This is a genomic window from Vibrio hyugaensis (assembly GCF_002906655.1).
Taxonomy (GTDB): Bacteria; Pseudomonadota; Gammaproteobacteria; order Enterobacterales; family Vibrionaceae; genus Vibrio; species Vibrio hyugaensis.
Map to the genome: position 1 here is coordinate 804218 of NZ_CP025794.1, position 57671 is coordinate 861888.

Here is a 57671-nt window from a genome sequence, read left to right on the forward strand (position 1 = left end):
TCAATTTAAAATTGGAACCCCGATCAGCACATTTATCGCACAAATGTATTATTGTTCACGCTAAATGCTGATTTTTTGCGCAAAGGTTAAGATTTCCTCCAACTTTTAACGCCTCAGTAACAGAACGTCTCGTTATAAAATTCATTTCACGATACAAAATCATCCCCCTCTAGTGGTATGAAAATAGTTTCCCGTTACCCGATTTACGCTTAATATCCATATTGGGTTTATTACTATTGGCGACTATGGACAAGTTCTATCATTTTCTCACCCTGACCGGCATCGGCCTTTATTGGTTTTTGGTTGCTGGTGTTACGATCCGTGTCGTATTAAAACGTCGCGCTGTTAGTGTTTCTCTTGCATGGCTGATGATCATTTATATTCTGCCGGTGCTTGGCGTTGCTTGTTATTTTCTATTCGGTGAGCTCAACCTCGGCCGCAAACGTGCAGAACGTGCAAAAGAGATGTTTTCACCATTCCAACGATGGTTTACTCAGTTAAATGACTGTAATGCGCATGTCCCTGAAGCAATGGGACGCCATATCTATCGCATCGATGAGCTGTGTAACAACCGTCTTGGTTTACCTGCATTAAGTGGGAACACCCTTTCTCTACAACAATCACCTAACGAAATTCTGCACTCGATTATCGAAGACATCGAGAATGCAGAGCACAGTATTCGTATGGTTTTCTACATTTGGCATCCTGGTGGATTGGCAGATGCGGTTGCTTCGGCTTTGATTCGCGCTTCCAAGCGTGGTGTTGATGTAAAACTGCTGCTGGATTCAGCAGGCAGTCCACGCTTCTTCCGCAGTCATTGGTACAAGATGATGAAAGACGCAGGCATTGATGTTGTGCAAGCGTTAGAAGTAAAAATGTGGCGTATCTTCCTTCGTCGTTTGGATTTGCGCCAACATCGTAAAATCATTGTGATTGATGATGAGATCGCTTACACCGGTTCGATGAACCTGGTTGATCCTGCCTTCTTCAAACAGAACAGTGGTGTCGGTCAGTGGATCGATATCATGGTGCGTGTAACCGGGCCGACAGTAAACGTCTTGAGTGCTATTCATTGTTGGGATTGGGAAGTAGAAACTGGCGAGCGTCAGTTCCCTAAACATCCAGAATGCAGAATCGATAATAAAGAAGATGAGTTTCAGCATCCAATCCAAGTGGTGCCGTCTGGCCCTGGTATGCCAGAGTATTTGATCTACCAAGTTCTCACATTAGCCATCAATCAAGCGAATCGTTCCGTCAGAATCACCACGCCTTACTTCGTGCCAAGTGCCGATCTATTGGAGACTCTGAAAATGACCGCGCAGCGCGGCATCGAAGTGGAACTTATCATTCCGCACAAGAATGATTCAATGATGGTTCAATGGGCTTCGCGTGCATTCTATGACGAGTTGCTTGTCGCTGGGGTGAAGATCTATGAATTCTATGGCGGGTTACTGCATACAAAATCAGTCGTGATTGACGAGCAATTCTGTTTGGTGGGTACCGTAAACATGGACATGCGCAGTTTGTGGCTTAACTTCGAAGTAACACTGGCTGTCGATGATGAAGAGTTCACAAAACAGATGTCGTGGCTGCAAGACAGCTATATCAAACAGTCCCATACCGTTAACCGAGATAAGTGGGAAAAACGCAGTATTTTCTCTCGCTTCTTAGAGCGTGTTTTCTACCTGTTTAATCCATTGCTGTAACAAATACCCAAAATAACAAAACTTCCTCGAAAACCGACAGCCATAAACTGTCGGTTTTCTTTTTCTTATTCAATCAATGCTTCTGTTTTTCGACCTATCCTCGGAGGAGTCGTTTGAAGTTAAGTTTTCCCTTGCAAACCACCCATCGTCCATGTTTTAAATATTGAAAATCGTAAATTAGACAGGGAAATTTTATGTCAGAGGGCAAAAAGACCAAATTCGTTACCGCAGGCCGTGATAAGAAGTGGACGAATGGCGTGGTCAACCCACCAGTACAACGAGCTTCAACTATCGTGTTTGATACCGTTGCTGAAAAGAACCAAGCAATGATTAACCGAACCAACAAAACATTGTTTTACGGACGTCGTGGTACGAATACTCACTTTGCTTTCCAAGATGCTATGGTGGAAATCGAAGGTGGTGCTGGCTGTGCACTTTACCCTTGTGGCACGGCCGCAATCTCGAATGCGATTCTGTCTTTTATCGAAACCGGCGACCACATTTTGATGGTGGATACTTGTTACGAACCAACCCGCGATTTCTGCGATACCATTATGAAAAAAATGGGCGTCGAAACGACTTATTTTGATCCTATGATAGGCGAAGGTATCCGCGACCTAATTCAGCCAAACACCAAGGTACTTTTCCTTGAGTCTCCGGGTTCTATCACTATGGAAGTCATGGACGTTCCGACTCTAGCAAGCATTGCACACGAAAAAGACATCATCGTAATGCTTGATAACACGTGGGGCGCGGGGGTGAACTTCTCACCCTTTGAACATGGCGTGGATATTTCGATCCAAGCAGCAACTAAATACATTGTCGGTCACTCAGACGTGATGCTTGGCACTGCAGTTGCTTCCGAGAAATACTGGGATCAGCTACGTGAACAAAGTTACTTAATGGGACAGTGTGTATCACCCGATGATGCATATCTTGGCCTGCGCGGTATTCGTACTTTGGATGTTCGCTTACGCCAGCATGCAGAAAACAGCCTGAAAGTCGCACAGTGGTTGGCAAACCGCCCTGAAGTCGATCACGTTCGCCACCCTGCCCTAGAAAGCTGCCCCGGTCATGAGTTCTTTAAACGCGACTTTACCGGTGGTAATGGCTTGTTCTCATTCGTATTGAAAAGCTCGTACCCGAAAGCAACCACAGCGCTGTTAGATGGCATGAAGCACTTCAGCATGGGTTATTCATGGGGTGGTTACGAGAGTTTGATTTTAGCTAACGAGCCAAAGAGCTTTAACAGTTTGCGCACAGTGGCGAATCCAAACTTCGAAGGCACACTTGTCCGCCTGCACATCGGTCTTGAAGATGTCGAAGATCTCATTTCCGATCTTGAAGCTGGCTTCGAGCGATACAACGCGCTCGTGCTCGAAAAAGAAGCCTCTTTATAAGTATTCAGAACAATTATTAAATAGCCTCGTACTGCGAGGCTATTTTTTGTCTTTCATTACAGAGTTACTAACTCATTGTCTTAATTAGCATTAACTAACTTTCTAATATTCATAAATCCAATGTTAATCATATCTGTTGATTTTCTTTTGAGTAATCACAGATTAAAACAATGTGCCACAAACGAACTTCTCAACCGCAAAACTTATCTCCTATTTTATAAAACTCATAAGAGGTCATACCACAAGGAGATAGTTTTGAAACTCAGATTCATAACAACAATGCTTTTCGTTTTAAGCACCCTACCCTTTGCATCTGCCAACGCCAGTGGTTACACGGAGACTAAATATCCCATCGTTCTTGTTCATGGGTTGTTTGGCTTTGATACCTTAGCCGGTGTCGATTACTTCTATGGCATCCCACACTCTCTGACCAAAGATGGCGCAACGGTTTATGTTGCCCAAGTGTCTGCGACCAACAGCAGTGAAGCTCGCGGTGAGCAGCTATTAGCACAGATTGAAACGCTGCTTGCTGCAACAGGCGCACAGAAGGTCAACTTGATTGGACACAGTCACGGTGGCCCAACAACACGCTATGTCGCCTCCATACGCCCTGACTTAATAGCATCCGTTACCAGTATCGGAGGGGTAAATAAGGGCTCTAAAGTTGCAGATATTGTGCGCGGTACGGTGCCTGAAGGCTCTATCAGTGAAGGCGTGGCCGTGAAGTTGGCAGAAGGACTCGTGACACTGATTAACCTACTTTCCGGTGGCACAGACCTTGACCAAGACCCATTAGCCTCTTTAGAAGCTCTGACCATCGAAGGATCTTTGGCGTTCAACCAACATTATCCAGAAGGCATCCCAACCAGTGAATGCGGAGATGGTGATTTATTGGCATCGAATGGCGTGTATTACTACTCCTGGACGGGCTCTTCAAACTTTACCAATCTGTTTGACCCTACTGACGGCGCAATGGTCGTATTAGGCTTGGCATTTGATGGCCCCAACGATGGCCTTGTCGGGGCATGCAGTACTCACCTAGGTAAGGTGATTCGAGACAACTACAAGATGAATCATCTGGATGAAATCAACGGATTACTTGGCATTCATCACTTGTTCGAAACTGACCCCGTCACACTGTATCGCCAGCATGCAAATCGCTTAAAACTGCAAGGTCTATAAAAAGGAACTTATCATGAAGAAAGCCGCTCTTGTCATTGTGTCCGTTGTATCACTGATTAGTGTAGGAGCGGTTTATTTGTATCAACCTCAGTCAGCGCAGCCAATAAAGGCGCATTCACAACAAGACACTACAGTTGATCTTTCCTCCCAGAAAGACTTCTTTGAGTACTCATTGAGCAGTCTTGGGGAGCAAAGCCTTGAAGAAATCAAAACCAACGTAAAAGCTGGCGAATCACAACCAAATTCACTGGGTATCAGCGCAGAACTGTTCGAAACTTACCTCGCCTACAAAGAAGCGTTATCCAAGCTAGAACCGTTTGAAGGACGTTCTCTGTCATTGATGGAATTGGAACAACTGAACAACGCCATCTTGTCGATACAGAGCGAATTTTTTACTGATGAACAAATTGCTCAACTTTTCGATGAAGAAAATCGCTTACGCCAGTTAGCAATAGATAAACTCGCCATTCGAGAAACCCAATTAGACGCTGAATCTCAACAACAAATGCTCGAAGAAAACCTCGCCTCTCAACCTGAGTACATTCAACAAAGTGAGCGCAATAACGCGCTAGTGATTGAACTAAATCAAACCTCAGAAATGTCTGCACAAGATAAGTATTTGGTTCGTGTTGATTTGGTGGGTGAAGAAGGCGCCGAACGACTACAGACTCTGGATGAACAACGAGCCTCGTTTAATGCATCACTCAGCGATTATTTAGAGAAACGAGCGGAGATCATAAACAATGATTTCCTCGGTGAGGATGAAAAGAAAACAGAAATCGCTGGATTAAGAGAACAAAGCTTCGAGCAAAAACAATGGCGTCGCGTCGAGGCTTTAGAAAGAATTCATGATAGTGAAGCTAACAATTAGCTCCTTGGAAACCGAGGAGCATTAAAGAAAATATCAAAAAAGATAAATCGCACTACAAAACGCCTCGCAATTAAAACCTCACACCTCTGAAATATAACGCAAAGGAAAGTGATTAAAAATCCAAGCATCACTTCTTTACAGTGGATGGAGGTATATGCTCGATTGAACCCACTCAGTTTAAGCGCCTTTCAACACAAATAGTAAAAACAGGAATTATAAAAACTATAAATAGATTTAATGTAATGCGCATTGATAGGATTCGCTCCTACTCAAACATATCAGACAAATAAAAATGAAAAGGTTATTTCTAGCATCTCTTGCGTCAGCAACGTTGATTGGTTGCGGTGGTGCTACAACTCCTGCTGGCAATCCTGACCTAAATATCCCAACTACGCCTTGTGGTGAGAATGGTGAGTGTCTTGAAGATGGTCTCGAAAGCACAGATGATGGTTTTACCAACCCAAACCAACCAATTGGTGAGTTTTTGCCAGACGCACTTAAACAATACACTACGGTCTTCACAGATGAGTTGTTTGAAGTTGCTGCAATCTATGGTCTTGATAAAGAATCTCTAACCTATATCTGTAACAACGAAGCTAACATTGATGAATGGGAAGTATCTCGTTCATTCCTCGTTCATTCCTCGTTCGTTGTGAAGTGACTAACAACGCTAACCCCAATACTGGTGTTAAAGATCTGGTCATCAAGATTCCTTCTGTTATGACTGATAATAAGATGAATGATGATTTCTGGAAATCTTACCAAAGTTACGGCTTCTATTACTGGGATTCAGCTAAACCAGAGACACTAGCTTACCAACATTATTACCAAGCTATTGCCCAAGATGATGTTGAGAAAGTTACTGCTTCGGAAGATAGCTACATTACTCATGTAAACGAAGCAAGTACAGCATACTATGAACAGTGTGATGCAGAAGTTGGTGATACTGCCGGTGTTTGCATGGAATATACTGCTGGCCGTGTATCTGTTGAAGATAACGTTATTACTGGTTTCTTCCAAGCGGAAGTTAAGAACGAAGATCAATCAGCATTCAGCTTGAAGTACCACCTAGAGAATCTATACTGGCTGCGTGGTGACTTGCCTTACATTGAGGCATACAAGCGAGATGTGGCTGATAAACTAATTTACTCGTACGAAGATATCTACACAGATAGTATCGTGGGTTACTATGAAGAAGGTCAACCAACATACTCAACTCGTTGGGATCGCCAAGAACGTCTATTCTTTATGATTGATAAGTTCTGGAAATAACTTTGAGCTGCGCTCTTTCGAGAGTGCAGCTCATCAAAGTTAAAACACTTAGCAGGGCGGAATTTAAATTAGCAATAATAAATTAAACACAATAATCTTAGAGTTGGTGCAACTCCAGATTTAGATGTATTGAGTCATGTACTAGAGCGCCAAATCATTGCCTTATGATAAGGAGAACAACTACTCTTTTAGTTCTCAAATTCGCTCTAGCTCATTAAGTCCACACTCTCAAACATTTGCTCAAGTTTCGTATTTACAAGGTAGTTCCGATATATATGCTACCACTTAACTGCAACATAGACTCCATGACCAACCTAAAAAGCTAAAGTTAAAAACTAATTCAGTTTTTTAGGACAACCAACAATGTGGTCATCGACCATGCCAACAGCTTGCATGAAGGCGTAGCAGATCGTCTCACCAACAAACTTAAAACCTTTCTTTTTGAGGAATTTGCTCATTGCTTTAGACTGCTCCGTTGAGGCTGGCACTTGGCTCATGTTCGTCCAATGATTCACAATAGGCTTGCCATCGACAAACTGCCATAGCGCAGCGGAAAGGCTTCCGTATTCTTCTATCAATTGCTTTGCCGCTTTGGCGTTGCTAAATACCGAATTAATTTTGCCACGATGCTTAACCACATCGAAGTTCTCGACGATGAACTCTGTACGCTCTTCATCGCGTTGGATCAGCGTATCCAAGTCATAGTTTTCAAAAGCTTCGCGATAGCCTTCGCGCTTTTTCAGAATCGTAATCCAACTTAAACCGGCTTGCGCGCCTTCTAACGTGATGAACTCAAACAACACGGTGTCATCGTGGACTGGCACGCCCCATTCTGCATCGTGATATTCACGCTCTAGTGGGTGGTTCATCGCCCATGCACACGTTCTATGTTCCATTTTTTTATCCTTATAAAAACGCCCCTGACGGTCGGTCAGAGGCGCTTTTCAAACTTAACTGATTCTCTAAGCGGTTACTTCGGCAATGCCACTCTGTGGAATAGACGATACAACACTGGCACGACAATTAGTGTCAGTACGGTCGCAAAACCCAAACCAAACATGATGGTTACTGCCATTGGCTTGAAGAAGATATCCGGCAGTAGCGGAATCATACCAAGAATGGTGGTGATTGCCGCCATACATACTGGACGAACACGACTTACTGCTGCATCCACAACCGCGTCGTACGCTTCTTTACCCGACTTCATTTCAATCTCAATCTGGTCAAGTAGTACAATACCGTTCTTCAGAACCATACCAGACAAACTCAAGAAGCCCAGCAGCGCCATAAAACCAAATGGTGTATTCAAGGCCAATAAACCTGTCGTCACACCAATCAATGCCAGAGGTACCGTTAACCAAACAATCAAAGGTTCTTTGATTGAGTTGAACAAGAAAATGGTGATCAAGAACATGAACAAGTAACCCATCGGCATCGTGGTGAACAACGATGCTTTAGCATCACCAGAAGATTCATATTCACCACCCCACTCTAGAGAGTAGCCTGGTGGCATTTCGATCGCTTCAATCTGAGGTTGTAGGCGTTTTTGCAATGTTGCCGCCGTCTCTTCACCCAAGATATCTGGATCTGCCATCACCGTTAGCATACGCTTGCGGTTCTTACGCACGATGATTGGATCTTCCCAACGCATATCGTAACCCATGGTCACTTGTTGCAATGGAATAAACTCACTCTGTGCTGGACTCCAAATCTTCATCCCTTCGATGTTGCGAATATCGATACGCTCATCTTCTGGTAGACGAGCAACAATTGGCATTAGCGTTGTTCCATCTCGGTAAAGACCGATGCTCATGCCCGAAAACGACATTGAAAGGAAATCGTCCACATCTGATTTGGTGATACCGTAACGGCGTGCTTGGCTTTCATTAAACTGAGGCTCAAGTACCTGAGTACGTTCACGCCAATCATGACGAATGTTTGTTGCACCCGGATCGGCGTACATCACATCCATCACTTGCGCAGCGATAGTACGTAGCACTGTTGGATCAGAGCCGATAACACGTGCTTCAATTTTCGCACCGCCACCAGGGCCCAATTCAATTTGTTTCAGCTTGTAGTTGATCTCTGGATAATCAGATTTCAAATGCTCTCTAAAACGTTCCATTAATGGTGCAAGCGCTTCGTAGTTATCAACACGAGTTGTGATTTCACCGTACGCAGCGTAGCTCTTCTCGGGCGAATAGGTCAGCATGAAACGTTGCAAACCTTTACCTGCCGTTGTGGTAATGTGGTCTACGTGATCTTGCTCTGTCAACCAGCCTTCTAACTCTTGCAACGTATCGTTGGTCGCTCGAATATCTGTGCCTTCTGGCAGCCAAACATCCAATTGGAAGATAGGCGTTGTAGAAGACGGGAAGAACGCTTGTTTCACGTGCGTAAAGCCGTACACACTCGCCGCTAAACCGGCAACCAAAACCATCACGGTGAACCAAGCTCGGCGCATACAGAAGCTTAGAAACTTCTTGTACATAACAAAAACAATGCCGTTGTATGGGTCGTTGTCTTCGCCTTCACCACTTTTGATTTTCTGCCCTTTAAAGAAGATGTCTGCAAAGAATGGCGTTAAAGAAATCGCCGTAAACCAACTTAACATCAATGAGATAAGCAGCACGGTAAACAGGGTGCCACAGTATTCGCCTGTCGAGTCTTCTGACAAACCGATTGGCGCAAACGCCGTTACCGCAATTACCGTAGCACCCAACAATGGCCATTTGGTTTGAGTAACAATGTCCGTCGCTGCTTGCAGTCTCGTTCGCCCTTTCTGGGTACCTATCAGTATCCCTTCTACAACCACGATGGCGTTATCCACCAGCATACCCAAGGCGATAACCAAGGCACCTAATGAAATACGCTGTAAATCAATAGCCAGATACTTCATAAAGATAAAGGTACCAAGCACGGTCAGTAAAAGGATTAAACCAATCAAGAGACCAGAACGAAGCCCCATGAAGAACAACAGCACGATAATGACGATACCAACCGCTTGAGCCAAGCTGACAACGAAACCGCTCACTGACTTATCTACTTCTTTCGGCTGGTTGTAGATTTCTGAAATTTCAACACCAACGGGTTGTTGGTATTTCAGTTCTGCAACACGGCGATCAAATGCTTTGCCCACTTCCACAACGTTCACACCTTGAGCGAATGAGACGCCCAAGTTCAACGCCAGTTCACCGTTGTAGTTGATGATGTTCGTCGGGACTTCCATGTAGCCACGTTTAATCTCAGCAACGTCTTTTAAGAAGATAAGACCTTGAGCACCTGATTCCGTGATCAACAAATCACCTAGCTCATCAACACTTTGGAACTCACCCGTCGGTTGAATACGAATGTACTCATTACCAATTCGAATTGCACCGGCATCGGAAACGACGTTTTGAGTCGAAAGTAAATTGAAAACCGTATTTGGTGATAGGCCAAGACTGCTCAACTTCTTCATCGAGATTTCAATGAAGACTTGCTCTTGTTGCTGGCCAGAAACCGAAACTTTGCTGACGCCGTCAACAAGTTCGAGTTCCCGCCTTAAATAATCAACATAGTCGAGCAACTCTTTGTAACTGTACCCATCACCAGTAACCGCGAGCAAAATACCGTATACGTCGCCAAAGTCATCGATAACCGATGGGTCATTTACACCCGGAGGCAGGGAGCCCTTTAAGTCATTTACTTTTCGACGCAGTTCATCCCATATCTGTGGTAAGTCATCTGGACCATAGTTGTTTTTCATGGTCACGGTGATTTGCGACAAGCCTCGGCTGGAGATGGAATTGACCTCATCAACATAAGTCAGCTGTTGAATCGCTTTTTCTATCGGATACGTTACCTCTTCCTCAACCTGTTGAGGCGTTGCGCCCGGATAAGAAGTAACAACCATTGCATCTTTGATAGTAAACGCAGGATCTTCTAAACGTCCCAAGCCAAAGAATGCTGACACACCGCCGATCAAAAAGATCAGCGACACCATCCAACTGATAACACGGTTGCGAATAAAATAGGCCGCAATGCCAGTTACGTTATCGTCATCTTGAGGCGCAGTATTTTTTTGTTCACTCATTGCGTTGCCTCCTGCTTAACCACTTCCACTTTTATGCCATCTCTTAATCGGGATACACCAGCAACAACGACTTTGTCATCAAGTTCTAGGCCATCAAGAATCTGAACTGAGGTTTGTGACGCTTTACCTGCACGCACTTGTTTGCGGCTCACGGTATTATCATCATTCAAAACCCAAACGAATTTATTTTCACGGCTCAGATCATCTCCATCGGCATTAAAGATCGCTTCAATAGGAACGTTAATGCCGACGTTAAGCTCAAGACCCACCTTTTCATCTTTCGATGTCACGTCTACCGCCATACCATCAAGAATGTATTCGTTTTCCGGCATTGGCAGTGATAGCGTCACCGTAAAGGTGCCTGTATCAGGGTCAGGTTCTGTCGTGAACTCTTTGATTTTCGCCTTGTATTCATTGCCACTTGGCACACGAACGACAGCATTAATTGCCGTCAAACGCTCTTCAGTAGGAGGTTGGTTCACGTAAAGACGATCGGGGAGCTGAATAAGGACTTCGACGCGATCAACACTGTGAATGTTAACGATATATTGACCAACTTGAATATTTTCAAATTGATCGACATTAACACGGGAAATAATGCCGTCGACTGGCGCTTTAAGCTCAGTGAAAGACAAACGCAACTTAGCCAATTCAAGCTCAGCGAGCGCGATTTGGCGTTGTGCCGCAATTTCATCAAATTGGGACTTAGCTAATAAACCTTTTTTAACCAGCGGTGCGGAACGACGATATTGGCTGTCTACCACAGAAAAACGCGCAGATGCGTTATCTACGTCCAATTGATAATCAGTTGGGTCAAGCCTAGCAATGACATCACCTTTAATGACCTTATCGCCTTCTTTGACCAAAACACGACTTACCTCACCTGCCACACGGAAACTCAAATGTGAACGATCGGCAGCGTTGGCTATCGCAGGAAAATATAAGTTGTCATCAACGCGCTGCCCTTCTAAAGAAGCAACACGAACACGAGGGGTCTCCAATTCTCTTTCTGGGCCTTTTTCACCACAGCCTGCAAGTAACATGGCAGAGCAAAGCGTGGTTAAAGCTATGATTCCTTTCATACTATAATCCTCGCTCCTTAACCCACTCACGAACCTTAATACCCGGCTCAATGACATTGACACCGGAGATGATGATTTGATCTCCATCCTCTAGCCCTTTTTCAACTTGCTGCTTGTCGTTCAAAGAAACCGAGACTTTTTCAACAATGCCTTGATCATTAACACGCCAAACGCAGGTTTTGCCATCTTCGGAAAACAGGGCTGAATCAGGAATTTTAGTCGCACCCGCGTTTTCAGACACAAGATGAACATTACCGGACATTCCTGGTAGGATGCCAACGCCCTCAGGACGCTCCATTACCATTGTGACTTTGTAACTGCCAGTTTTAGGATCGGCTTCGGTATCAATTTCTTGGAATGTCACCTCAAAAGCGCGCTCAGGAAACGCATCAAATGTCATTGATGCATAAGCATTCGCACCCTGTGTGAATTTGCTGAGTAGATGATCAGGAAGCTGGAACAACACCTTCATGACTTGATTGGTTTGAATATTCATGACGCCTTCTTTTGCCGCCACATACTCATGGTTTTCTGCTGGCAGATACGAAATCGTGCCATCGTAAGGCGCAACAAGCTTTGTGTACCTCAGGTTAGCTTTGGCCTGGTTCCACTGAGCTTTCGCTGAATTGTGATTGGCTTTCGCCGCATCGAAGTCTTGTTCCGAAACCACTTGCTCTTTACGAAGCTTTTTCGAGCGTTCGTATTGAACATCAGCAAGGGTGTAATTTGCTCGGGCTTGTTTTTCGAGTAGCGAGTATTCGTCAGGGTTGAGTACGGCAAGCACATCACCTTTATTCACCATTTGTCCGGCATTGACTTCGATCGATTGAAGCAAACCAGGCACTCGGAATGCGAGAACGGCTCGGTCTCCGGCTTCTGTAGTGGCAGGAAAGTGTCTTTCAAACTGTGCATTGCCTACAGTGACCGTAAAGAGTTTAGCGGGCCGAGATTCCGGTTCTGGGACTGGTGGTAGCTCTTTTCCACACCCAGAGAGAACCGTCATGACAGCGATTGGAATGAGCGCTTTTCTCATGTTAATTCATCCATTTAAGATCCATTCCTTTTAAGGTAGATGAATTTATGGTGTTCTTCTAGAGCATCGGAGCAAAAAAATTCTTTAAAAATAGCAATTTGAGACAAAAATAAAGCAGGCCGAAGCCTGCTTTATCAATAAAATCATAATTAATTATCAGAGCTTATTAAATTCTCTGTTTACGCGATATGCGTCGGATGTGACATACGCTTCCATACTACGGATTTTTCCATCAAGGCGGCTAAAGTCACTTTCTAAAACACTCAACAGTTGGTCTGGGCTCTGGCCTTTCTGCCATGGTTTGCTCTTCAACGTATGCTCTTGGCGTGACTTGATATTCTCAGTATAAGTTACGGGCTGCTTTTCCAACATGAATGTCATTGCAATATAAGCCAGCAACACGAGAAAAGTACCACCCAGTAACGCTGCCGATATCACGACGATCCGAATCAACCAAACTTCCGCACCAAAGTAGTTCGCGACTCCGGCACACACACCGGAGATTTTGCCATTAACAGGGTCGCGATACAGCTCTCGTTTAATCATACTTTCGTCTCCACGTTGGGGATTCTGCATCTAAGATACGCTCCAATGTTTCAACGCGAGATTGCATCGCCTCCGCTTTTTCAGACAGTACCTGAAGACGCTCTAGATCTTGGCCCGACAGTGCACTATCTGCTTTGCGTTTGCTGCGATAGTGTAAGAAGAGCCATAGTGGAGCGACAAAGATTAAAAAGACAATCAATGGTCCAGTAATAATAAATGTCGACATGAATGGCTCCTTTCTTATTTATCGTTCGATGACATCTGTTCTTTCAGTTTTGCCAACTCTTTTTCAATTTCATCTTGTGCTTGCAGCTCTGCAAACTCTTGGTCTAACGATTTAGCATTACCAGTCTTTGCGTAAAGATCCGCTTCTGCTTCCATCTCATCAATTTTACGAGAGTATTGTTCAAACTTTGCCATCGCTTCGTTTGTACGACCTGCGTGCAATTGTTTTTGAACATCACGTCGGTTAGAAGCCGTTTGGTTACGAATCGCAAGCGCTTGTTGCTTCGCTCGAGTTTCTGTAATTTTGGCTTCCAACTTACCGATTTCACCTGTCAATTTTTCGATGGTTTCTTCAACGAGTGTTTGCTCAGTGTGAAGGCCTTTAATTACGTGCTCAAGTTTCTGCTTTTCAATCAAAGCAGCACGCGCTAAATCTTCACGCTCTTTTACTAGTGCAAGGCTCGCTTTTTGGCCCCACTCAGTGATTTGCTCTTCTAGTGCTTCCACTTTGCGAGCCAACTCTTTTTTGTCTGCAATCGCTTTAGCCGAGTTGGTACGCACTTCAACAAGTGTGTCTTCCATTTCTTGAATGATAAGACGGATCATTTTTTCAGGATCTTCCGCCTTGTCTAGCAATGCACTGATGTTTGAGTTAACGATATCTGCAAAACGAGAAAAAATACCCATAACGGAACTCCTCTTTCTTCCTATTTAAACTCGACAAGGTGGTCATTTACCTTGTGTCTCCCTTTACCTATATCAAGTAGTATGCCAACTTTATTTTTCTTTACTAAACAACAAGTTAATCATTTTGTTGTTGTAGCACACTGATATGCTATGATGTTTTTTACCAACAGTTGGTAAATTTCACCAACTTCAATACTGTAAATCATGGTCAGACAAAAAATAAGAAGGACTTTATGAAGCAGAACCTAATCGGTGAATCACCCGCCTTTCTCTCTGTGTTAGATAAAGTATCACAAATCGCGCCGATTGAACGACCAGTCCTCATAATCGGAGAACGAGGCACAGGTAAAGAACTCATCGCACAACGTTTACACTATTTATCAAAACGTTGGGATAAGCCACTGCTTTCTCTAAACTGTGCGACATTAAGCGAAGGCTTGATTGATTCTGAACTTTTTGGCCATGAATCTGGTTCATTTACTGGTTCGAAAGGGAAACACAAGGGACGCTTTGAGCGGGCTGAAGGGGGCACGCTTTTCCTCGATGAACTCGCGACAGCCCCGCTTTTGGTACAAGAAAAACTATTGCGAGTAATCGAATACGGCGAGTATGAGCGTGTAGGCGGCCATACCGCATTAACTGCAGACGTTCGTTTGGTGTGTGCTACCAACGCTGACCTTCCACAATTGGCAGAGCGCGGTGATTTTCGCGCGGACTTGCTCGACCGACTGGCCTTCGATGTGATCATGTTGCCACCCTTGCGAGAACGCAAAGAAGACATCCTTTCTCTCGCCGAGCACTACGCCATAAAAATGTGTCGTGAGTTGCAACTGGAATACTTTGTTGGCTTTACAGAAGAAGCACAACAGTCGCTATTGGATTACGCTTGGCCTGGTAATGTGCGTGAACTCAAGAACGTAATAGAGCGAGCCATTTATCGCCACGGACTCAATGCCGATCCAATCGAGTACTTGGTGTTTAATCCATTTGAAACCGGTTGGGAAAACACACTTGGTCATTCTTCAGAACAAGGAGAGCAGGAAACGGAGCAACCTCATGTTGGTCCAACGATTAACTTCCCGCTGGACTACAAACAATGGCAAGAAGAACAAGACATCACTCTTCTTAACCGCGCATTAGAAGAGGCCAAATTTAATCAACGACAAGCAGCGGACTTACTTGGACTCAGTTACCATCAACTTAGGGGGATGGTAAGAAAATACGGATTGGTTGGACAAAGCTAAGTCTATGACGTGAATGCATCATCCTTAAATCGCTCACTATACTAAAACACAGCCCCCTTTATCGAATTAGGGGAAATTGAGCGGAACTTCATGACGACTGGAATAATACATAGTAGCGAGCACTCAAGAGGCAAATTTGGTCATTATCAGTAAATGATGCGGTAATTTGATCTAACACCCTGCGACTCAACGATTTTGTATTTGGAGCGAGTTAGCAAAGGTGATAAATTAGCGAGATCATTTTCGCTTGTCACTCTTCGCCTTCAACCGCATAGAAACAAGCAAGATCCAATGACCATTTCATATTATGAAAGCTTTTATCAAACTATCGCTGAGCCTTATCGGGATTAGCTTACTCACCGCTTGTGGTGACGAAATCGATCACAATGATATTCGTGAGAATGGATTTGTGTTTTGTGGGCAGGGTAAACCAACCACGTTTAACCCTCAGCTCATTGACAGCGGCATCACTGCCGAAGCACTTAGCCCTCAGCTATACGATACGCTGCTTACACTCGATCCTAAATCTCACCAACCAGTTGCAAACCTTGCAGAAAAGTGGTCTGTAAATGAGGAAGGTACGGAATACACCTTTAACCTAAAGCAGGACGTGCAATTTCAAAAAACTCCTTGGTTCTCCCCTTCTCGTCCATTTAATGCACAAGATGTGGTATTCAGCTTCAAGCGAATCATTGATGTAGACCATCCGTTTCACGACGTCGGTGGTGGTTTTTATCCATGGTTTGCAGGTTTAGACTTCCAAAATCTCGTGCAAGATGTGATTGCTCTTGATGACTACACCGTTAAGTTTGTTCTCTCTCAACCTAACTTTGCCTTTTTAGCCAATATTGCCACCAGCCACGCCGTGCTGCTGTCAGCAGAATATGGGCAACAACTTGCGGCCAAAGACGAAAAAGAACAAATTGACTTGTTACCTATCGGTACCGGCCCTTACCAGTTAAAAGAATACCAAGTGAATGATTTGATTCGTTTGGAGCGTCACCCTAAATACTGGAAAACGCCTGCGAAAATGGAACAGGTCGTGTTTGATATTTCACATCGTGGTACTGGCACGTTGGCAAAACTTTTACGCAATGAATGTGACGTGCTTGCTTCGCCAATCTCTAGCCAAATTCCAATCATACAAGAAACCGAGCACCTTGAATTAACCGCAACGCCTGCTAATAACGTCTCTTTTATCGCGATTAATACTGGTCATCCGGCACTGAAAGATGCGCGAGTTCGTCAAGCTCTCAACCTTGCTATCAACCGCCAAAATATCCTTGATTCCGTATATTACGGCACGGGTACTCAAGCTTATACACTACTGCCGCCGAACTCATGGGCATACCAGAAAGACAGCGTGAAGATCCGTTATGATCGTAATTACGCATTGGCGTTGCTGCGAGAGGCTGGGTATGAGAAAGGTCTGCAATTAACCATGTGGGTGCCGCTAGAACCTAGAGCCTTCAATCCAAGTCCACGTAAAACCGCTGAGTTGATTCAGGCGAACTTTGCTGATATCGGCGTCGAAGTACGACTACTAACCGATGATCGCTTTGAACGAACTCAGCTCGAAAACATCAATAATGTTGACTTACTGCTAACAGGTTGGATTGGTGATACGGGCGATCCTGATAACTTCTTCCGCCCTCTGCTTTCTTGTGAATCTGAACGTGTTGGCCTGAACGTTTCCATGTGGTGTAACGACGACTTCGATTTCTTGTTGGATCTGGCATTAGAAACCGAGCAACAACGTTATCGTTTAAACTTGTATCGCCAAGCGCAGAATATTCTCAATGAAGAGTTTCCTGTCATTCCATTAGCTCACGGCGTTCAATTCCGTGTGCACGATAAATCGTTGAAAGGCTTTAAATCGAGCCCTTTCAATGCACAACCTTTTGATAAAGTTGAGAGAGTTCATTAATGTTTTGGTACGCCGTAAGACGTCTTAATCTCTTTGTCATCACTTTGATGATCCTCACTTTAGTGGGCTTCTCTTTGCTACGTCTTGATCCAACATCACACTGGGCAAACGTGGAGTTTTGGTCAGGCTGGCAAAGCTACCTTGTTGAGCTTTCACATCTTAATTTTGGTATCAGTAAGAATGGGAACCCAATCTATGATGAGCTCGCGGTCGTATTCCCTGCGACGTTAGAGTTGTGTTTCTTCGCCTTCGTTGTTTCACTATTAATTGGTATTCCTTTGGGGACCGTAGCAGGCATGAAACAAGGCAAGTGGCTAGACACCAGCATCTCATTTGTCTCTATGTCAGGGTATTCGGCGCCAATCTTCTGGGTTGCCCTGATGCTGATTATGGTCTTCTCTCTGCAATACCACGTATTCCCTGTGGCGGGTCGTTATGACTTACTTTACGAAATTGACCATGTAACAGGCTTTGCAATTATTGATGCCTTTATGGCCAAAGGTGAATACCGTGCTCACGCGTTACAAAGCGTGATTGAGCATATGATCCTGCCTTGTTTGGTTCTCGCATTGACACCAACAACACAAGTCATTGGCTTGATGCGTGCATCAGTGGCAGAAGTGATGAGTCAAAACTACATTCGCGCCGCACGAATTAAAGGTTTATCCAACCGTGAGATCGTCACTCAACACGTTCTTCGGAATGCGATTCCGCCTATCATCCCAAAAGTTGGCGTTCAGCTTTCGAGCATGATTACCTTGGCGATCATTACCGAATCTATCTTTAACTGGCCGGGCATTGGACGTTGGTTATTGGATGCACTTGCAAATCAAGATTACGCTTCCATCCAAGCAGGTGTCATGGTGTTAGCGACGCTTGTTTTAACCGCCAATATCCTATCGGATCTGATTGGTGCCATGATTAACCCTCTGGTGAGAAAGGAATGGTATGCTAACAAATAACGTTTATCAGGAAGAGCGCATTCCAACCCAGTTTGAACGATTCTGGCGCAGTTACCGCGCGAACAGTTTGGCAATGTTTGGTCTTTGGTGCCTTGGCTTTATTGTCTTAATCACCATATTGGCCCCTATTTTAGCGCCTTACGATCCACAAGCTCAATCTGGCGAGTTGTTAGTGCCGCCTTCGTGGGCGCCAGCCGGAACCGTCGATTACTTTTTAGGTACTGACGACCTAGGTCGCGATATCTTATCTCGTTTAATTATGGGCTCTCAGCTCACCTTTGGTGCTGCCGTAGCAATTACTGCTATTGCCGCGTTCATCGGCTGTATTATTGGTGTATTAGCGGGCATGACCAAAGGTCTGCTATCCAGTACGCTTAACCACTTGCTCGACACAGTCATGTCCATTCCATCATTACTGCTGGCGATTATCTTTGTGGCGTTTTTGGGCTTTGGTGAGTTCAATATCCTTTTGGCGATCTGTCTGGCTTTAATTCCACGCTTTATCCGCTCGGTTTACATCGCCGTGCACACCGAAGTCGAAAAAGACTACATCATGGCTGCCCGTTTGGATGGCGCTAACGACTTCTACTTGCTTTGGAACTCGATTCTACCGAACGTATTAACAGTCATCGCTGCAGAAATAACCCTGGCACTCTCGGTCGCCATTCTAGATATCACTGCGCTTGGTTTCCTAGGTTTAGGCGCACAAGCACCAAGTACGGAATGGGGTGCGATCTTGGGTGACTCTGTTGAACTGATATACATCGCACCTTGGACAGTTACCTTACCGGGTCTGACCATTATGTTTACCGTTGTTGTTCTAAACTTAGTGGGTGAAGGTGTACGCCAAGCACTCAATGCGGGGATCGAATAATGCCATTATTAGATATTCGACATTTAACCATTGAAATTGAAACACCATCGGGCTTAGTCAAAGCCGTTGATCGCATGAGCATTACCTTGAATGAAGGTGAAATTCGTGGTCTGGTTGGTGAATCTGGTTCCGGTAAGAGTTTGGTTGCAAAGGCTATCGTGGGTGTTTGTAAAGACAACTGGAAAGTGACCGCAGACCGAATGCGTCTTGGCAATATTGATCTGCTTCAGCTAACGCCAAAAGAGCGCCGTCGTGTGATTGCACGTGACATTGCGATGATTTTCCAAGAGCCATCGACTTGTTTGGATCCGTCGGAAGAAGTCGGAAGACAGTTAATTGAATCCATCCCTTCTCGATCGTTTGAAGGTAAATGGTGGGAGCGCTTCAAGTGGCGCAGGAAGCAAGCAGTTGCCCTACTCCATAAAGTGGGTATCAAAGATCACCGTCGTTTGATGGGCAGTTATCCTTATGAGTTGACCGATGGTGAATGTCAAAAAGTCATGATTGCGATGGCGATTGCAACCAAGCCAAAAATCTTGATTGCTGATGAGCCAACCAACGATCTAGACCCGATTACTCAATCTCAAATTCTGCGTTTGCTGAGCCGCATGAACCAACTCAACAACACAACGATTGTGCTGATTGGTCACGACTTAACCACCATTACTCAGTGGGCAAATCGCATTACGGTAATGTACTGTGGGCAGTCCGTTGAATCAGCTGATACAGAGAAGTTGGTCGCCGCTCCCAAGCACCCTTATACTGCGGCACTGCTTAAAGCCATGCCTGACTTTAACGACTGGATTCCGCACAAGCAAAAGCTGCAATCTCTACCGGGTTCTATCCCTCCACTGCAGCATCTGCCGATCGGTTGTCGCTTAGGACCTCGTTGCCCTTATGCTCAGAGGCAATGCGTCGAAATTCCACATACTAAACGTATCAAAAACCATAAATTTAGCTGTCACTTCCCACTGAATACGGAGAAACATTCATGAGTGCGTTGCTTGAAGTCGATAACCTATCGAAAGAGTTCGTCACGCGCTCAGGTCTGTTTAAACGCACAGTCAAAGAAGCAGTTAAGCCGGTGAGCTTTACCTTAGAGCCTGGACAAACTATCGGCTTTATTGGTCAAAATGGTTCTGGCAAGTCAACGTTAGCGCGCATGCTTGCTGGCGTTGTCGAACCAAGCTCTGGTGAGATTCGCGTTAATGGTGAGCGCTTAGAACACAAAGACTATTCGACGCGTTGTAAGCTGATCCGCATGATTTTTCAAGATCCAAATACCTCATTGAATCCGCGCATTCAGATTGGTCGAATCTTGGAAGGTCCGTTAAAGCGAAACACGAACATGCCACCAGACGCACGCATGAAACGTGTAAAAGAAACCTTACTTCGTGTAGGTTTGCTTCCGGAGCATGCTTACTTCTACCCTCAGATGCTGGCAGCAGGTCAGAAACAGCGTGTGTGTCTCGCTCGTGCCTTGATTCTACAACCTTCCATCATTGTTGCCGATGAGGCATTAAACGGTTTAGACATGGCGATGCGCTCGCAAATCATTAATCTCTTCCTAGAATTACAAGAAGAGATGGGCTTGTCTTTCGTTTACGTATCACAGCATATTGGCATAGTGAAGCACATTACTGATAAGGTCATGGTTATGCACGAAGGTGAAGTAGTAGAATTTGGTGAAACCAATCAAGTACTCACCAACCCAGAGCATGCGATTACCCAGCGGCTGGTGGAAAGCCACTTCTATAAAGCTCCAACACACTAAAAGTCGGCAACACAGACAGTGATCAAAAAACAAAAAAAGCCTGCTATCACAGCAGGCTTTAACGTATCTATACAGTGGATCATAAACGCGTCAATTAACGACGGCTCTCTTGTTTACGAAGCTCGAAATCAAACTCGTCAGGAAACAGCACGACGCCTTCTTCATTTTGGTTTGGGAACACCACAACAGACAGTTCGTCATCTTCTAGACCCGATGTCCAGCGACTGTGCCATTTGTTCAGCGAGATCGCTTCTGGCTCGCACTCTTCCCAATCACCCGTCGCCCATTGCTGTGCGAATTCTTCATTTGGCCATACTGGAACACAATCGTCGTCTTCGGTGTTCAGCATCACACAGCCGTGCTCATCCTTTAGAATCCACACTTTGCGGTTTGCGACAATCTCTTTCACACAGTATTTCAAACGCTGCTCTTCATTGTAGCGGTTGATGGTATCCATCTGCTCTTGGGTTAATGCTTCGGACATTTCTCGTCTCCTATTTTCCCATAGAAAAATGCCCACCTATAGGCGGGCATTTAAAGTATACGTTGGTAATAATGAAATTACACAAGCTCAGTTTGAAGCCAAGGCCAGCCTTGCTTCTTACGGCTTAGAGTGTTTTCCATCATTAGCATGCCGTCTTTCTCGTGCTTAACAAGCTTCTCAGCCCACTCACCTTTGTAAAGAAGACGAGTTTGCGCAGTAGTGATGTCTGTTAGCATAACAGCAGCAAATGCTAGGTTGTCGTTTGCACAACGTGCTTCTAGATCCGCTTCTAGTGCTTCGATCATGCCGTCAACTTGGTCTAGAGTCGCAAGTTCAACCTGACCTACTACTACATCACGACCGTTGAATGGGTAACCTTTCAGGTCTTTTTCAACAAGTTCAGCCGCAGATAGACCTTCGATGTTTGTCTTAGCGATTAGAAGATCTTTAGTGAATGCATCAACATCTTGTACGTCCGCAATAGCCGCTAGCTCAGCTACAGCATCTTTGTCTTTTTGAGTACAAGTTGGAGAAGCGAAACCTACTGTGTCAGAAAGAATAGCTGACATCATTAGTTTAGCGATTTGAGGCTTGATCTCGTGACCTTCAATCTTGAACATGTTGAACAGTACTGTGTTAGTACAACCAACAGGCCAGATCCATGCTTCCATTGGGTTTACTGTCATCACGTCACCTAGACGGTGGTGGTCAACAATACCTGCAACTTCTGCTTCAGCAATATCGTCTGGTGCTTGCGCTAGATCTGAGTAATCTACTAGCCAAACAGTTTCACCCGCGACTGAAGTGCGAAGTTCAGGAACTTCTGCGCCAGCCACTTCAAGGATGTGCTGAGTTTCACGGTTAATTTCGCCTTGGCGGATTGGCATCGCTTCAGTACCACGCGCCTTTAGAAGTTCAGTTGCAACTAGTGCACTACAGATGCTGTCACTGTCTGGGTTCTTATGACCTACAACTAGAATCATGTTTCTTCCTATTCAAGTCAGTTTGATGCGCTTCCTAAAAGGGTGAATTGCATAACGAATTGCACCTTGGAAGCGGGTTTGCTCACAAAGGCGCTTACTTTACCTGATTTGAGGGAAATTGACACGAAGAAAAGTTGTTACCGCCTATTGCGAATAATTCTCACTTTTATATAATGAGAATCATTCCCATTTGCATTTAAGTCTATTATGAACGCAGCTAAAATTTTCCACTCTGCTCATCAATTGTTGCAGCCAACTCAATTTCGTCTGGCATACAAACGGCTACTGCTGCCTATCGTATTGCTTGCGCTCTTAGCCAGTGAAACTACAAGAGAAGTCACCGTCGCAACCCTATCTGATTCATTCTGGGCGGTCTCTTGTTATGTTGCAGCTACATTAGCTATCTACCATTACCTTTCGAACTTCATGTCAAAGACGAATCGACTCACTTCGCTTTACCACAGTTCACGTAGTCATCAGATTTTCTTTGCTGCACTCCTTGGTGCTCTACCTGGGTGTGGTGGTGCTATTGTTGTTACCACTCAGTTCATCAGTGGTCGCGTTGGCTTTGGAGCAATCGTTGCGGTTTTAACGTCGACGATGGGCGATGCGGCGTTCTTGTTGCTTGCGGCTAAGCCTGCGACAGGTTTTGGTGTGATCGCGTTAGGCATTGTCGTCGGCGCACTATCTGGATGGGTAGTAAACGCGTTCCATGCTGATGACTTCTTGCGCCCAAAGCAAAAAAAAGATTCTCGTCAAACTCAATGTTGCCGCAGTCATGGTGAAACCCACACACCGATTGAGCAGCGTGCTATCAATCTTCAAGGAGCATTCTGGAAATGGCTGCTCATACCTGCAAGTATCATTGCCGTTCTCGGCTCGTTCCAAGTGGATACAAACCAATTACTTGGCCTCAAAGAAAACAGTATGGAATGGTTAGGTGCGACATTTGCGGTTGTCAGTATGTTTTTGTGGGCGATGACCAAAGAACTCGGTGATTACAAATCGACGGTATCCGAAGATGACAAAATCGTCGACTCTCACCCAATTCAGAAAGCCGCACAAGACACAAACTTTGTGAGCGCATGGGTAATATTGGCTTTCCTCGCTTTTGAGCTCACCACATACTTCTCTGGTTTAGACTTGGGCACAACCTTTTCCGGTTGGGGAATATGGATGCCACTACTTGGCTTAGCGATTGGTTTATTACCCGGCTGTGGTCCACAAATTTTGGTAACCAGCCTATATATTTCAGGCGCTGCACCATTATCGGCACAGCTTTCAAACGCGATTTCTAATGATGGCGACGCCTTGTTCCCTGCGATTGCCATGGCTCCGAAAGCTGCGCTCGTCGCCACTATCTACTCAGCAATACCCGCTTTGATTGTCGGATACGGTTTCTTCTTCCTATTCGAATACTAACCTTCAAATCGAATGCAATTGGATACAAAAAGAGCCTCAGTTGAGGCTCTTTTGCTTTTCAGTAACGCGCTAAATTAAGCCGTCACAACCGCTTTTGCGTTGAGCCCTTTATCTAAACTGATGAGCAGTAGTTGACACGGCTCTTGGTTGATTTTTTCACCGGTCCAAAAATCGTACCAATCGGTAGGTTGGTCGGCTATGAGGGTAAATTCCATAGGTTCATCATTGGTGTAGTTAAACAAGCAATGTAGGTCATTCTTGGAGGTCAGCGGCAAAAATGCGTGATTTAAGCCTAGCGCAGTAAACTTGGCAGCCTCTTGATTTCGACGCTGGCGCAGCATTAGTTTAGAGAGTGTCTTACTCGCAAATGACGTAATCTCTGGCAAAGGGTCACCAGAAAGCAGTAAGCCACCACAAGCTAATAGAGCATTGCGATGAAATTGGTAGTCTTCTCGGGAAGCGGCTTGGTTTGGAAGTGAAGTAAACGTCGCACAATCAGGGTCGATTTGCCACAACTTACGATGTTGCCAACTGCGGAAGAAAGTCTCTTTAGCGATTTGCTCAAAGCGATGACTATGGCGCTCGACATCGTCAGACACACGCATTGCATCGACTAAGCCCAAAGAAGGCCACATTGGCGCGTTACAGCCTAATAGCCATGTATCCCCTGCCCCTTTGGCGATCGCTTCCATCCCCATGCGGTAGGCTTCTACACCGGTTACGCCCGATTGACTGCGCTTACCTTTTAAAGTGCCCCAATAGTTTGCGTCTAATTTGAATAGCTCAACACCCCACTCTTCTCGCATGACAGATACGACGTAAGTTAAGTGATCTTGAACTTCAGGGTTTGAAGTATCGAGAATGTACCATGGTGTACAGCGCCAACCACCATAGGTGACATCTTCAGCTTTCAGGAGGTCTCCGTCTTCGTGACGCACAAACCATTCAGGATGCTTTTTGAAGATTTCTGATTCTGGTTGGGCAATGAATGGTGCCATCCAGATCGCGGGCTTCTTGCCCTTCGCGCGAATATTATGAATAAGCTCTTTTACACCACCAGAGAACTTATCCGAAGGCGTTAACCAATCGCCCATGAAAGCTTGGTAGCCATCATCCAACAATACCCATTCAAGCTCAGACAGCTTATCTTGCATGCATTCAACGTTTTCTAGGACGTTATTTTCAGTCACTTCCGCATAATACGCATACCAAGAACACCACCCAATTGGCGCATCTTGTAAAACACAATTACGCACGGAGTGATGTTCTGCAATCATCTCACTGTATTCAGCGTAGAGTTCAGACAGAGAATCACCACGTAAAACGGCAACAGATTCAAGGGTATTGTGCGCCCAATCGGCCACTTGTGTCATTTCACCATCGAGAACAGCAGATAGAATCCAATGATCACCATGTTGAACAACATCAAAATAACCCGCAAAACGATGACATGAGGTGAAACCAAACAAGGTATAGCCTGCAGCATCTTCTACAACGAGATAGTTGTAGTAACGTTTTGGCGCATGTTCCGGATAGATTCGATACGACGCATTGTTATCAGGACAGCGGCCAATATCGACGGGGTGAGAAATGGTGCCCGAAGTTTGAGCGAGCATCTGGAAGCCGTCACCGACAACGGTCGCTCCTTGCTCATATAAGAAAGGCATTTCAAATAGTACTTCTCGTTCGCTGTAGGTTTTGTTATGAATCCCCGCAAACGAAAAGTGCAGTTGGTTACCAACGACTTCGAACTGAAGATCGTTATCCATCACCGTGATTTCAGTGTGATTGGCCAATTGAATAGTTTGAGCCATAGAAAATCTACTCACTTGATTATTATTGTGTTGTTTCCTTCATTATCCTTTGCTTCTCTCCCCCAAATCGTTATCAACGTCACGAATCGACATCGTTCCTAATTATATCAAATAAGTATTGAGAGAATGCTCACTGAAATTTTGGTTAAAAAAATACCAACCCGAAGGCTGGTATTTCATTTAAAGCTTAGTGCTGTTATTAAGCAACTTCGATTGGACCACCGAATGAAGTCACTGGTGGAACCTTACCAGTGAATTTCTCGAAGTCTACGATACATGTGTTCGCAGAAGTCGCCTGTGCTAGCTCAGAAGAACCGATGTCTTGAGTTAGTGTATTCGGGTCACCGTAAGTACAGATTGCACCAACTTTTTCGTTTAGTGGACCGTACCATGCACCTTCTTCAATACGCACAACACCACGTGGGTAGCTGTCTGTCAGAACCGCACCTGCAAGAAGCTGACCACGGTCGTTAAATACGCGTACCAAGTCACCATCTTTAATGCCTTTCGCTTTCGCATCAGCAGGGTTGATATATACAGGCTCACGACCTTGAACAGCGTAAGTAGCACGGAAATCTTCAGATTCACACATCTGAGAGTGCAGACGCTTGTCTGGGTGGCAAGACTGAAGCCAGTACGGGTGTTTGTCAGAGCCCGGACCACCGTGTGAACGTTCTGATTTCTCGAACCACATTGGGTGTTCTTGACAATGTTCGTAACCGTAACGACCGATCTTACGAGAAGTGATCTCGATGAAGCCAGAAGGCGTACCCAGTGGGTTGATTTCTGGATCTTTACGGAAGTCAGCGTGACGAACCCAAGGCTTACCTTCACCGAAGTCTAATACGCTTTGTTCCCAGAATTCTTCAAATTCTGGCATCTCGAACTTACCGTCGTTCGCTTTCTTACAATCGTTGTACAGGCTACGGATCCATTCCATTTCGCTCATGCCACGAGTGTACTCGTCGCGACGACCAAAGCGTTGAGTCAACTCACTCATGATTTGGAAATCTGGCTTAGATTGGAACAATGGATCCACTAGGCGGTGCATAGCAACCAAACCTTTATTCGAGTATGAACCGTATACATCAATATCGTTACGTTCCCACTGAGTACAAGCTGGTAGAACGATGTCAGAAAAACGACATGTTGCAGTCCACGCAAACTCAATAGTTACCACAGTCTGAAGCTTTTGGAATGCTTGCTTCATGCGGTTACGATCTTGGTGGTGGTGCCATGGGTTGTTACCCGAGATCACCATCATCTTGAAGTCTGGAAGCTTAACTTTACCACCGTTGTAGTTGATCTCTTTACCTGGCTCTAGAAGACAGTCGATCCAACGAGCAACAGGGATAGTACGGCTGTAACCGTTAAAGTCGTTGTTATCCCACTTCGGTTTCATACCTGTGTCTAAGTTACGAGGGAAACCACCAGGGCCCGCGAAACCAGTTGAAGGTACACCGATACTTGAGTAGTGGTGACCGTAAGAGATACCGCCACCTGGTAGACCGATTTGGCCAACCATTGCTGCCACAACTGCAGCTGCCCAGTATGGTTGTTCACCGTGCTCTTGACGCTGGATACACCAACCCATCAGGATTTGTGTACGGCCGTTTACTAACATGCGTGCGAATTCACGAATCTTGTCCGCTTTCACACCACAGATAGGTGCAGCCCACTCAGGCGTCTTAACAACTTTATCTTTCGTTTCACCTTGAACGTACTTGATGAAGTCTTCAAAACCTAGGCAGTAAGTCTCGATGAACTTCTTGTCGTATAGGTCTTCATTGTACAACACGTGCGCAACAGCAAGCATAAATGCTACGTCTGTTAGCGGGTTGATGTACAAGTGATCATTTTCAAGGTAACGCTGAGTCTTGTTCTTCACTGGGTCTACAGATAGAACGTTGATCTCACCTTTCGCTACTTTTTCTTTCAGTTGCGCTAGGTACTTAAATGACTCGTGCGTTTCACAGTTCCAACCTACCTGTAGGTTTTTCACTGGGTCGTTTGCCCAAAGAACGATGTTGTCTGAGTTCTCTAGGATTTCAGACCAAGACGTACCTTGTGCGTATACTTCTGTAGAACCAAGTACGTAAGGCATGATGGTTTGACCCGCACCAGTAGAGTAGTCACCTACTTTAGTGATGAAGTTACCGTGCATACCTACCGCACGTTGCATGTGTGCAGTACAGTTGTTGAACGCACCAGTTTGGTTCCAACCTGTTTGACCTGCGTGTAGAGCCCATGGACCGTATTCTTTTTGAACACGCTCTAGCTCACGGTAGAACAGGTCTAGAGCTTCATCCCATGTAACACGGATGAAACGGTTGTTACCACGCGTTTCCGCGCTGTATTTGTGCTTTTTAAGCCAATCTAGACGAACCATTGGGTAACGAACACGTGATGGGCTGTAAATGATGCCCTTGATGCCGTTCAACATTTCTGTTGGGTTCTTATCTAGTTCTAGCGGTTTGATCTCTTGAACTTTACCCGCGTAGATGTGGGCGCGGAACGCGCCCCAGTGTGAACCTGTTACTTTCCAAGTACCCGTAGTCTCAGCTGCATTTGCAGATGCTGAAGCCAATAAGCTTGGACCGATAACTGACGCTGCACTTGTGGTTGCTACACCTTTAAGAAAACTTCTTCGTGTAATAGCCATTTAATTTACTCCAATCCGACGCTTATTAGTGGTGGCCTTCAGCATAATCTGAAGAGTGCTTCTGTAGGTACTTCAAGATCAGTGCTTCACTGTCTGTATCTAGGTTAACGAACGCTAGCATACCGTCAAACATACCTGGCCATGTATTCGCATCGAAGTGCGCTTCAGCTGGTTGTGTGTGACATACTGAACAGTTTGTTTTGTATGCTTCTGCTGATTTTTCCCATACAGGCGTGATGTCGTTCAGCATAGATTCTTTCTTGATCCATACTTTCGCAGCCACTTTTTCCCAAGGAAGACCTGTTAGCTCATCCACTTTCTTCTCACCAGCCGTTACAACGTCAGCGTCTGTTGCAGCGTCTTTAAGTAGAGAAGCTACTGCGATGTTTTTACCGAAGTCTTCTTGGATTACACGACCAAAGCCTTTCGCTTTACGCCAGCCGTCGATTTCGATTTCAACGTAGTCGCCTTTTTCTTCAAGAACTTTCACTGTTGATGCTGGGTTTAGAAGACCTGCTTCTTTCGCACCTTTATCGTCGAAGTAGATTGGTAAGTGACGAACACTTACTAGCTCCTGACCTACACCGTAATCTGTGTTAGATGCCATACCTTCTAGGTCACCAACAATACCACCGATGCTGTCCATACCAGCTGGAAGTTTGTGCGCGATGCCTTTGTGACAGTCAACACAGCTCTGATCTTTTTCAGCAGCTTGTTTCATTTGGATGCGAGCTGTTGGAGACATTTGCTCGAAATCCATAGAGTCGTAGTTGTGACAGTTTTTACACTCTAGAGATTTGTTTGCAGAGAAACGATCCCATTCGTGTTTAGCAAGTTCGATACGGCGCTCTTCAAAAACACCTGGTTCATCGTAGTTACCAAATACTTGTGCAAATACTTCTTTAGACGCTTGCATTTTACGAGCGATCTTATCTGTCCAGTTATGAGGAACGTGACAGTCAGGACAAGTTGCACGAACACCAGAGTGGTTTTTCCAGTGAACAGTGTCTTGTAGTTCAACGTATACGTTGTCACGCATTGTGTGACAGCTGATACAGAATTCTTCTGTGTTGGTTGCTTCTAGGGCTGTGTTAAAGCCACCCCAGAAAATAACACCAGCGATGAAACCGCCCATAGTCAGCACACCAAGGCTGATATGAACTGCCGGGCGCGTCATAGTACGCCACAGTTTAATGATTAATGATTTCATTATTTGCTCTCTTAAAATCTTTTCTAAAGTGTGGTTATGAGCTCACTGGCTTACATGCCGTGCGCACCTGGGGGACCAAAGAAGAACACTTGAAGTGCCCAAACAATAAATCCGTAGCCACCTACGAAAGCCACACTCAGAATTGGGAAGAGAACAACTGCAATGAAGAGGAAAGACTTCCACTCCAGTGAGCGTTTTTCGCCACTCTCAATTTTGTTAACATCACTCATACATTTGCCTATTTTGTATCTAGTGTTATTGGAAAGCCTGTCTTACCAAGCTTAAGTTTTTTACAATCTCTATTGGAAAATGTTAGACCATACTATCAGTAAGGTTCAATCAAATCTGATGCTTCATACCTTGTTATCCAACACTTTTTTGAGCTCATCCAGAGATGTGTTTGATTGATATTCTTTATTTAAAATTATTAACAGATGTGAAAAAATAAGTCTTTTGCAACCTTGTTAAAGATACAACATAAAGATAACTTTGTTTACATTTAAATGGATTTTTTCGTGCTACTAAACCGCTATTTTTTCGACTAAAGACAATACCTTGTGAACGTTATGTTAAGAAAAATTCACAGAATCCGAATGACTTTTTTGTCGATGAGTTTGCAAAAAAACAGAGCTTAGCAATTCATAAACCCATACTACTTCGTTAGAATCAAAGCGTTGTTTTTGAGGGAACATTTATGAATCAAGTTGTAGATATTAATTGGTTTGAGCTCGCACTTTTTAGTTTGATCCTTATCGTTCCCTTTGCCATTAATGCTCGATACAAATTAGGCATAGCCAAAGACACTGCCATCAGTGTTGCCCGTATGACCGTACAACTGCTCTTAGTGGGTGTTTATCTTGAGTACCTATTTAAACTGAATAGCTTAACTGTGAATCTTGTCTGGTTGTTGGTCATGATTGTCGTTGGGGCGAGTTCGATTGTAGGCAAAGCGAACCTTCCCAAAAGACCGCTAATGCTCCCTCTCATCACAGGCTTAACGTGCAGCCTTTTTCCCCTACTCGCTGGCATAATCTTAGGCTTGGTAAAACCGGTCCCCTTCTACAACGCCCAGTACTTAATTCCTTTAGCTGGCATGCTGTTAGGGAACAGTTTGAGTAGTAATATTGTTGCTTTGCAAAACCTATTCACTGCGTTTGAACAACGAAAATCCGAGTACGAAGCCGCTATCTCACTTGGCGCTTCACCAAAATACGCGTCATTCCCTTTCCTTCAAGAAGCACTACGTAAGTCGCTTGCCCCAATCCTCGCCTCTATGGCAACAACAGGGTTAGTGACCCTTCCTGGGATGATGACAGGCCAAATCCTTGGTGGAGCTAGCCCAATGGTGGCAATTAAGTATCAATTGGTAATCATGTTGGCGATTTTCGTCATGCTAAGTGTGTCTGTTGCGATTACATTGGAAATGACATTGAGCTGTGTACAAACAAGAGAAGGTCGCGTGAAAGTTAAGTTTATCAACAAGGATTAACTAGTCGAATGGCGAATACATGACCACATAAGCGTCTCATTTTATGAATTTTTCTTGTTCCAAAAAGATACACACGATCTTTAAGACAGGTTATCCACAGAAAATGTGGATAAACCACTAAAACCCATAAGCAACCAGAAACATAACATCAATTAGAAGCCATTATCTCCCACGGCCCCAAATGGTCATAAAGCAGTCATTCAACTGACATATGGAGACTCTAGAGTGCAGTTAACCACAAAGGGAGGAGTCACTATGGATAAGTTAATCATGCAGGAAAACGCAGATGAATTGCTGTCAGATTCACCAGTGGACTGGTTGGTACAAGAGCCGGGAGAAATAACGTCTCACTGGAATCCGAAGGAGTTTGGTATTAACGAAGAGTTAATCTAACCCTTTCAAACGGCAGATAAAAGAAAGGCAAGCCCAAGTTGGCTTGCCTTTTTCAATTCTATTTAAGGTGCTTATCTTCATCGCGTAGATAAATCATCCAATACCACATGCCTACGAAGACACCGCCACCAATGATATTGCCAATCGTTACAGGAATAAGATTGTTCATAATAAAGCCAACCATATTCAAATCTGCATAATCTGCGATATTCGCGCCTGTCATTTGCCAGAACGATTCTGGAGCGAAGTATTTAATACCAATCGCCATCGGCACTTGGAACATGTTTGCAATACAGTGTTCAAAACCTGCTGATACAAACATCGCTACAGGCAGAATCATAACGGCAATTTTGTCTGTTAGCGTACGACCACTGAAGGTCATCCAAACCGCGATACAAACTAAAACGTTACACATGATGCCCAGCGCAATCGCTTGGAAGAAGCCATGATGCAGTTTGTGCTGAGAAATAGCCATCGCATTCAGACCTACTTGGCCACCATCGAACATATATTGCTTAGTGATCAACATACATACCACCAGCAATATTGCGCCAACCATGTTACCGAAGTACACAACCAGCCAATTCTTCATTAAGGCTTTCCATGAAATCTTGCCGCTTGCGCGTGCAACCAGTGTGAGTACAGAACTGGTAAACAACTCACCACCTGTAACCACGACTAGAATAAGACCAAGACTAAAAGCCAAACCACCGATTAAGCGAGTAATACCCCAAGGCATATCGCCCGCACCAGTGGTAACGGTTGTATAGAAAATGAAAGCGATACCGATATGAAGACCTGCTGAAATAGCGAGCAGAAAAGACTTCATTGGGGCTTTAGTCGCTTTGCCAACACCTACTTCGGCGGCACGTTCAGCAGCCTGAGGTGGTAAGAGTGAGTCAAACTGATTGAAGTTCATGGAAGTGTAACATTTAGAAACAATTAACGAGGCGCGGATAATCGCTCCATTTCCAGAGTTTTTCAAGGGCTATTTTTCATGTTTACTAAATTTGTTGTTGCCGAGAGAGTGATCGATAAAACTCAACTATGAGTTCTTGTCTTAACCATCATTAATATTTGGGAGCGATGTTTACCATCGAATAAAAATTCCGCGTTATATCAGGCCGATAGCGCCACACTTAACACTTCTCACGGTTTTCTATTGCTCAACCTAAGTTTTCAGACTAGCTTGGATAAAAAAGCACAAAGGAATTACCTATGAAATATTCAGCTGACCACATCGCCGAACTGAACCTACTTCTTCAATTCGACTTAACCAGTGCAGCTACGGGCATTAAAGTCCATAAAGAAGCTTCAGAAGACATGCAGGCAGCGGTTGCCCGCCTATACGAAAAACAACTATGCACTCAGCCTGATGGTGGTTATTTAACCGACGAAGGAATCGAAGTTGCAGAACATGCCGACAAGATCCTTCGAGTTCTTTCAGCAGAGTAATCTCACAAGTTTGTTCCAATCTTCTTAGTAAAAAGCCACCCTTTTCGGCTGTCTCTTATACACAAATCCCCAAGCTTGTAGCTTGGGGATTTTTTTTGAACTCTTTCACGTGTGTGTGATCTGATCACTTAGTAATCCTTACTGAAACACTAAGATGACACACTCAGACGCTAAACTTTGGGCACAAGAACAATTTGGACAAGCACAACTTAAAGACCCTCGAAGAACACAACGCCTCATCAGTTTAGCGACTTCCATTGCTAATCAACCAGGAGTCTCCGTGGCTAAACTTCCTTTTTCTCCCGCCGATATGGAAGGTGCATATCGCTTTATCCGCAATGAAAACATCGATGCAAAAGACATCGCAGAAGCAGGCTTTCAATCAACTGTATCCCGAGCTAACGAGCATGAGGAATTACTCGCGCTTGAAGATACAACAACGCTCAGTTTTCCGCATCGAAGTATAAAAGATGAACTCGGGCACACGAATCAAGGCGATAGAATTCGAGCTCTCCACGTACATTCGACGTTACTTTTTGCACCACAAAGTCAGACCATTGTTGGCCTGATAGAGCAGCAACGATGGAGCCGAGATATTACTAAGCGTGGGCAAAAGCACCAACACGCGACTCGTCCTTATAAGGAGAAAGAGAGTTACAAATGGGAGCAAGCTTCTCGCCGTGTCGTTGAACGCCTAGGGGATAAAATGTTAGATGTTATCTCGGTCTGTGACCGAGAAGCTGACCTATTCGAATACTTAACTTATAAACGTCAACATCAGCAGCGTTTTGTCGTTCGTTCAATGCAAAGTCGTTGTCTAGAAGAGCACGCTCAAAAGCTTTACGACTATGCGCAAGCGTTACCAAGCGTCGAGACAAAAGAGCTTACCATCCCCCAAAAAGGAGGGAGAAAAGCGAGAGATGTAAAGCTTGATGTTAAATATGGTCAGGTGACATTAAAGGCTCCGGCAAACAAAAAAGAGCACGCAGGCATACCTGTTTATTATGTTGGTTGCCTTGAGCAAGGGACATCAAAAGACAAGTTAGCATGGCACCTCTTGACGTCGGAGCCAATAAACAACGTTGAAGACGCTATGAGAATTATCGGTTATTACGAGCGCAGATGGCTGATTGAAGATTTTCATAAAGTCTGGAAAAGTGAAGGGACAGATGTGGAGTCACTCAGGCTACAAAGTAAAGATAACTTAGAGAGATTAAGTGTCATCTATGCCTTTGTTGCTACGCGTTTATTGGCGTTACGCTTCATTAAAGAAGTTGATGAGCTAACGAAAGAAAGTTGTGAAAAGGTATTGGGCAAAAAGCTTGGAAGCTACTGTGGTTGAAACTAGAAAGTAAGACGTTACCTAAAGAAGTGCCCGATATGGGCTGGGCGTACAAAAATCTCGCTAAATTAGGCGGTTGGAAAGATACCAAGAGGACGGGTAGAGCTTCAATAAAGGTGCTTTGGGAAGGATGGTTTAAACTACAAACCATCCTTGAAGGCTACGAACTCGCAATGTCTCTTGATCACTAGACTTGTGATCAAGAGACAGCCCTTTTCGGTGGCTTTTCTGTTTTTGTCATTCGTTCTGAATTCTTATTGGGCGATCAGCTTTTTCATTTTGCCGTAAGGTTTGACCTTGTCATAAACCCAATTAAAGCCAGTTGCATAAAACAAAAAGAAGATTAAGAATCCAGCTTCTAATGCGAGTGCTTGCAGCAATGTAATTTGTAAGAACCACGCAATGACCGGAATGGTGATAAATATCAACCCACCTTCAAATCCAACCGTGTGACCAATACGCACCATTAAACTTCTTTCTTCTCGGTTTGACCCAAACCATTTGTCAAAATACAAATTGTAAATGTAATTCCAGACTACCGTATACAAGCTCAACCCAATACCAACGACAGCCAAATCGCTTGAGCCTTTCCCTGTGACAAGTGAAGCCGCTGGGATAATCATCGCCAATGCAAACAGCTCAAATAGGATAGCGTGAAAGATACGTTCGTTACGTGCCATGTGTTTTTACCTAAATTGTTCTACTCAATGGCTGACATTTTATCTATCATCTAGATAAGTAAAAGTTAGATACCATCGGTAAAAACGATATGTTTACTATTGAACAACTACAGGCCTTTGTCGCAACTTCTGAAGCAGGATCTTTCTCTGCAGCTGCACGAAAACTTGGACGAGCTCAGTCCGTGGTAAGCCAACACGTGATGAACATGGAGCTCGATTGTGGCGTCGATCTGTTTGATAGAACAGGACGCTACCCAAAACTCACCGAAAAAGGCCATGAACTTTTGCCCTACGCGTTAGCCACCATCAGTCAACTCGACCGACTGAATAACAAAGCATCTCAATTGTTTTCACCACACGCGACGCAGTTTATTCTTGCGGTTGACGAAGGCATCCCACTGACTAACCTACCCCAAGCACTCAAAAATCTAGAGCAACAATTCCCATATATCCAAGTTGAGTGTTTAACAGGCTCCAGTCCAGATATCATCGAACTCGTTAAATCAGGTCGAGCAACCACCGGTATTATTCTCAGCGACTTACAAATGCCACAGAATATCGATTACTCAAACCTAGGTAATATCGGTTTTGACGTTTTTGTTTCTTCCCAGCATCCTTTAGCGAAACAAAAAGTGCGTCATATCGATGAGTTAAAGCAGCATAGACAACTGGTTATACGTTCAAAAAATACCGATACGAGCGGACTCAATCAGGCGGTTAGCCCAGATATCTGGTACGCTGATAATTATTACATCTTATTAGAACTGGCAAATAAGGGATTTGGTTGGTGTTTTCTTCCAAACCATTTGGTGTTACATGCACCCAATACGCTGATCAAAATTGGCGAAGAATTCACAAAACTGGCATGGCAAGTCAACATCGATCTGATACAACATCAGAAATGGCACTCCGATCCTCTACACCAACAAGCCAGATTAGAATTACAAACCCTGTTTGAATCTTAATCAGGGATGAAGAAGTAGGAACTTACAGATGGCAAATACATTGATCGTCGGCGCAGGCTGGTTAGGCACACCACTTGCACAAACGCTTACTGACCAAGGACATCAAGTTATCGTCACTCGACGCAGCCAAACTCGATTGGATGAGTTTCCAATACCTTCCGTTCAAACTGCTCTGCTCGATCTCAATGAACCGAACTCTGAGCAGCGACTCATTGATATCATCAAACAGCACCATATCGAACGTATTGTCGGCGCTTTCCCTCCTGGCTTTCGTAAAGGAAATGGGCAAGAGTACGCACAGCAATGGCATCGCTTAAGTAAAGCGGTAAAAGTGAGTAGCGTTGAAAAGATTTTGATGGTCAGCTCAACGACGGTATACCCAAACCTAGCCGTCGATATGAAAGAAGAAGACGCCACATTGGCATTGGCCCAGACGAAAGAACACTTCTCTGACAACGCCCGCATTATGCTACAAGCTGAACAATACGTGATTGATTCCGGTATCGATTACGCCATCGTCCGTTGTAGTGGTTTAATCGGCTCTGACCGCCACCCTTCTCGCTTTGCACTGCGATTGAAACAAGTGAGCCGTAAAGCCCCTGCGAATATGGTGCATCAAAACGATGCTGTGGCGGCAACGGCTTTCGCTCTCAATCAAATCAGCAATGAAGTTGTAAACGCCACAACGCCGAATACCGTCAGCAAAGCCGAATTTTACCAAGCGGCCATTACAAGAAGTGATTTAGATATTGCCCTCCCACCAGTCACTGAAACTGCCGATAAACGAATCCTTGCTGACAAGCTTATTGCGCTTGGCTACCAGTTCCAATTCAACTCAACGCTGGATGCACTATGAAACTCTATCAACACATCGAAACCTTGTGGGACTACATGCAGCTCAAACATGACTTAAAATCGGCTGACTGCTTGTTTGTTATGTGCAGTAATGACCTGCGTGTTGCTGAATACGCCGCTAAGCTTTACCACCAAAAACTTGCGCCCTTGATTGTGTTTTCTGGAGGTGAAGGGCGATTTACAGATGGCTTGTTTGAGAAAAGCGAAGCCGAAACCTTTGCTGAAATTGCGAGAATCGCTGGCGTCCCAGGTGAGTCCATTGTTGTAGAGACAAAATCGAGCAACAGCGGCGAGAATGTTCGATTCACTGAACAGTTGTTGATAGAAAAAGGGATCAGCTGTGATTCTCTGATTCTAGTTCAGAAGCCATTTATGGAAAGACGCGCCATCGCCACTTTCGAAAAACAGTGGCAATCTTCATATTCACAACTACTAGTGACCTCAACCGCACATCCTTTCTTTGAATACATCAATGAAGACATGCCGTTGATGATGGTTTTAGCCGCGTTAATGGAAGATTTTTCTAGGATTAAAACCTACCCAGAAAAAGGCTTTCAAACCGAGCAAGAAATTCCTGCTCACGTTGAATCGTCTTATCAAGCACTGCAAGAAAAGTTTAAATTTGGTCTAGCGTAATCCTTCGCTCAACCACCAGCTAATAAGCAATAAAAAAGCCACCAAATCTGGTGGCTTTCTCTTATCAAGAGCCGTTTATTTGCCAAGTGCTTCTTTGTAGTGCTGGCGACAAACCGATACGTAGCTGTCATTCCCACCAATAGCAACTTGATCACCTTCTTTGATAGCAACGCCGCTTTCGTCAGTACGAATCACCATATTTGCTTTACGGCCACAGTGACAGATAGTTTTTAATTCGACCAATTTGTCAGCCCAAGACAATAGGTACTTGCTGCCTTCAAAAAGTTCGCCAAGAAAATCGGTACGAAGGCCATAACAAAGTACTGGAATATGAAGCTTATCAACCACCTCAGTTAGTTGGTAAACCTGTTCTTTTGACAAAAACTGACATTCATCAACCAAAATACAGTGGCGTTTTTCCACTTCATTCAGTGCAGCGATTTCTTGATATAGGTTGGAATCATGACGGAACAGCTGTGCGTCTGATTGCAAACCAATACGTGAACTTACCTTGCCAACACCGTAGCGATCATCAAGTGCCGCAGTGAAAATCACTGGCGTCATACCGCGCTCTTGGTAGTTGAAAGAAGATTGAAGAAGAGTCGTTGATTTACCCGCGTTCATTGCCGAGTAATAGAAATACATCTGAGCCACAGAGCACTACCTTCGTTAAAGTTTAGAATTTATAAAAGCTTGTAAAGAAAAGGGCTGAATCATCAGCCCCTTTTTAAGATTCAATCGCTATTTACGACGCCACGTTGTGCCTTCTGGACCATCTTCCAGAACAATGCCCATTTCCGTCAGCTTGTCACGAGCCATATCTGCGTTAGCCCAGTCTTTTGCTGCACGAGAGTCGTTACGTAGCTTAATTAGTGCTTCGATTTCAGCCACTTCATCGTCGTCGCCTGCATCGCCTTTTAGGAATGCTTCTGGATCTTGGTGAAGAATACCGATCACGTCAGCCAGTTCACGCATTAGCGCACCTAACTCGCTCGCTTTCTCTAGGTTTTCTGTCTTCAGACGGTTTACTTCACGCGCCATGTCAAACAGCACTGAGTAAGCTTCAGGTGTGTTGAAGTCATCGTTCATCGCCGCAGTAAAGCGAGTTACGTACTCTTCACCGCCCGCTGGTGCAGCATTTAGATCCAGACCACGTAGAGATGTGTATAGACGCTCAAGAGACGCGCGTGCTTGGTTTAGGTTATCTTCACTGTAGTTTAGCTGGCTACGGTAGTGACCAGACATAAGGAAGTAACGAACTGTCTCAGCATCGTAATGACCTAGAACGTCACGAATAGTAAAGAAGTTACCTAGAGACTTAGACATCTTCTCACGATCTACCATTACCATGCCGCTGTGCATCCATGTGTTCACGTATTGCGTGTCATGAGCGCAGCATGATTGCGCGATTTCGTTCTCGTGGTGTGGGAACTGAAGGTCAGAACCGCCGCCATGAATATCGAAATGGTTACCTAGGATTGAAGAGTTCATTGCTGAACACTCGATATGCCAACCTGGACGACCCGCGCCCCATGGCGACTCCCATGTTGGCTCACCTGGTTTAGACATTTTCCAAAGTACGAAGTCTAACGGGCTGCGCTTAGCGGTTTCGATGTCAACACGAGCACCTGCTTGCAGCTGATCAAGGTCTTGCTTAGAAAGCTTACCGTATTCGTTAAACTGACCAACCTCGAACATAACATCGCCATTGTCAGCAACGTAAGCAAAACCACGCTCGATTAGCTTTTCAACCAATTCGATGATTTCTGCGATAAATTCAGTTGCACGAGGCTCAACGTCCGGACGCTTCATGTTTAGCGCATCAAAGTCCGCATGCATTTCGCCGATTAAACGTTCAGTCAGAGAATCACAAGACTCACCATTTTCTGTTGCACGCTTGATGATTTTGTCATCAATATCAGTGATATTACGTACAAATGTTAGATCGTAACCTAGGTAACGAAGGTAGCGAGAAACAACGTCAAAAGAAACAAACGTACGACCGTGACCAATGTGACAGAGATCGTAAATGGTAACTCCACAGACATACATGCCAACTTTGCCGGCTGTAATTGGTTTGAATTCCTCTTTCTGTCTTGTCAGTGTGTTATATATCTTTAACATGATCTCTATCTATGCTTGTGAATGAATTACGAGAACAAGGAGTATATCAACTCCGACCTTATTAGGTAATAGCAATTAACGGATAAAACGATAATCGGCTAAACTTCAAGCACAAAGCGTATATTTTGATGATCCTGAGTTTTCCATGCGTATTAACTTAGGCTAGAATCCCTCTTTGAATACAACATAGTAAAGGAAAGTAGCATGATCACCCTTCACACTAATTTTGGTGACATCAAGATTCAACTAAACGAAGATAAAGCGCCAGAAACAAGCGCAAACTTCCTTCAATACTGCCGCGACGGTTTCTACGACAACACACTTTTCCACCGTGTTATTGATGGCTTCATGATCCAAGGCGGCGGTATGGAGTCTGGTCTACGTGAAAAAGCGTCACGTGCACCTATCAAGAACGAAGCAAACAACGGTCTTAGCAACAAAGTGGGTACACTTGCTATGGCACGTACTATGGAGCCGCATTCAGCAAGCTCTCAGTTCTTCATCAACGTAAACAACAACACGTTCCTAGACTTCCGTAGCGAAAGCCTAGATGGTTGGGGTTACTGTGTATTCGGTGAAGTAATCGAAGGCATGGACATCGTAAACAAGATCAAAGGCGTTAGCACTGGCTCTTACGGCATGCACCAAGATGTACCTCTAGAAGACGTAACGATCACTGGTACAACAATCGAAGAGTAATTCGTACGAATTACCAAAGAGATAAGTTAGTGGGGAGGCATCGCCTCCCCTTATTTCTATGACGACATTATTTATATCTGATCTTCACCTCGCCCCTTCCCGTCCGGACATTACCGAATGCTTCGAGACTTTTATGCGAACAGAAGCCATCAAGGCTGAAGCCCTGTACGTACTTGGTGACTTATTCGAATTCTGGGTTGGCGATGATGATAACACCCCTTTTGCAGACCAAATCCGTGCGGAATTTAAAACGCTAACGGATATGGGCGTCCCTGTTTATTTTATCCAAGGTAACCGAGACTTCTTATTGGGCAAACGCTTTTGTAAGGAAACGGGCATTACATTACTCGATGACGTATGCACGATTGATCTTTACGGCCAAAAAGCCGTCATTTTGCACGGCGACACCCTTTGCATTGACGACATCAAATACCAAGAGTTTCGCAAGACGGTTCACAAACCTTGGTTACAATGGCTTTTTAATCGTATTCCATGGTTTGTTAAAAAAAGAATTGTCTCTAAAGTTCAATCGGATATTCGCGATGACAAAAAGACTAAGTCTCTCGATATCATGGATGTGAATCAAGGTGAAGTTGAACACGTGCTGTCTCAGAATTGCGTCAACCTGATGATTCATGGGCACACTCATCGCCCAAATACACATTTTTTCGAGCTAAATGGTGTTAAAACCACTCGCATTGTCTTAGGTGATTGGTATACCCAAGGTTCAGTTTTACAAGTAAATTCTGGTGGTTTTGACCTTCAAACACGGCCGTTTCACACAGAAATGAAGTAAAGCCTGCCAAGCATGTAAAAGATTGACGCTCAAAGCATAGAAATTTTGCAGAAAATCGCTATCATCGTAATACTAAGTTAAACAGAACATAATACCGCATTGAAGTATTCATACGTAGCTCGCCAACCGATTCTGGATAGAGAAAAACGTACCATTGGGTACGAGCTTCTCTTTCGTGACGGTCCGAAAAATACCTTCCCAGAAGTAGAACCTGAGCTGGCTACTAGTCGACTTCTATCTGATCATTTCCTATCAACGCACTACAGCACACTGGGCGATAAACTTGGCTTTGTTAACTTTCCCTACCAAAGCTTAGTTAACCTTGTACCAACTTTATTCCCAAATGAATCCTTAGTGGTTGAAGTTCTCGAAGACTGTGAACCGACGGATGAGTTGTTGAATGCAATTAAACACCTTCATGCTTCTGGCTATCGCGTAGCGTTAGATGACTTTGTTCCAACCAAAGCTTGGAAACGCTTCTTACCTTATGTCGCTATCATCAAATTCGACATTCGCTTAGTGCCAATAGACAAGGCCGCCATTTATATTCAAGCCCTGTCTCATTTTGATATTGATTTCTTGGCCGAGAAAGTTGAAACCTATGAAGAATTCGAGCAAGCAATGGACGCGGGTTTTAACTACTTTCAAGGGTACTTTTTTAGCAAACCAGAAATGATTCAGAAAAAACGCCTCAATCCAGCGTTTTTAACGGTGATTCAGTTGTGTAAAGAAATTGCCGACAAGCCGATTAACTTTAACGAAGTCGAGCGTTTATTCTCTATCGACGTCACGCTGTCGTACAAGCTGCTGACTTATGTCAATTCTGGCTACACGCTCACCACTAAGATCAAATCTTTCCGTCAAGCATTGGTTTATCTAGGCGAAGAACGTTTAAGACGCTTTATCTCTCTTGTTGCGATTGCTTCGGTACATGAAGACAAGCCTGACTCTCTATACTCATTAGCGATTCAACGCGCACGTATGTGTGAGATTTTGTTGAGCCAAATGAAAACCAAATATGACCCAGGTCAGGCATTTCTTACTGGAATGTTTTCACTGTTAGGCTCTCTCCTCGACCAACCTCTTGAAGATGTCATCAGTGATATCCCTGTCGATGAAGAAATTAAACATGCCTTAACTGGACACAAAGGTGTTTTGGGTTACCTTCTCTCAATGATCATCGCTTATGAGAAAGCGGATTGGGTAACGACAGAGAAATATTGTAGCGCGCTCAAACTTACCGAACCACAACTCGCTAAAGCGTTCAACCAATCAACAGCATGGGCTCAAGAACTGCTGTCCCAAACGCCCTAAATCGCTATAATGCCCCAAAGAATACCGGCAACCTCACTGATATACCCAAGTAACCTCTAGATGCTAGGTTCAGCGAGAATGACTTGGGTATATAAGGTTGTTTGTTTTTACCGCTTAATTAATCGAGATTTCATTTTATGGCTTCTTCTTGTCCTTGCGGCTCTAACCGCACCTACCAACAGTGTTGTGAAATTGCCCACAATAACCATGCTGACGTCACCAATCCTGAGCAGTTAATGCGCTCTCGTTACAGTGCGCATGTGTTAGGTCTCGTGGATTACGTAGTAAACACGTATCACCCAAGCTGTAATGCAGAAGAGCAACGTGAAGGCATCGCCCAGTCCATCGGCAGCGATTGGTGCAAGCTTGAAGTCGTGAAAACAGAAGCTGGTAGCAACGAGAATGAAGGCTTTGTTGAGTTTGACGCTTATTTTGATGAAGAAGGCAAACGTTACTGTATGACAGAGCGTTCTCGCTTCGTGAAAGAAGATGGGCTTTGGTACTACATTGACGGCACATTTCCAGAAGACGAGAAAGAGCCTGAACAAGATCCTCGCTTAAGCCAACCAGTAAGCAGCCTAAAGGTCGGTCGTAACGATCCGTGTATCTGTGGAAGTGGTAAGAAATTTAAGAAGTGTTGTGGGTAATCGCACCCACGCCTAGCTTATTAAGCCCGCTTTAATGAGATTCCTGATCTCGCCTAGGCTCGTCGGAATGACGTGAAGTGTTCTTCGATTTGAAATAAGTAACGCGGTCTCAAGTACCGTTACAAAATATATCGTCATTCTCAACAACGAAGAAGGAGCATGAATCAGAACCTAATCACCGTGGGTTCTGCTGTCAGGTTTCCCCATCGAATCAAGAATATTAAATTAAAAAAGCCCCTAGGCTCTTGAGTCATAGGGGCTTTCACTTATCTATAGCAAGCTTATTTATGACGCTCTTTCAGTTTATTCACTACGTCATTCATCGATAGGCCTTGGTCTTGAAGCAATACCATTAAGTGGTAAATCAAGTCTGCCGATTCACACACTAACTCCGCCTTATCGCCCGACGTCGCCGCAAGCGCGACTTCAACGCCTTCTTCGCCCACTTTTTGCGAAATACGCTTGGTGCCACGGGCATAAAGACTGGCAGTATAAGAGGAATCTGGGTCGGCACTCTTGCGGGCAGCCAGTAGCTGCTCAAGTTGATGAAGCCACACCATTTGTGACTCCTCTTGAGGGTCCACATCCCAGCAAGTTGTGTTACCCAAGTGACACGTAGGACCAATGGGATTCACTTTCACCAATAGCGTGTCGTTGTCACAATCGAGCTGCATGTTCACCAATTGCAATACGTTGCCAGAGGTTTCACCTTTCGTCCAAAGACGCTGTTTAGTACGAGAGAAGAAAGTCACTTGACCTGTTTCGCTCGTTTTTGCTAACGCATCTTGGTTCATGTAACCCATCATCAGCACTTGGCTTGATTGGAAATCTTGTACGATGGCAGGGACCAGACCATCCACCTTTTCCCAGTTGATTCGCTCAGCTAGCGAACTTACTTCGGCGGCTTTTACACTCATAGTCGTACCTCAATGCCTTGTTGTTTCAAATACTGCTTTAGTTCACCAATATTGATGACTTGTTTGTGGAATACCGATGCGGCAAGCGCGCCATCCACATTTGCTTTTTGGTAAGCTTCTGCGAAGTGCTCCATGGCACCTGCGCCACCCGATGCAATCAGCGGTACATTACACACTTCACGTACCATATTGAGTTGTTCAATATCGTAGCCGTTACGCACGCCGTCTTGGTTCATCATGTTCAATACGATTTCACCAGCGCCACGCTTTTGTACTTCTTGTACCCAATCACGCGTTTCCCATTGGGTCGCTTTGGTTCGCTCTTCATCGCCAGTAAACTGGTAAACTTGATACTTGCCCGTCTCTTTGTCGTAGTATGAATCGATGCCAACAACGATACATTGAACGCCAAATTTATCAGCGAGGTCAGTAATCAGCTGCGGATTTGCCAATGCAGGTGAGTTGATAGACACCTTGTCTGCACCAAACTCAAGAATGCGTGCTGCGTCTTCCGCTGATTTAATACCACCAGCGACACAGAAAGGAATATCAATCACTTCTGCAACGCGAGCGACCCAACTTTTGTCAACGACACGGCCATCACTTGAAGCCGTAATATCGTAGAACACAAGTTCGTCAGCACCTTCTTCCGCATAACGCTGTGCCAGAGGAACGATGTCGCCAATGATTTCGTGATTGCGGAACTGGACGCCCTTAACCACTTGTCCATCACGAACATCAAGACATGGAATTATTCGCTTTGCCAGCATGCAAATGCCTCCTCTGCTGTGAACTTACCATCTAACAGCGCACGGCCAACAATCACGCCAGACACACCGCTGCCTTTTAGTGCTTCGATATCTGCTAATGAGCCGATGCCGCCTGAAGATTGGAACTGCACTTGTGGGTACTGTTTACATAGGTCAACGTAAAGCTCTACGTTTGAGCCCTCTAGCGTGCCGTCACGAGAAATGTCCGTACAAAGTACATGCTGTAGACCTACCGTTAGGTAATCATTGATCAGATCTTCGATAGTCACGCCTGAGTCTTCTTGCCAACCAGAGATCGCTACTTTACGCGTGCCGTCTTGGTCAATATTGATGTCTAGCGCTAAAGCGATTTTCTCAGCACCATATTTTTCCATCCAACCTTTCACAAGCTCTGGTTGTTTTACGGCTGTAGAACCAACTACAACACGTTGAGCACCGGCTTCTAGTAGATCAATCACGTCTTGCTCTGTACGAACACCACCACCGATTTGGATGTTCGCTGGCGTGCTTGCTAGTAGCTTCGCAATCAAATCAAGTTGGCGTGCAGTTGTGTCTTTCGCGCCAGTTAAATCCACCAAGTGCAACCAGTTAGCACCCGCTTGGTGGTACAAGTTGAACTGCTCTGCTGGGTCGACTTTGTACTCGGTTACTTGGCCGTAATCACCTTGATAAAGGCGAACCACCTGTCCTTCAATTAAATCTAGAGCTGGAATAATCACACTAAATCCCTTTTATAATTCTAAGAAGTTTTGAATAAGCTTCGCGCCCGCTTTTGAAGAACGCTCAGGGTGGAATTGCACACCATAGTAGTTGCCGCTTTGTACTGCTGCTGTGAACGGGTTACCGTACTCACATTCCGCAATAGTGTAATCCCCAACAGGCATTGCAAAACTGTGCACGAAGTAAAAGTACTCACCTTCTTCGATACCTTTGAAAAGTGGGTTACCTGCTTTTGCAGACACCGTGTTCCAGCCCATATGCGGCAGCGGTAAGTCGCCAGTCTGTAGCAACTTCACTTCGCCATCACAAAGTCCAAGACACTCAACTAACTCGTCGGCTTTCTGCCCTTTCTCTTGAGACACTTTGCCCAACAGTTGCATGCCTAAACAGATGCCTAACAGCGGCTTCTCTACCTGTTTTACCAAGCTGATAAGATCGCGCTCTTCTAGGTTCTTCATCGCTTCACTGGCGGTTCCCACCCCCGGTAGGAATAGCTTGTCAGCCGCCAATACAACTTGTGGATCTTTTGAAATCGTTACGTCATAACCTAGGCGTTCAATAGCAAACTTCACCGAAGAGACGTTGGCACAGCCAGTATCGATAATGACAACTTTCTGTTCTGTCACTGTTTTTCTCCTTGCTAACGTTAGCCTTAAAGTACGCCTTTACTACTTGGTAGCTCAGTGCCTTCTACTTTGATTGCTTGGCGCAAAGTACGACCAAACGCTTTAAATAGGCTCTCAATGATGTGGTGATCATTGTTGCCCGCAGAAGAAAGGTGCAACGTACATGCTAATGTGTCAGTCAGAGAGCGGAAGAAGTGAACCACCATCTCTGTTGAAAGGTCACCCACTTGCTCACGGCTAAACTGCGCGTCAAACTTAAGGTAAGGACGACCAGATAGGTCTAGTGCACATTGTGCCAAACACTCATCCATTGGCAGGCTAAAGCCAAAACGACCAATACCACGTTTGTCACCCAGTGCTTCTTTCAACGCTTGACCCAACGCAAGAGCGGTATCTTCTACTGTGTGGTGATCATCAATGTGCAGGTCACCTTCCACTTTACACACCATTTGGAATCCGCCGTGCGTCGCGATTTGATCCAGCATGTGATCAAAGAAGCCAAGACCTGTAGAGATGTCATTACCGCCTTGCTCATCAAGATTAACGAATACTTTGATGTCCGTTTCTTTTGTGGTGCGAACCACTTCAGCAACGCGCGCCTTCACAGTCAGATCTTTAAGGATCTGTTTCCAACCCATGGTTTCTGGGTTGTATTGAATGCCACGAATTGCCATATTTTCTGCAAGTTGAAGATCAGTTTGACGATCGCCAATCACAACGGAGTTTTGGAAATCAACTTTGCCACCTTGAAGGTAATCTTTTACCAAGCCTAATTTAGGCTTGCGGCAAGAGCAGTTATCTTCATCGAAGTGAGGACAAATCAGCACGTCATCGAACTTCACACCCTGAGATTCAAAAATCTCCATCATCATGTTGTGTGGAGCGTCAAAATCTTCTTGTGGGTAGCTGTCGGTACCTAAACCATCTTGGTTCGTTACCATAACTAGGCGGTATCCAGCATCCTGCAACGACAACAGGCTTGGGATAACAAATGGCTCTAGCTTTAGTTTGTCTAAACGGTCTACTTGAAAATCAATCGGCGGCTCAACAATTAAGGTGCCATCACGATCAATAAAAAGGATTTTTTGTTGTTTGCTCACTCGAGAACTTCCTTATTGCTATTCTTTTGGCGCTCCCGCTATTGAGCGAGAGCGATTAATTTTGTATCTGCTTATGCGTAGTAGTTTCTAATAAATCCAAGCGTTTTTTCACACTCGTCGCGGTTACCCACACTGATACGCACACAGTTTTCGATTGGCGAGTTACGCAGGATAATCCCCGTATCCCAAGCTGCTTTGAAAACATCATCGCCATCTGGGAATTTAACCAATAGGTAGTTACCCCATCCTTCAAAAACTTCCAAACCCGGAATCATCGACAAACCAACCTGTAAGTAAGCACGGTTCGCGTTCAAATCGAGCACTTGGAACTTCGCTCGCGCTAAACCAGCTTCCGAAAGCGCCTGAGTCGCAATTTCTGCCACTGGTACTGGTACTGGATACGGTGCGATAACTTTAAGAAGTACATTAATCAGCTCTTCGTTAGCAAGCGTAAATCCACAACGCAGACCAGCAAGCGCGAAAGCTTTCGACAGAGTACGCAAAATCGCAAGATTCGGGTATTGCGCCAGTAAGTCTACCGTTGAAGCTTCTGGGCAAAAATCAATGTACGCTTCGTCCATCACCACTATTGCACGGTCTTTTGTCATTTCTAGTAGAGAGACGATGTCTTCACGCTTAACCAAGTTACCCGTTGGGTTGTTTGGCGAACATACAAAAACCAGTTTCACGTTATCCAGATTAGCTTCGATACCTGCAAGGTCTAATTGCCAATCTGACGTTAGCGGCACGGTTTTGCGCTCGACACCAATGGTTTCTGCGCTGATGGCGTACATACCGTAAGTCGGTGGACAGTACAGAATCGCATCTTCACCCGGCTCACAGAATGCACGAATAAGTAATTCAATACCTTCATCTGCACCGCGAGAAGTCAGCGTTTGTTCTGGTTTTACACCCGCATAGGCTGCGTAAGCAGAAATCAGTTCTTTAGGCTGACATTCGCTGTAACGATTAAGGCGAGCGAAGTCTGTTTTGTATTCATTGTTGAATGGCGATTCGTTGGCATTTAGCCATACGTCACCGGTACCACCAATTCGGCGAGCCGATAAATAAGGGGTAAGTTGTTGGACTTGTTTACGCGCTAGCTTTTCCATCTCATTGTCCTCTTACTTAGCTGCCAGTTTTTCTGTGCGGGTTAGTTTCTCAGTACGGATTGTCACTGCACGTTTGTGCGCATCCAGACCTTCTGCTTCCGCCATCGTTACCACTGTTGGCGCAAGGTTCTTTAGACCATCAGCAGACAGTTCTTGAACCGTCATGCGTTTCGAGAAGTCCGCTAAGCCTAAGCTTGAATACGTGCGTGTGTAGCCGTAAGTAGGAAGAACGTGGTTCGTGCCCGATGCGTAATCACCTGCTGATTCAGGCGACCAATCACCTAGGAAGATGGAACCTGCGTTGTCGAGTAGAGGTAGAAGCTCGCGAGGATTCTTCGTCTGAACAATCAAGTGCTCAGGACCGTAGTAATTTGAAATCGAAATCGATTGAGTGAGAGACTCAGCAATGATGATCAAGCTTGACGCCAATGCTTGTTCCGCGATCTCCGCACGAGATAACTCTTTAAGCTGACGTTGAACCGCATCCGTCACTTGATCCGCAATAACAGGAGAAGGAGTCACAAGTACCACTTGAGAATCAGGACCGTGCTCTGCTTGGCTCAAAAGATCCGCAGCGATAAAGTCTGCATCTGCGGTTTCATCAGCAATCACAAGCACTTCAGATGGACCTGCTGGCATATCAATCGCAGCACCGCGGAAATCATTACTCACCTGACGTTTTGCTTCTGTCACGTAAGCGTTACCTGGACCAAAGATCTTATCAACTTTAGATACGGTTTCTGTTCCGTAAGCCATTGCAGCGACGGCTTGACCACCACCAACGTTGTACACTTCATCAATGCCGCACAGTTTGGCTACGTACAGAATCTCGTCAGCGATTGGCGGTGGAGAGCAAAGCACCACTTTACGACAACCTGCAATTTTTGCAGGAACGCCGAGCATTAGAACAGTCGAAGGCAATGGCGCACTACCGCCAGGAATGTACAAACCCACTTTTTGAATTGGGCGCGTTACCTGCTCACAAAGGACACCCGGCTGAGTTTCTACTTTAATTGGTTGTGGCTTTTGTGCTTTATGAAACTTCGAGATATTCTCATAAGCTTGCTCAAGCGCATTCTTCATTTTTTCAGAAAGACGCGCTGAAGCTTCATCAATTTCTTGAGCCGATACACGAATAGACTCCGGTTTCACACGGTCAAACTTCTCAGTCAGCTCTAATAATGCAGCATCACCATCTTTACGAACCTTCGCGATTACTTCAGAAACCGCTGCAGTGATGTTGGCACCTTCCGCAATTGCAGGGCGCTCTAGAATCGAATCTTGCTGGGTTTCACTTAACGATTGCCATACGACTGTTCTCATTGCAATTACTCCATCATTTTTTCAATTGGTAGTACTAGAATTGAGCTCGCACCCAGTTCCTTTAGCTGTTCCATGGTTTCCCAGAACAAGTTTTCAGTACTTACCAAATGAACCGCAACTTTTTGCTTGTCAGCAGATAGAGGCAATACCGTTGGGTCTTCTGCACCCGGTAATAGAGACTTAATTTGCTCAAGCTTCTCAGCAGGCGCATGTAGCATGATGTATTTTGATTCTTTTGCTTGCTGCACGCCTTGCATACGAGTCAATAGCTTATCGATAAGCGCAACTTTATCGGCGTCAAACTCACCTTTGCGTTGAATTAACGTTGCCTTCGACTTAAAGATAACTTCGGCTTCTTTTAGACCATTGGCTTCTAGCGTAGCGCCAGTAGAAACCAAGTCAGCGATAGCATCTGCTAGACCAGCTCGAGGCGCAACTTCTACAGAGCCTGTCAGCATACAAGTTGAGAACGGTACACCCGCGTCATCCATGTAAGCTTTAAGCAGTTGAGGGTAAGTCGTTGCGATGCGTTTGCCTGCTAGATCTTGAGGACCGTTATATTCTTCGTCTTTGTCGATTGCGATAGACAAACGGCACCCGCCAAAATCAAGACGACGAAGCTGAACAAAATCATAAGGTTCGCCCAAAGCTTTACGGTCTAAACGAACTTCTTCTAATTCATTCTCACCAATAAAACCTAGGTCAACAACACCATCCATAATTAAACCTGGGATGTCATCATCACGAACTAATAACAAATCAATTGGCATATTTTCAGAATGAACGACCAGACGCTCACCCATTACATTGAATTTCACACCACACTTTTTCAATAGAGCTTGGCTCTCTTTACTTAAGCGGCCTTTTTTCTGAATTGCGATTCTTAAGCGTTGTGTTTGCATTGCTTTATCCCTGTGCCAGATTCGATAATCTAAATATTTTATAAACCAGTAAAACTAAAAAACCCTCGAGAGATTTTGGTCTCCCGAGGGTTTGAAATCTGTTTACACTTTGATTTTCACCTCCGGGAGTATCCTGTCTCCCGGGTATGCGCGCATCTCCCGAAAGACTAAATTGGGTGATGATGGTGATGAATGTTCATTACAAAATTGCGCATACTTATTTCAAGGCTCGTCTTAGTTGCTTTGTTAGTAACCACACTAACCAAGCTGATTCTTTTTTTCAACCCTTAATTTTAAAAAAAATCGAATTGTATAATACAAATAAAAAAGGAGGCCGAAGCCTCCTTTTATTTTATGTTAATTATCAAGCAATTAAGCGTTCTGACACGATGCCATTTTTGACTTAGAAAGCCATGACAAAATTGCGCAAACGATAACAAAAGTAATCGACGCAGCAATGAAAGAGAATACGATAGACGCGGTCATACCAAGAGCGATAAAGCCCACGCATGAAACAAGCGCGACTGATAATGCATAAGGCAACTGAGTCGATACGTGATCAATGTGATTACAACGGGCGCCTGTCGACGACAGAATTGTCGTATCAGAGATTGGTGAACAGTGGTCACCGAATACCGCACCTGCCAGTACTGCACTCAACATTGGCAGCATAAGCGCTACGTCTGTTGCACCTGCCATGTCGCCCGCGATAGGGAGCATGATGCCAAACGTGCCCCACGACGTACCTGTCGAGAACGCCATTAGGCCAGATAGCAAGAATAGGATGACTGGTAGCCAATGCGGATTAATGTTGCCCTGAGCCATAGTCGATAGGTAAGAACCCGTCTTCATGTCACCGATAACAGAGCCGATAGTCCAAGCAAACACAAGGATAAGGATCGCACCAAACATTGACTTCGCACCAATCCAAAGTGTGCGGCCAATTTCCGCCATTGGGATGCCTTGCTTAAGTACAGTAAATAGTGCAACCGCAAGGCCCAGCAAGCTACCGTAAACTAAAGAAGTACCTACATCAGTGTTCTCGAACGCACCGAGGAGCGCAAACTCTTTACCGTCAGCGGCTAGGGCCTGCCCACCTGTGTAAAGCATAGAAGCGATCGTAGCAATGATAAGCGTAACGATAGGGAGAACTAGGTCAGAAACTTTACCCTTCTCGCTTTCACGAATATCTAGCTCTTCGTTTAGTTCATGTGCTTCTTGCGTGTCGTTTTCTTTGTCTTTTTCAAAACCACGGCCCTGAGAGGCGGCAATTTCGTGCTCACGCATTTTACCGATATCAAGACCGAACCACGCTACTGCAAATACCATAAGTAGAGCAAATACAGCATAGAAGTTCATTGGAATAAGACGAACATACGCACCGAGTGCTGAGTATTCAGTGATGCCGTGTGACACCAAGATACCGCCGATGATCGTAATGATGTAAGCACCCCAGCTTGAAGCAGGCATAATCACACACATAGGAGCTGCGGTGGAGTCTAGAATGTACGCCAGTTTAGCGCGAGACACATAGAAACGGTCTGTTACTGGACGAGAAATCGCACCAACAGCAAGACTGTTAAAGTAATCGTCGACAAAAATGAAGACGCCTAAGAAGGCAGCAAGAAGTTTAGAGCCACGTTTACTTTTAACTCGTGTTTGCGCCCATTCAGCAAAAGCGCGAGTACCGCCAGATAGCGTCAATAACGCCGTTGTCATACCTAAAAGAATTAGGAAACCGACAATACTCATGTTCCAAGTGTTAAGACCGCCGTCTTCAATAAAGACAGAAGAAACTTGAGAACTCACATAACCTATCGTGTTACCGATAGACCAATCATTAAGCAGAATCGCACCAAGTACGATACCTACACCAAGAGAAACTAATACGCGTCGAGTCAAAATCGCCAGTGTCAAAGCGACAATCGGCGGTAGTAACGAAACAGGAGAATGTGCAAAATCTATTAAATTCATGATCTTCAAAAACCAAAGTTTGGCTAGAGATCTACTGCAGACAAGTCACGTAGCATACGGTACGTGCTCATGTTGAACTTAGCGACAGGGAAGCGAACACTCCACCCAACCCTACAGTAGCGCTCCATAGTTTAATGTAAATATACTATGGCAGTGTTGTTCCTTTCAGAGACAACCCCAGCAAGTGGTTTTGATAGGCCACTTACTTCGGCAATCTTCGCCTTCCACTATTATTCATTGGCATCACCCCAATAATAGCTACTCTTCGAGACTGCACCTCTACGGCAATAACAAACAATTAACCATTAATTGTACAAATTAACAACAAATTGTCTGCAATATTGCATCAGGTGACAGCCATTGTACTCATGAAGACCTCCAATGCAACACATCAAACTAAATTAAATGAATAAATAATCGCAGTTTTGATTTATAAATAGAATGTGAGCCAACTATAGATTGAGCAACTGCAATCACGACAATGCTGTCTTTTATGAAACTTTATTACTACCATCAATTCTTCATGTTTTGTGTTCTAACAATAAATGAAAGAAATATGACATTCGGTTTTCCCTCTTTTCCTACTTTCCTGTCAGATTGAGAGAAATAGAATTCAACATATAAATAAAGAAACCACTAATCGAGAAAAACGCAGTATCTATAATGAAAAAACTGAGGTTAAACTCAATTAAGAATTCATATCTGTAAATTAATATTGCTTTATTAAGAAAAAAACCAAGAAATTTAATCTAAATCATGAATTAGCATTTGCACATATGAGAAAGATAAAGTTAAATATAAGGACTCTATGTTTTATTTCTCGTTTAGCATTTAATTAATCGTATCGATAACTAGTGTTGAACCTTTTAACCTATTAATAGGAATCGTTATGTCAGAGCTGACTAAAACACTTCTAAATATCCGTAGCCTTCGTGCATTCTCTCGTGAGCTGACTCTAGAACAATTGGAAGAAGCTCTAGATAAATTAACTATCGTTGTTGAAGAGCGTAAAGAAGCTGAAGAAGCTGACCGCGCAGCACTTGCTGAGCAAGAAGCAAAACTTGCAGCTATCGCTGAGCAAATCGCTCAAGACGGTATCGACGTTGAAGCACTAATCAGTGCACTATCTGGCGAAACGAAGACTAAAGCGAAAGCTAAACGCGCTCCTCGTCCAGCTAAGTACAAGTACACTGACACTAACGGCGAAGAAAAAACTTGGACGGGTCAAGGTCGTACACCTTCATCAATCCAAGAGCAACTTGATGCAGGTAAATCTCTAGACGATTTCCTAATCTAATAAAAGATTTATGAAATTAAAAAAGGTTCCCAAATGGGAACCTTTTTATTTATCTGTAAGTAGATACAAAAATGGCGCATTTGGAATGCGCCATTTTTTCGTATGCTAGGAATTACCTAATTCAACGTGATTAATTAACGTTCCCAGTATGCTTCTTCCAAACTATCTTCACGCTCCGGCAGGCCGCGAGAAAGACGTGGAGAGTGTTGAACTAACACTTCATAACTTGCACGGTTTGCGTATTTACAAACTTGAGAGAATGAAGAGTAAGTTAAATACTCATTGCTGTGCTTGCTTGAGTTAGGCACATTTTCTTTGTGGTATTTATTTGCCGCCATATCGTGAAGAACCGCAGACAATGCCGCATCACCTGCGCCATTGGTGTTCTTAATTTTTTCTGGGCCACCCATGTATGGAGAGATATGTGAATATACTTTAATTGCATTCTCGCACGTATCTTTCTTCGCTGGGCGACTAAATTCGAAACGGTTAAATTCAGCAATAGAACCTGGAAGTAATGGCAAAGAAGTTTCACGTTTCGCGCTATCTTCAGTGTAACCCGCCATAAATAGGCCAACAGGACCAGCAGTACAAAGCACTAGATCAGCCCAATCTAACGTTTTATCCGATGCTGCTAGAGGATCAGATTCGCCCGTTAATGCTTCCGCTTCATCTTCATTCATTGCAACAACAGAAACGTTATCGCGAATAAACTCTTGCCAGAATGTAGGGTCATCTTGAATAACGAATTTGGTACCTAGCGTTAATACAACAGGTACATCGTGTTTCTTCGCGTATTCAATCGCACGCATCGTTGCTTCAGGCATTGGGTCACCTTCTTTACAACGAACGAGGTATGCAGTCAGTACTAAAGCCGACGCGCTCTTGAAAATCTTTTCAGGGATATTGTCTGGGTGAAGTTGGTTCATTTGACCTTCGCTGATAGCGAAAGTACGTTCACCGTCTTCAGTAATAAGAGCAAAACAACGACCAATTGCACCCTCAACACCTTGTAGGTAGTTCAGATCCATGCGGCTTGATGTGTTACATAAATAACGGTAACCGTAGCTGCCGATTTTGATATCTTGGCTCATTACACCCAGAAGCGTTGAGCGGTCATCTGCCAACACAGAATAATTGTGTAGCGTATTACCAATCGTGCCACCTGCATACTCATTGGTAATTAGGCATTCTTCTTTTAATTGTTGATAAAGCGCTTCTGCTGTTGCGTCATCAATTACCAACGAGTGTCCTTTACTCAAACCGTACTTTTCAATCACATCCGTTGTAACTTTCGCCTCAATATCAACCAGAGTCTGATCAATACCAATGATGTGAGTGCGCGTCATCTTTTTGCTTTCTTGTGCTTGGCTCACCAATGGGTCACGAGCATGAACAGGAAAATAGTGCTTCGATTTGCGTTGTCCAGGAAATTTCATATTGTTAGTCTGAGTAAGGGATGAAAAGGAGAACGGATTCTATACCGCTGACAATAAAGCAGCAATAAAAGCGATTATAGCAAACGTTTGCACCCTGCTTTTTATTTTCTAACGCTCTATTCGCCTTCCATGAAACCCAAATCAGGCAGCTGTTCGAGGTGTTCGGTATAGCGCTTTAGATTGAATTCACCTTCATTTTTCATCACGTCGAAAATCTCGATAGACATAGCACACGCCATCATCGCAACCGCATCTTCACGTGGTGTACCAGTCATCATCAAACGCATTAACGTCTCTTTGACTTTAATAGGGTTACCGTCTTCAAGTTGATTCTCTACAATTTCAATCAACTCAGCTTCTTGCATAAATTGGTTTTCTTCAGTCATTTGATTTTTCCTCTTGGATTTTTGCCAACTATGCCATATATAACCCTTCTATACTTATCGAATTTAACTCTCACGTTCGTATTTGGATAAATTTAAGCCAAAATCGAAGTGTGATTTCGATCTCGGATCTGTCACCGGTCTGTGGATTCTGTTAGAATCTGCGTCCCGTTTATTTAAGTGGTGTTTAGTAATGTCTGATAACAGCCAAAAGAAAGTCATCGTCGGTATGTCCGGCGGCGTTGATTCATCTGTTTCTGCGTATCTTCTAAAGCAACAAGGCTACCAAGTAGAAGGCCTGTTCATGAAGAACTGGGAAGAAGATGACAACGAAGAATATTGTACAGCAGCAGAAGATCTTGCTGATGCTCAAGCAGTATGTGACAAGCTGGGCATTCACCTACACACCATCAACTTTGCTGCTGAGTACTGGGATAACGTATTTGAGTACTTCTTAGCTGAATACAAAGCTGGTCGTACACCAAACCCAGACATTCTTTGTAACAAAGAAATCAAGTTCAAAGCATTCCTAGAATTCGCTGATGAAGTGCTTGATGCAGATTACATTGCAATGGGTCACTACGTACGTCGTTCATTCCCAGAGAACGCTTTACCTGGTGAAGAACAGGAGAAACCACAGATGCTACGTGGTCTAGATGGCAACAAAGATCAAAGCTACTTCCTGTACACATTAAGCAACGAGCAAATTGCTCGTAGCCTATTCCCTGTTGGTGACCTAGAGAAGCCAGAAGTACGCCGCATTGCGGAAGAGCAAGATCTAATCACCGCGAAGAAGAAAGACTCGACGGGTATTTGTTTCATCGGTGAGCGCAAGTTCACTGAGTTCCTCGGTAAATACCTACCTGCGCAACCTGGTAACATTGAAACACCAGAAGGCGAAGTGATTGGTCAACACCAAGGCCTGATGTACCACACGCTTGGTCAGCGTAAAGGTCTTCACATCGGTGGACGTAAAGGCGGCGGCGGTAACGAAGACCCATGGTTCGTTGGCGAGAAAGATCTAAAGCGTAATGTTTTGATTGCGGTACAAGGTAAAGACCACCCGATGCTAAAATCAGAAGGTCTACTTGCATCACAACTTCACTGGGTAGATCGTGAGCCAATTCGCGATGTTATGAAGTGCACAGTGAAAACACGTTACCGTCAGGAAGATATTCCTTGTACAATCATCCCTATCGATGATGAGAACATTAAGGTGATCTTTGACGAACCACAAATTGCCGTGACTCCAGGTCAATCGGCCGTGTTCTACAAAGATGACGTGTGCCTAGGTGGCGGCATCATCGAGCAACGCATTAAATATTCTCAAGCTTAGGAGTCGTTACGTGGCGAATACACTTTATGACCGTACTATCGCTTTCGCAGGCATTTGCCAAGCTGTTGCATTGGTTCAACAGGCAGCGAAAAACGGACATTGTGATCAAGATGCCTTTGAAACGTCAATTAACGCCATTATCAATACAAACCCAGCGAACACTATTGGTGTCTTTGGTCGTGAATCCGACTTAAAGCTGGGTCTTGAGTGCTTAGTGAAAGGGATTGATAGCACCCCGTCAGGGAGTGAAGTTACTCGCTACATCATTAGCCTAATGGCATTAGAGCGCAAGCTAACAGGCCGCAACGATGCAATGTCACAACTTGGTGACCGTATCCAAATGGCTCAGCGTCAAACGGAACATTTTGAATTGCTGGACGATCAAATGATCAGCAACCTAGCAAGCATTTACTTGGATGTTGTTAGCCCTATCGGCCCTCGCATTCAAGTTACCGGTACCCCATCCGTGCTGCAACAAACCTCTAACCAACACAAAGTTCGCGCGTTGTTGTTATCAGGTATTCGTAGTGCAGTACTCTGGCGTCAAGTTGGCGGTAAACGTCGCCACTTAATCTTTGGACGCAAAAAGATGGTCGAGCAAGCACAAATTCTTCTTGCTCGTATGTAATAAGGTAATAAATAAGCAGCTCGCGTTTATCGCGAGCTCATTTTTTTCTACCAAAACAAATCCCGCGCAAACGTTTGCGCAATATTCGTGACAATTGCCACAGTTATTGGTATAAAGCTCACGAAATTTAGAAACCCAATTCAGGAGAACATCATGGAACTGTCAGCATTGACTGCTGTTTCACCAGTAGACGGTCGTTACGGAAGCAAGACAATTGCGTTACGCGAAATTTTCAGTGAGTACGGTCTACTTAAGTACCGTACTATCGTTGAAATCCGCTGGCTACAAAAGCTTGCTGCTACTGCTGAAATTGC

Annotated in this window: 55 protein-coding genes, 1 pseudogene, 1 riboswitch and 1 other annotated feature (1 of these 58 cut by a window edge); of the genes and pseudogenes, 28 read left to right on the top strand and 28 right to left on the bottom strand. The window is 44.5% G+C overall.

Going from position 1 to position 57671, the window contains the following annotated elements:
* Positions 1-245: 245 nt before the first annotated feature.
* From cls to C1S74_RS04375, 6 genes are all read left to right on the top strand, one after another.
* Positions 246-1706 (top strand): cardiolipin synthase, encoded by a 1461-nt coding sequence (cls, locus tag C1S74_RS04350; protein ID WP_045402324.1) that lies wholly within the window; start codon positions 246-248, stop codon positions 1704-1706.
* 194 nt (positions 1707-1900) lie between these two features.
* On the top strand, positions 1901-3106 hold the full coding sequence (locus C1S74_RS04355; RefSeq protein ID WP_045402327.1) for a cystathionine beta-lyase: 1206 nt from the start codon (positions 1901-1903) through the stop codon (positions 3104-3106).
* A 279-nt stretch (positions 3107-3385) separates the two neighbouring features.
* The gene (locus C1S74_RS04360) at positions 3386-4288 is read left to right on the top strand and encodes an esterase/lipase family protein (protein ID WP_045402330.1); all 903 of its coding nucleotides are present in this window, start codon (positions 3386-3388) and stop codon (positions 4286-4288) included.
* A gap of 13 nt (positions 4289-4301) precedes the next feature.
* Positions 4302-5159: a lipase secretion chaperone gene (locus tag C1S74_RS04365; protein ID WP_045402333.1), complete on the top strand. Its 858-nt coding sequence runs from the start codon at positions 4302-4304 to the stop codon at positions 5157-5159.
* Between the two features lie 292 nt (positions 5160-5451).
* Positions 5452-5820: a hypothetical protein gene (locus C1S74_RS04370; RefSeq protein ID WP_045402336.1), complete on the top strand. Its 369-nt coding sequence runs from the start codon at positions 5452-5454 to the stop codon at positions 5818-5820.
* The gene (locus tag C1S74_RS04375; protein ID WP_156145328.1) at positions 5769-6431 is read left to right on the top strand and encodes a hypothetical protein; all 663 of its coding nucleotides are present in this window, start codon (positions 5769-5771) and stop codon (positions 6429-6431) included. The genes C1S74_RS04370 and C1S74_RS04375 overlap by 52 nt, the downstream gene beginning before the upstream one ends.
* Before the next feature lie 335 nt (positions 6432-6766).
* On the opposite strand, the gene C1S74_RS04380 is transcribed toward C1S74_RS04375, so the two are convergent.
* From C1S74_RS04380 to pspA, 7 genes are all read right to left on the bottom strand, one after another.
* On the bottom strand, positions 6767-7327 hold the full coding sequence (locus C1S74_RS04380; RefSeq protein ID WP_045402341.1) for a DNA-3-methyladenine glycosylase I: 561 nt from the start codon (positions 7325-7327) through the stop codon (positions 6767-6769).
* Positions 7328-7401: 74 nt separating this feature from the next.
* The gene (vmeI, locus tag C1S74_RS04385; protein ID WP_045402344.1) at positions 7402-10506 is read right to left on the bottom strand and encodes an efflux RND transporter permease subunit VmeI; all 3105 of its coding nucleotides are present in this window, start codon (positions 10504-10506) and stop codon (positions 7402-7404) included.
* The gene (locus C1S74_RS04390; protein WP_045402347.1) at positions 10503-11588 is read right to left on the bottom strand and encodes an efflux RND transporter periplasmic adaptor subunit; all 1086 of its coding nucleotides are present in this window, start codon (positions 11586-11588) and stop codon (positions 10503-10505) included. The genes vmeI and C1S74_RS04390 overlap by 4 nt, the downstream gene beginning before the upstream one ends.
* Before the next feature lies 1 nt (position 11589).
* Positions 11590-12621, bottom strand: coding sequence for an efflux RND transporter periplasmic adaptor subunit (locus C1S74_RS04395; protein ID WP_045402350.1), 1032 nt, complete (start codon positions 12619-12621; stop codon positions 11590-11592).
* Between the two features lie 156 nt (positions 12622-12777).
* Positions 12778-13167, bottom strand: a complete 390-nt coding sequence (gene pspC / locus C1S74_RS04400) for an envelope stress response membrane protein PspC (RefSeq protein ID WP_038873614.1) — start codon at positions 13165-13167, stop codon at positions 12778-12780.
* A complete protein-coding gene (gene pspB, locus C1S74_RS04405) occupies positions 13160-13393 on the bottom strand; it encodes an envelope stress response membrane protein PspB (protein WP_038873617.1) in 234 nt (77 codons plus the stop codon). Before pspB ends, pspC begins: the two co-directional genes overlap by 8 nt.
* 14 nt (positions 13394-13407) lie before the next feature.
* Positions 13408-14079, bottom strand: coding sequence for a phage shock protein PspA (gene pspA / locus C1S74_RS04410; protein ID WP_038873620.1), 672 nt, complete (start codon positions 14077-14079; stop codon positions 13408-13410).
* A gap of 233 nt (positions 14080-14312) precedes the next feature.
* On the opposite strand from pspA, the gene pspF reads away from it, so the two are divergent.
* From pspF to C1S74_RS04440, 6 genes are all read left to right on the top strand, one after another.
* Complete coding sequence (pspF, locus tag C1S74_RS04415; protein ID WP_045402353.1) at positions 14313-15323, top strand: phage shock protein operon transcriptional activator; 1011 nt, start codon at positions 14313-14315, stop codon at positions 15321-15323.
* 307 nt (positions 15324-15630) lie between these two features.
* Entirely contained in the window at positions 15631-17250 is a 1620-nt protein-coding gene (gene sapA / locus C1S74_RS04420; protein WP_042601836.1) for an ABC transporter substrate-binding protein SapA, read from the top strand.
* The gene (locus tag C1S74_RS04425) at positions 17250-18212 is read left to right on the top strand and encodes an ABC transporter permease (RefSeq protein ID WP_038873626.1); all 963 of its coding nucleotides are present in this window, start codon (positions 17250-17252) and stop codon (positions 18210-18212) included. The genes sapA and C1S74_RS04425 overlap by 1 nt, the downstream gene beginning before the upstream one ends.
* Positions 18199-19086 (top strand): ABC transporter permease subunit, encoded by an 888-nt coding sequence (locus tag C1S74_RS04430; RefSeq protein WP_038873629.1) that lies wholly within the window; start codon positions 18199-18201, stop codon positions 19084-19086. The genes C1S74_RS04425 and C1S74_RS04430 overlap by 14 nt, the downstream gene beginning before the upstream one ends.
* Entirely contained in the window at positions 19086-20081 is a 996-nt protein-coding gene (locus tag C1S74_RS04435; RefSeq protein WP_038873632.1) for a peptide ABC transporter ATP-binding protein, read from the top strand. Before C1S74_RS04430 ends, C1S74_RS04435 begins: the two co-directional genes overlap by 1 nt.
* Positions 20078-20860 (top strand): peptide ABC transporter ATP-binding protein, encoded by a 783-nt coding sequence (locus tag C1S74_RS04440; protein ID WP_045402355.1) that lies wholly within the window; start codon positions 20078-20080, stop codon positions 20858-20860. Before C1S74_RS04435 ends, C1S74_RS04440 begins: the two co-directional genes overlap by 4 nt.
* A gap of 94 nt (positions 20861-20954) precedes the next feature.
* Here C1S74_RS04440 and C1S74_RS04445 read toward each other — a convergent pair whose 3' ends face one another.
* Positions 20955-21344 (bottom strand): DUF2750 domain-containing protein, encoded by a 390-nt coding sequence (locus C1S74_RS04445; protein ID WP_005437260.1) that lies wholly within the window; start codon positions 21342-21344, stop codon positions 20955-20957.
* 77 nt (positions 21345-21421) lie between these two features.
* Positions 21422-22327 carry a manganese-dependent inorganic pyrophosphatase gene (locus C1S74_RS04450; RefSeq protein WP_038873640.1) on the bottom strand — a complete coding sequence of 302 codons (906 nt, stop codon included), beginning with the start codon at positions 22325-22327 and terminating at the stop codon, positions 21422-21424.
* 207 nt (positions 22328-22534) lie between these two features.
* Here C1S74_RS04450 and C1S74_RS04455 point away from each other — a divergent pair, with 207 nt between their 5' ends.
* Positions 22535-23749, top strand: coding sequence for a putative manganese transporter (locus C1S74_RS04455; RefSeq protein ID WP_045402358.1), 1215 nt, complete (start codon positions 22535-22537; stop codon positions 23747-23749).
* Positions 23750-23823: 74 nt separating this feature from the next.
* Here C1S74_RS04455 and C1S74_RS04460 read toward each other — a convergent pair whose 3' ends face one another.
* The 4 genes from C1S74_RS04460 to torE all read right to left on the bottom strand — a co-directional run bounded on the left by C1S74_RS04460 (position 23824) and on the right by torE (position 29665).
* Entirely contained in the window at positions 23824-25563 is a 1740-nt protein-coding gene (locus tag C1S74_RS04460; protein ID WP_045402360.1) for a glycoside hydrolase family 36 protein, read from the bottom strand.
* A gap of 199 nt (positions 25564-25762) precedes the next feature.
* Positions 25763-28225, bottom strand: a complete 2463-nt coding sequence (torA, locus tag C1S74_RS04465) for a trimethylamine-N-oxide reductase TorA (RefSeq protein WP_038873657.1) — start codon at positions 28223-28225, stop codon at positions 25763-25765.
* A 25-nt stretch (positions 28226-28250) separates the two neighbouring features.
* On the bottom strand, positions 28251-29435 hold the full coding sequence (torC, locus tag C1S74_RS04470; RefSeq protein ID WP_038873660.1) for a pentaheme c-type cytochrome TorC: 1185 nt from the start codon (positions 29433-29435) through the stop codon (positions 28251-28253).
* Between the two features lie 50 nt (positions 29436-29485).
* Positions 29486-29665, bottom strand: coding sequence for a trimethylamine N-oxide reductase system protein TorE (gene torE, locus C1S74_RS04475; RefSeq protein ID WP_005450728.1), 180 nt, complete (start codon positions 29663-29665; stop codon positions 29486-29488).
* A 464-nt stretch (positions 29666-30129) separates the two neighbouring features.
* Between torE and C1S74_RS04480 the strand changes: the two genes are divergently transcribed.
* Both C1S74_RS04480 and C1S74_RS04485 read left to right on the top strand, forming a co-directional pair.
* Positions 30130-30924, top strand: coding sequence for an ABC transporter permease (locus C1S74_RS04480; protein ID WP_045402363.1), 795 nt, complete (start codon positions 30130-30132; stop codon positions 30922-30924).
* Positions 30925-31179: 255 nt separating this feature from the next.
* Positions 31180-31317, top strand: coding sequence for a hypothetical protein (locus C1S74_RS04485; RefSeq protein ID WP_095759865.1), 138 nt, complete (start codon positions 31180-31182; stop codon positions 31315-31317).
* Positions 31318-31375: 58 nt separating this feature from the next.
* On the opposite strand, the gene focA is transcribed toward C1S74_RS04485, so the two are convergent.
* Positions 31376-32236 carry a formate transporter FocA gene (gene focA, locus C1S74_RS04490; RefSeq protein ID WP_038873665.1) on the bottom strand — a complete coding sequence of 287 codons (861 nt, stop codon included), beginning with the start codon at positions 32234-32236 and terminating at the stop codon, positions 31376-31378.
* Between the two features lie 299 nt (positions 32237-32535).
* Here focA and C1S74_RS04495 point away from each other — a divergent pair, with 299 nt between their 5' ends.
* Together C1S74_RS04495 and C1S74_RS04500 are read left to right on the top strand one after the other, a co-directional pair.
* Positions 32536-32772, top strand: coding sequence for a TIGR02647 family protein (locus tag C1S74_RS04495; protein ID WP_038873668.1), 237 nt, complete (start codon positions 32536-32538; stop codon positions 32770-32772).
* A 154-nt stretch (positions 32773-32926) separates the two neighbouring features.
* A pseudogene (locus C1S74_RS04500) lies at positions 32927-34305 on the top strand (IS4 family transposase).
* Between the two features lie 63 nt (positions 34306-34368).
* Here C1S74_RS04500 and C1S74_RS04505 read toward each other — a convergent pair.
* Complete coding sequence (locus C1S74_RS04505; protein WP_038867149.1) at positions 34369-34794, bottom strand: PACE efflux transporter; 426 nt, start codon at positions 34792-34794, stop codon at positions 34369-34371.
* An 89-nt stretch (positions 34795-34883) separates the two neighbouring features.
* Here C1S74_RS04505 and C1S74_RS04510 point away from each other — a divergent pair, with 89 nt between their 5' ends.
* The 3 genes from C1S74_RS04510 to C1S74_RS04520 are packed head-to-tail and all read left to right on the top strand — an operon-like array spanning position 34884 to position 37250.
* Positions 34884-35759 carry a LysR family transcriptional regulator gene (locus C1S74_RS04510; protein ID WP_045403534.1) on the top strand — a complete coding sequence of 292 codons (876 nt, stop codon included), beginning with the start codon at positions 34884-34886 and terminating at the stop codon, positions 35757-35759.
* Between the two features lie 28 nt (positions 35760-35787).
* Entirely contained in the window at positions 35788-36615 is an 828-nt protein-coding gene (locus tag C1S74_RS04515; RefSeq protein ID WP_045403531.1) for an NAD(P)H-binding protein, read from the top strand.
* The gene (locus tag C1S74_RS04520) at positions 36612-37250 is read left to right on the top strand and encodes a YdcF family protein (protein WP_045403528.1); all 639 of its coding nucleotides are present in this window, start codon (positions 36612-36614) and stop codon (positions 37248-37250) included. Before C1S74_RS04515 ends, C1S74_RS04520 begins: the two co-directional genes overlap by 4 nt.
* Positions 37251-37325: 75 nt before the next feature.
* Here the strand turns inward: C1S74_RS04520 and C1S74_RS04525 are convergent, their stop codons facing one another.
* Positions 37326-37904 carry a thymidine kinase gene (locus C1S74_RS04525; RefSeq protein WP_038867139.1) on the bottom strand — a complete coding sequence of 193 codons (579 nt, stop codon included), beginning with the start codon at positions 37902-37904 and terminating at the stop codon, positions 37326-37328.
* Positions 37905-37991: 87 nt separating this feature from the next.
* Positions 37992-39374, bottom strand: coding sequence for a cysteine--tRNA ligase (gene cysS / locus C1S74_RS04530; protein WP_045403525.1), 1383 nt, complete (start codon positions 39372-39374; stop codon positions 37992-37994).
* A gap of 204 nt (positions 39375-39578) precedes the next feature.
* Here cysS and C1S74_RS04535 point away from each other — a divergent pair, with 204 nt between their 5' ends.
* The 4 genes from C1S74_RS04535 to C1S74_RS04550 all read left to right on the top strand — a co-directional run bounded on the left by C1S74_RS04535 (position 39579) and on the right by C1S74_RS04550 (position 42830).
* Complete coding sequence (locus tag C1S74_RS04535) at positions 39579-40073, top strand: peptidylprolyl isomerase (protein ID WP_045403523.1); 495 nt, start codon at positions 39579-39581, stop codon at positions 40071-40073.
* A gap of 58 nt (positions 40074-40131) precedes the next feature.
* Positions 40132-40869, top strand: coding sequence for a UDP-2,3-diacylglucosamine diphosphatase (lpxH, locus tag C1S74_RS04540; RefSeq protein ID WP_045403520.1), 738 nt, complete (start codon positions 40132-40134; stop codon positions 40867-40869).
* A gap of 99 nt (positions 40870-40968) precedes the next feature.
* Positions 40969-42183, top strand: a complete 1215-nt coding sequence (locus tag C1S74_RS04545) for an EAL and HDOD domain-containing protein (RefSeq protein WP_045403517.1) — start codon at positions 40969-40971, stop codon at positions 42181-42183.
* Between the two features lie 137 nt (positions 42184-42320).
* The gene (locus C1S74_RS04550) at positions 42321-42830 is read left to right on the top strand and encodes a YchJ family protein (RefSeq protein WP_045403514.1); all 510 of its coding nucleotides are present in this window, start codon (positions 42321-42323) and stop codon (positions 42828-42830) included.
* Between the two features lie 281 nt (positions 42831-43111).
* Here C1S74_RS04550 and hisIE read toward each other — a convergent pair whose 3' ends face one another.
* The 9 genes from hisIE to tet(35) all read right to left on the bottom strand — a co-directional run bounded on the left by hisIE (position 43112) and on the right by tet(35) (position 52274).
* On the bottom strand, positions 43112-43747 hold the full coding sequence (hisIE, locus tag C1S74_RS04555; RefSeq protein ID WP_045403512.1) for a bifunctional phosphoribosyl-AMP cyclohydrolase/phosphoribosyl-ATP diphosphatase HisIE: 636 nt from the start codon (positions 43745-43747) through the stop codon (positions 43112-43114).
* Positions 43744-44517 (bottom strand): imidazole glycerol phosphate synthase subunit HisF, encoded by a 774-nt coding sequence (hisF, locus tag C1S74_RS04560; protein WP_004749837.1) that lies wholly within the window; start codon positions 44515-44517, stop codon positions 43744-43746. The genes hisIE and hisF overlap by 4 nt, the downstream gene beginning before the upstream one ends.
* Positions 44499-45236 (bottom strand): 1-(5-phosphoribosyl)-5-[(5-phosphoribosylamino)methylideneamino]imidazole-4-carboxamide isomerase, encoded by a 738-nt coding sequence (hisA, locus tag C1S74_RS04565; RefSeq protein ID WP_045403509.1) that lies wholly within the window; start codon positions 45234-45236, stop codon positions 44499-44501. The genes hisF and hisA overlap by 19 nt, the downstream gene beginning before the upstream one ends.
* A gap of 12 nt (positions 45237-45248) precedes the next feature.
* Complete coding sequence (gene hisH, locus C1S74_RS04570) at positions 45249-45863, bottom strand: imidazole glycerol phosphate synthase subunit HisH (RefSeq protein WP_005450758.1); 615 nt, start codon at positions 45861-45863, stop codon at positions 45249-45251.
* Between the two features lie 26 nt (positions 45864-45889).
* Positions 45890-46963: a bifunctional histidinol-phosphatase/imidazoleglycerol-phosphate dehydratase HisB gene (hisB, locus tag C1S74_RS04575; protein WP_038881446.1), complete on the bottom strand. Its 1074-nt coding sequence runs from the start codon at positions 46961-46963 to the stop codon at positions 45890-45892.
* Positions 46964-47034: 71 nt separating this feature from the next.
* Positions 47035-48075, bottom strand: a complete 1041-nt coding sequence (hisC, locus tag C1S74_RS04580; protein WP_045403506.1) for a histidinol-phosphate transaminase — start codon at positions 48073-48075, stop codon at positions 47035-47037.
* Positions 48076-48087: 12 nt separating this feature from the next.
* Positions 48088-49398: a histidinol dehydrogenase gene (gene hisD / locus C1S74_RS04585; RefSeq protein ID WP_045403503.1), complete on the bottom strand. Its 1311-nt coding sequence runs from the start codon at positions 49396-49398 to the stop codon at positions 48088-48090.
* A 5-nt stretch (positions 49399-49403) separates the two neighbouring features.
* The gene (gene hisG / locus C1S74_RS04590) at positions 49404-50300 is read right to left on the bottom strand and encodes an ATP phosphoribosyltransferase (protein WP_045403500.1); all 897 of its coding nucleotides are present in this window, start codon (positions 50298-50300) and stop codon (positions 49404-49406) included.
* Between the two features lie 53 nt (positions 50301-50353).
* Positions 50354-50492, bottom strand: a sequence feature (His leader region).
* Between the two features lie 180 nt (positions 50493-50672).
* Positions 50673-52274: a tetracycline efflux Na+/H+ antiporter family transporter Tet(35) gene (tet(35), locus tag C1S74_RS04595; RefSeq protein WP_038881452.1), complete on the bottom strand. Its 1602-nt coding sequence runs from the start codon at positions 52272-52274 to the stop codon at positions 50673-50675.
* A gap of 109 nt (positions 52275-52383) precedes the next feature.
* Positions 52384-52564: riboswitch (Lysine riboswitch) on the bottom strand.
* A 599-nt stretch (positions 52565-53163) separates the two neighbouring features.
* Between tet(35) and C1S74_RS04600 the strand changes: the two genes are divergently transcribed.
* Positions 53164-53571 (top strand): H-NS family histone-like protein, encoded by a 408-nt coding sequence (locus C1S74_RS04600; protein WP_038867108.1) that lies wholly within the window; start codon positions 53164-53166, stop codon positions 53569-53571.
* A 134-nt stretch (positions 53572-53705) separates the two neighbouring features.
* Here C1S74_RS04600 and C1S74_RS04605 read toward each other — a convergent pair whose 3' ends face one another.
* A complete protein-coding gene (locus C1S74_RS04605) occupies positions 53706-55010 on the bottom strand; it encodes an inosine/guanosine kinase (RefSeq protein ID WP_045403497.1) in 1305 nt (434 codons plus the stop codon).
* Between the two features lie 116 nt (positions 55011-55126).
* Positions 55127-55396 carry a hypothetical protein gene (locus C1S74_RS04610; RefSeq protein ID WP_038867102.1) on the bottom strand — a complete coding sequence of 90 codons (270 nt, stop codon included), beginning with the start codon at positions 55394-55396 and terminating at the stop codon, positions 55127-55129.
* 190 nt (positions 55397-55586) lie between these two features.
* Here C1S74_RS04610 and mnmA point away from each other — a divergent pair, with 190 nt between their 5' ends.
* The 3 genes from mnmA to purB form a co-directional block, all read left to right on the top strand.
* Positions 55587-56729: a tRNA 2-thiouridine(34) synthase MnmA gene (gene mnmA, locus C1S74_RS04615; protein ID WP_045403494.1), complete on the top strand. Its 1143-nt coding sequence runs from the start codon at positions 55587-55589 to the stop codon at positions 56727-56729.
* 10 nt (positions 56730-56739) lie between these two features.
* Positions 56740-57357, top strand: a complete 618-nt coding sequence (hflD, locus tag C1S74_RS04620) for a high frequency lysogenization protein HflD (RefSeq protein ID WP_045403492.1) — start codon at positions 56740-56742, stop codon at positions 57355-57357.
* A gap of 153 nt (positions 57358-57510) precedes the next feature.
* Positions 57511-57671 carry the 5' end (the start) of an adenylosuccinate lyase gene (gene purB, locus C1S74_RS04625; protein WP_045403490.1) on the top strand. The gene runs 1210 nt beyond the window's last position, so 161 of the gene's 1371 nt are visible here — the first part of the coding sequence; it begins with the start codon at positions 57511-57513; the stop codon falls past the right edge of the window.

What these genes read in the sequence shown, in the direction of transcription:
- cls (WP_045402324.1), top strand. Translation starts at nt 246, where the DNA reads ATGGACAAGTTCTATCATTTTCTCACCCTGACCGGCATCGGCCTTTAT.
- C1S74_RS04355 (WP_045402327.1), top strand. Translation starts at nt 1,901, where the DNA reads ATGTCAGAGGGCAAAAAGACCAAATTCGTTACCGCAGGCCGTGATAAG.
- C1S74_RS04360 (WP_045402330.1), top strand. Translation starts at nt 3,386, where the DNA reads ATGCTTTTCGTTTTAAGCACCCTACCCTTTGCATCTGCCAACGCCAGT.
- C1S74_RS04365 (WP_045402333.1), top strand. Translation starts at nt 4,302, where the DNA reads ATGAAGAAAGCCGCTCTTGTCATTGTGTCCGTTGTATCACTGATTAGT.
- C1S74_RS04370 (WP_045402336.1), top strand. Translation starts at nt 5,452, where the DNA reads ATGAAAAGGTTATTTCTAGCATCTCTTGCGTCAGCAACGTTGATTGGT.
- C1S74_RS04375 (WP_156145328.1), top strand. Translation starts at nt 5,769, where the DNA reads ATGGGAAGTATCTCGTTCATTCCTCGTTCATTCCTCGTTCGTTGTGAA.
- C1S74_RS04380 (WP_045402341.1), bottom strand. Translation starts at nt 7,327, where the DNA reads ATGGAACATAGAACGTGTGCATGGGCGATGAACCACCCACTAGAGCGT.
- vmeI (WP_045402344.1), bottom strand. Translation starts at nt 10,506, where the DNA reads ATGAGTGAACAAAAAAATACTGCGCCTCAAGATGACGATAACGTAACT.
- C1S74_RS04390 (WP_045402347.1), bottom strand. Translation starts at nt 11,588, where the DNA reads ATGAAAGGAATCATAGCTTTAACCACGCTTTGCTCTGCCATGTTACTT.
- C1S74_RS04395 (WP_045402350.1), bottom strand. Translation starts at nt 12,621, where the DNA reads ATGAGAAAAGCGCTCATTCCAATCGCTGTCATGACGGTTCTCTCTGGG.
- pspC (WP_038873614.1), bottom strand. Translation starts at nt 13,167, where the DNA reads ATGATTAAACGAGAGCTGTATCGCGACCCTGTTAATGGCAAAATCTCC.
- pspB (WP_038873617.1), bottom strand. Translation starts at nt 13,393, where the DNA reads ATGTCGACATTTATTATTACTGGACCATTGATTGTCTTTTTAATCTTT.
- pspA (WP_038873620.1), bottom strand. Translation starts at nt 14,079, where the DNA reads ATGGGTATTTTTTCTCGTTTTGCAGATATCGTTAACTCAAACATCAGT.
- pspF (WP_045402353.1), top strand. Translation starts at nt 14,313, where the DNA reads ATGAAGCAGAACCTAATCGGTGAATCACCCGCCTTTCTCTCTGTGTTA.
- sapA (WP_042601836.1), top strand. Translation starts at nt 15,631, where the DNA reads ATGAAAGCTTTTATCAAACTATCGCTGAGCCTTATCGGGATTAGCTTA.
- C1S74_RS04425 (WP_038873626.1), top strand. Translation starts at nt 17,250, where the DNA reads ATGTTTTGGTACGCCGTAAGACGTCTTAATCTCTTTGTCATCACTTTG.
- C1S74_RS04430 (WP_038873629.1), top strand. Translation starts at nt 18,199, where the DNA reads ATGCTAACAAATAACGTTTATCAGGAAGAGCGCATTCCAACCCAGTTT.
- C1S74_RS04435 (WP_038873632.1), top strand. Translation starts at nt 19,086, where the DNA reads ATGCCATTATTAGATATTCGACATTTAACCATTGAAATTGAAACACCA.
- C1S74_RS04440 (WP_045402355.1), top strand. Translation starts at nt 20,078, where the DNA reads ATGAGTGCGTTGCTTGAAGTCGATAACCTATCGAAAGAGTTCGTCACG.
- C1S74_RS04445 (WP_005437260.1), bottom strand. Translation starts at nt 21,344, where the DNA reads ATGTCCGAAGCATTAACCCAAGAGCAGATGGATACCATCAACCGCTAC.
- C1S74_RS04450 (WP_038873640.1), bottom strand. Translation starts at nt 22,327, where the DNA reads ATGATTCTAGTTGTAGGTCATAAGAACCCAGACAGTGACAGCATCTGT.
- C1S74_RS04455 (WP_045402358.1), top strand. Translation starts at nt 22,535, where the DNA reads ATGAACGCAGCTAAAATTTTCCACTCTGCTCATCAATTGTTGCAGCCA.
- C1S74_RS04460 (WP_045402360.1), bottom strand. Translation starts at nt 25,563, where the DNA reads ATGGCTCAAACTATTCAATTGGCCAATCACACTGAAATCACGGTGATG.
- torA (WP_038873657.1), bottom strand. Translation starts at nt 28,225, where the DNA reads ATGGCTATTACACGAAGAAGTTTTCTTAAAGGTGTAGCAACCACAAGT.
- torC (WP_038873660.1), bottom strand. Translation starts at nt 29,435, where the DNA reads ATGAAATCATTAATCATTAAACTGTGGCGTACTATGACGCGCCCGGCA.
- torE (WP_005450728.1), bottom strand. Translation starts at nt 29,665, where the DNA reads ATGAGTGATGTTAACAAAATTGAGAGTGGCGAAAAACGCTCACTGGAG.
- C1S74_RS04480 (WP_045402363.1), top strand. Translation starts at nt 30,130, where the DNA reads ATGAATCAAGTTGTAGATATTAATTGGTTTGAGCTCGCACTTTTTAGT.
- C1S74_RS04485 (WP_095759865.1), top strand. Translation starts at nt 31,180, where the DNA reads ATGGATAAGTTAATCATGCAGGAAAACGCAGATGAATTGCTGTCAGAT.
- focA (WP_038873665.1), bottom strand. Translation starts at nt 32,236, where the DNA reads ATGAACTTCAATCAGTTTGACTCACTCTTACCACCTCAGGCTGCTGAA.
- C1S74_RS04495 (WP_038873668.1), top strand. Translation starts at nt 32,536, where the DNA reads ATGAAATATTCAGCTGACCACATCGCCGAACTGAACCTACTTCTTCAA.
- C1S74_RS04505 (WP_038867149.1), bottom strand. Translation starts at nt 34,794, where the DNA reads ATGGCACGTAACGAACGTATCTTTCACGCTATCCTATTTGAGCTGTTT.
- C1S74_RS04510 (WP_045403534.1), top strand. Translation starts at nt 34,884, where the DNA reads ATGTTTACTATTGAACAACTACAGGCCTTTGTCGCAACTTCTGAAGCA.
- C1S74_RS04515 (WP_045403531.1), top strand. Translation starts at nt 35,788, where the DNA reads ATGGCAAATACATTGATCGTCGGCGCAGGCTGGTTAGGCACACCACTT.
- C1S74_RS04520 (WP_045403528.1), top strand. Translation starts at nt 36,612, where the DNA reads ATGAAACTCTATCAACACATCGAAACCTTGTGGGACTACATGCAGCTC.
- cysS (WP_045403525.1), bottom strand. Translation starts at nt 39,374, where the DNA reads ATGTTAAAGATATATAACACACTGACAAGACAGAAAGAGGAATTCAAA.
- C1S74_RS04535 (WP_045403523.1), top strand. Translation starts at nt 39,579, where the DNA reads ATGATCACCCTTCACACTAATTTTGGTGACATCAAGATTCAACTAAAC.
- lpxH (WP_045403520.1), top strand. Translation starts at nt 40,132, where the DNA reads ATGACGACATTATTTATATCTGATCTTCACCTCGCCCCTTCCCGTCCG.
- C1S74_RS04550 (WP_045403514.1), top strand. Translation starts at nt 42,321, where the DNA reads ATGGCTTCTTCTTGTCCTTGCGGCTCTAACCGCACCTACCAACAGTGT.
- hisIE (WP_045403512.1), bottom strand. Translation starts at nt 43,747, where the DNA reads ATGAGTGTAAAAGCCGCCGAAGTAAGTTCGCTAGCTGAGCGAATCAAC.
- hisF (WP_004749837.1), bottom strand. Translation starts at nt 44,517, where the DNA reads ATGCTGGCAAAGCGAATAATTCCATGTCTTGATGTTCGTGATGGACAA.
- hisC (WP_045403506.1), bottom strand. Translation starts at nt 48,075, where the DNA reads ATGGAAAAGCTAGCGCGTAAACAAGTCCAACAACTTACCCCTTATTTA.
- hisD (WP_045403503.1), bottom strand. Translation starts at nt 49,398, where the DNA reads ATGAGAACAGTCGTATGGCAATCGTTAAGTGAAACCCAGCAAGATTCG.
- hisG (WP_045403500.1), bottom strand. Translation starts at nt 50,300, where the DNA reads ATGCAAACACAACGCTTAAGAATCGCAATTCAGAAAAAAGGCCGCTTA.
- C1S74_RS04600 (WP_038867108.1), top strand. Translation starts at nt 53,164, where the DNA reads ATGTCAGAGCTGACTAAAACACTTCTAAATATCCGTAGCCTTCGTGCA.
- C1S74_RS04605 (WP_045403497.1), bottom strand. Translation starts at nt 55,010, where the DNA reads ATGAAATTTCCTGGACAACGCAAATCGAAGCACTATTTTCCTGTTCAT.
- C1S74_RS04610 (WP_038867102.1), bottom strand. Translation starts at nt 55,396, where the DNA reads ATGACTGAAGAAAACCAATTTATGCAAGAAGCTGAGTTGATTGAAATT.
- mnmA (WP_045403494.1), top strand. Translation starts at nt 55,587, where the DNA reads ATGTCTGATAACAGCCAAAAGAAAGTCATCGTCGGTATGTCCGGCGGC.